Genomic DNA, 55,886 nt, shown 5'->3' on the forward strand with positions numbered 1-55,886 from the left:
CAACCGTCCGATGATCTCGGCGACCGAATCGGCGGCGAAGGCGTCGTCGATCCAGGGCCGGGCGGCCTCGAGGCGAGCGGGCCCGGCGGTCTCGTCGAACAGGAGGACGAGCTCGGTCGCGGTCTGCGGATCGGCGCGGCTGACGAGAGCGTCGCGCAGATCGTCGAGCCGCTCGGAGGGAACGAGGTGGTCGGCGAAACCGGCGTAGATCGCGTCGGCGGCGTCCAACGACTCGCCGGTCAGGGCGAGGAACTCCCCCACACGACCCGGCGCGCGGGCGAGCAGCAGGCTCCCGCCGACGTCGGGGGTGAACCCGATGCGGACTTCGGGCATCGCGAGGCGCGACCGTTCGGTCACCACGCGCACCGCCGCATGGCCGGCGAGCCCGATGCCGCCTCCCATCGTCACGCCGTCGGCGAAGACGACAACGGGCTTCGGATACGCGGCGATGCGCGCGTTGAGCGCATACTCGGCACGGAAGAAGTGGGCCGTCTCGGCCATATCGCCCGCGACGATCTGGTCGTACAGGCCGCGGACGTCGCCGCCTGCGCACAGCCCGCGCTCCCCTGCACCGTCGAGCAGCACGGCATCCACACTCGGGTCGTGCTCCCACGCGTCGAGCGCGGCGGCGAGGTTCTCGATCATGCCGAGATCGAGGGCGTTGATGGCTCGCGGGCGGTCGAGCGTGAGGTGTCCCAGCGCACGATCGACACGGGCCCGGACACGCGAATCGGATGCTGCGGCGTCGGTCACCCTCGCCACGCTACCGCCCGGAGTTCGCGGTGAACGCGGCGTGTCGGGCAGGATGGGAGCCGAACCACCCGGCGAGAGGGGGCGCGATGGCGGACGGACAGGTGCTGGAGTTCACCGACGTGGCCAAACGTTTCGGCCCCGTCGCGGCGGTCGACGGTCTGACGGCGCGGGTCGAACCCGGCGCGGTCACCGGCTTCCTCGGGCCCAACGGCGCCGGCAAGACCACGACGCTGCGTATGCTCCTGGGCCTCATCGCCCCGACGTCGGGCTCGGCGACGATCGGCGGGCAGCGCTACCGCGATCTGAAGCACCCGCTGCAGACCGTCGGCGCCGTTCTCGAGTCGTCGAGCTTCCACCCCGGCCGATCGGCGGCGGCGCACCTGCGGGTCTACGCGCACGCCGCCGGGATCCCCGCGTCCCGCGTCGATGACGCCCTCGGCATCGTCGGTCTCGGCGACGTCGCCGGGCGGAAGGTCGGCGGGTTCTCGCTCGGGATGCGGCAGCGCCTCGGCCTCGCCTACGCACTGCTGGGCGACCCCGGCGTCCTGGTCCTCGACGAGCCGACGAACGGACTCGACCCCGAGGGCATCCGCTGGATCCGCCGCTTCCTCCGAGACCTCGCCGCCGAGGGACGCACCGTTCTGGTCTCGTCGCACCTGCTCGCGGAGGTGCAGCAGTCGGTCGATTCGCTCATGATCATCACGCGCGGCCGCCTCGTCTACCAGGGCGGCATCGAGCACGTCGTGCCGCAGGACGAGATCGCGACCGTCGTCGACGCCGAAGACCGCGAGGCGCTCCGCCGCGCCATCTCGGCCGCCGGCTTCGAAAGCGACGAGCGTCGCACCGGCCTCGCCGTGCGCGGAGCCGACGCCCCGACGGTCGGACGCATCGCCGCCGACGCCGGCATCGCCCTGACCGCGCTGCAACGAAAGGGTCCGGCGTTCGAAGAGGTCTTCCTCGAACTGGTGAGCGGCGCGCGCGTGCACCCGTCGGCCGCCACCGGGGAGGAGACGCGATGAACCTCGTGAACGCGACCCGATCGGAACTGACGAAGCAGTTCTCCACCTCGGTCTGGTGGGTGCTCCTGATCGTGCTCATCCTGTACATCGGCGGAACGGCCGGGGGCATGGCCGCCGTCTTCGCGGCCGGCGAGAACGGTTCCCTCCCCGGCACCACGTCGTTGCCGACCGGGCTCGGCGACCGACTGCCGAGCCTCATCTACGGGCTCGCGACCGCCATGGGATACGTCTTCCCGCTCGTCGTGGGCTCGCTGCTGGTGACCGGCGAGTACCGCCACAAGACCCTGACACCGACCTTCCTGGCCACGCCCCGGCGCGGCGTCGCGCTGGCCGCCAAGATGATCGCCGGCGTCGTGATGGGTCTCGTGTTCGGCGTCGCCGCCGTCGGGTCGACGGTCGCCGCCGGCGGCGGGATGCTGGCGCTGTTCGGCGTCGACCCGCAGCTCGGACGCCCCGAGACCTGGGCGTTCCTCGGACGGATGCTGCTCGCCCTCGTGCTCTGGGTGCTCGTGGGCATCGCGCTCGGCACCCTCATCCGCAACCAGATCGCCGCCGTCGTGGGCATCCTCGCCTTCACCCAGTTCGTCGAGCCGATCGCCCGCGTGGGAGCGAGCATGGTCGACGGGCTGGCCGACGTCGTGCGCTTCCTTCCGGGCGCCGCCTCGGATGCGCTCGCGGGCGACAGCATCTACGCGGCAATGGGCGGCAGCGCCGGTCAGCCGCTGGAGTGGTGGGCGGGCGGGCTCGTGCTCGCGGCCTACGCGGTCGTGTTCGCTGTGATCGGCTACGCCGTGTCGTGGCGGCGCGACGTCGCCTGATCGACCAGGTCCGCGACGTCTGCGGGCTCGTTCTCCACCTCGAGGCGCAGGGCACGCACGAGCGCGACCCCGTGCCGGGTCGTCAGGATCAGCCGCTGGAACTCGTCGTCGCCCTCGAGATCGACCACGACCGACGGCCGGCGACGCCGGACGAGCACGAAGTCGGTGCCGCCGGCCGACTCGAAGGAACCTGCCGCGATGACCGCGGGCACCAGAAGCCCCGGGCGCGGCACGCCGCGCAGCCACGACCACGCGTCATCCGTCAGCTGGACGCGCGCGATGTTCTCCCGTGACACCAGGACATTCCGCTGACGGAATGCCGCGGCACGCTCGGTCGCCGACAGCACGACTTCGAGCTGAGCGGAGTCGAGCAGAAGCGTCACCATGCATCTCAGTCTGCCAGTCGGACGCTCACGAGATGCTCACAGACCGGCAACGATCGCCGCCACGATCACGTCACGACGCGGGAGCGTCGGATGCCGGCGACGGCTGGCGTGCGATCGCATCGATGAGCGACGAGATCGTCGTCTCGGCCGCGACCACGTCGACGGCGAGACCGAGCTTGCGCGCGTCTCGCGCGGTTCGGGGACCGATCGCCGCGATCAGGGTCGAGGCGGGAAGGTCGGGGAACTGCTCGCTGACCTGCTCGGCGACGGAGCCGCTGGTCACGAGCACGGCGTTGATGCGCCCGCTCGCGACATCGGCGGCGATGCGCTCGGTCACCGGGACGCCGACGGTCCGGTAGGCCACGACGCTGCGGACATCGTGACCAGCTTCGACGAGCATCCGGGTGAGGACGGGTTTGGCCACCTCGCTGCGCAGCGCGAGGACGCGCGTGGGCTCGGCCTCGATGGCGAGGATCTGCTCGGCCAGCCCCGCCGCCGAATCGTCTTCGTCCGGCACGAGATCGACGCGGTACCCGACGGCGGTCAGCGCGGCCGCCGTGGTCTCGCCCACGGCGGCGACGCGGGTGTGCGCCGGGATCTCCGCCCGGTAGGCGTAGAGCACGTCGACGGTCGTCGCGCTGGTCAGAGTGATCCAGTCGAAGGCTCCCGCCGCGAGCTCGGCGAGTGCCCCCTCGAGATCGGCGACATCGGTCGTGGGCGCGAAGTTGACGAGCGGCGCGATGACCGGCGTAGCGCCCTGCGAACGCAGGAGAGCCGCGACCTGGTCGCCCCACGGGCCTCCGCGCGGCACGAGCACGCGCCACCCCCGAAGGGGCTTCTGCGGCTCGGGGCCGGGCTCGACATGCATATGGTGGCTCTCATGAGGCGCCACCGCCCCCGGAAGAGCGGCCGACGCACGTTCCTTCTCCGGGCGGTGCAGGCCCGGATGCGCAACATCGGCAGCATTCGCTCCATCGCCGCTGCCTCGTTGTCCGAGCATACTCCGCTGCGGACGCGAGGCGGCGGCGGGAGGTATCGATCCGGACTCGGTTGGCCGAGAACGGCTCGCCTCCCGCCCGCTGGGCGGACCCGACGGCGTCAGCGCGCGATCAGTCGGGCGATGCCCCAGACCACGGCGCCCACCGCGACGGCGACGCCGACCGCTGCCGCGGTCGCCCCGGCGGGGTTGCGCTGCGCGTATGCGCGCGCCTCGCGGCTGGCTCGGTCGGTGGCGATGACGGCGCGCTTGGGGAGGTTCGCCTTGTGCTCGATCGCGGCGAGCGCGGCCTTCAGCTCGGCGCGCGCCTTCTCGACCGGATCGGTGATGCCCAGCGGTACGGCGGTGTCGGGGAGCTCAGAACTCATCGGCCACTTCCTTCACGATCTTGGCGTCGGTGGAGATCGCCTGGGCGGGGTTCTGGCGCGAGCTCAGGCGCTTGAAGCGCAGGAGGCCCAGCACCGCGAACACGGCGGCGATCACGAGCAGGATCCCGATCACGATGAGCGACGCCGCCCAGGCGGGCAGCCACGACGACAGTCCGATGATCGCGAAGGCGCCGATGGCGGGGATCGTCCAGAAGAGGAAGAACAGCGCGACGATGAACCAGACGCCGCCGAGGCCGGCATCCTTTCCCGTCTTCTTGGCCCAGGCCTTCGCCGAGTCGATCTCGGCGACGACGAGGTTGCGGACCAGCTCGGGGATCTCGCCGATCAGGGTGAACAGGCTGTCGTCGGCGCGGTCGCGGAATCCGCGGGGCGTGCTCATCTCAGCTGTCCGCCACGGCGCTCGCGTCGGCGACCTTGCGTGCGTCGCGTTCAGCGGCCTTGCGCACGTCACCGGCGGCCTTCTCGCCCTCGGAGACGGCCGCGTCGAGCTTCTCGCCGGGAGTGCCGCTCTTGCTCGCGGCCTTCACGACCTTCTTCGCGCTGTCCCAGACGACGCTGGGCACGGCGAGGGCGGCTGACTTGCCGAGCTCGGTGACCTTGCCCACCTGCTTCTGCACGGGATCGAGCTCCCAGACCTGCTGGGCCTTCTCTTTGATCTGCTCGTAGCGCTGACGCCCGGCGCGTGCCCCGAGCACGTAGCCCGCGGCGAGTCCGACGGCGATGCCAATCTTGCCCCTCATGGGGTCTCCTCACGTTCGACGTTGCTGCGTGGTCCCAGGCTATCGCCGTATGCCGCCTCAGGTATCCACTCCCGTAACCGGGCGGAGCCGACTATCATGCCGGATCGACCCCGCGCCACAGCACCGCGTGGCGCGCCGCGTCGGCCTCGGCGATCGCGTCGGCGGCGACCCGCTCGAGACTGTTCCCCGACAGCCACCCGCCCACGAGCGCGAGCCCCGGAACCGAGCGCGCGCGGGACCGGATGCTCTGGACCGCCTCGTCATGACCGAGCAACGACGCCGGTGCCGCGCGGGAGTAGGTGATGCGCGCCGAGGCGCGGACGGCATCCGCCGGGATCGCTGCTCCGCTCAGCTCGGATGCCGCGATGCGCGCGGTCTCGACGACATCCGCATCGGGCGCTTCGGTGTAGGGAACGGTCACCCGGAGGATGTGCTCGCCCTCGGGCAGCGCCGCGCCGATCCAGGGCCACGTCCGCGAGATCGGACGCACGGTGACCGGCTCTGCCCCGGGGCCGATGACGAGTGACCCGCGACCGGGCAGGTCGACTCCGGCGATGCGCAGCAGCACGACATCCAACGGCTGCGGGCGCGGCTCGGCGCTCTCGGGAAGCTCGACGTGCGGGGCGAGCAGCCGTCGAGCGGTGTCTTCGTCTGCCGCGACGATCAGCAGGTCGGCAGGCACGGGCTCTTCGACGCCTTCGGCACGCACGAGCCAGGTGGCGCGCTCGCGACGGATCTCCGTCACGGCCGCGCCGGTGCGGATGTCGACGTCGAAGTCCCGCAGGCGAGCGTCGAGGGCATCGATCAGGCGGAATAGCCCGCCGCGCGGAGCCTGACGACGGGGTGAACCGGCGCGCAGGGTCTGCGCGACCGCGCCGCTGAGCGAGCCGGTCCGGGTGAGCGCGGGGTTGAGCGACGGTGCGGCGGCGTCGACGTCGATGAACTCGGGTGCGACGCCGTGTACGGCGAGCACGTAGGGCGCCACGAGGCGGTCGCGCACGCGCTCGCCCATGCGCGACGACACGAGCTCGCCCAGGCTGCGGCGACGCCCGACGGTCAGGGGCGGGCGAACGCGGTCGAGATAGGCCCGCCAGGCACCCCGGGTCTCGATGTGCCGCCGCACGTCCTCCGCCCACGGATTGGCGGGGATGCCGAGCACGGTCTCGGCAGGTGCCGGCGCGGGCCCGTTCGGGCCGGCACCGAGCCAGAGCTCGTCGTCGCGGGCGGTCTCGAGGTCGCCGGTCAGCCCGACCTCGTCGATCAGGGTCGCGAGGGTCTTCGCCGACGCCGGCAGGCCGTCGGCCGCGGCATCCACCGTCAGGTCGCCCAGCGCCGCGCGGTCGAGCGAGCCGCCGAGATGCGGCCCGGCCTCGATCAGCGTGACCCGCAGGCCGAGTCGCGCGCACTCCAGAGCCGCAACGACACCCGCCATTCCGCCGCCGACCACGACGACCCGGGTGTCGTGGGCGTGCGTCACGAGATCCGTCATCCCCCCATCCTGCCGTCTCGCCGATGAGAACATGGGGAGCATGAGCCTGCACATCACCGACGACGACGCCGCCGATCAGCTGCTGACCGAGAACCCGCTCGCGCTGCTGATCGGGATGCTGCTCGACCAGCAGATCGCCATGGAGACGGCGTTCACGGGCCCGCTGAAGATCCGCGAGCGCGCGGGGTCGGTCGACGCGGCGACGATCGCGGGATACGACCCCGAGGAGTTCGTCGAGGTCTTCCGCCAGACGCCCGCCGTGCACCGGTTCCCCGGGTCGATGGCAGGCCGCGTGCAGACGCTCTGCCAGACGATCGTGGACGACTGGGGTGGCGACGCCTCGGCGATCTGGACCTCCGGCGACCCGGATGGACCCACCGTCCTGAAGCGGCTCAAGGCGCTTCCCGGCTTCGGCGAGCAGAAGGCGAAGATCTTCCTCGCGCTCCTGGGCAAGCAGTACGGCTTCGCGGGCAGCGGATGGCGCGAGGCGGCGGGCTCCTACGGCGACGAGGGCTCCTTCCGCTCGGTGGCCGACATCGTCTCGCCCGAGTCGCTGACGAAGGTGCGCGAGTACAAGCGCGCGGCGAAAGCCGCTGCGAAGGAGGCAGCGAGCTCCTGATCATCGGGGGTTTTCGAAAAGGCTGGCGGAACGCGGCGGATATGTTTGAGTAGTCGACAATCCGTTCCCCCGGTCTGCGCAAAGGAGCGCTCGAACCATGCGAATTCGTCGACCCCGAATACTGGCAGTCGCGGCGACCGCGGCCCTCGCCGCACCGCTGCTCGCCGCGACGGGAGCCGCCGCGGCCCCCACGGCCGCCGCCCCCGTCATCGCCAACGATTTCTCGACCCCCTCACTCGGCGACGGGCTGACGCAGAGCGGCGGTGACGGCTCGACCCTCGGCTACGCCGACGGAGCCCTCGTCGTACACGACCGCGACGCCGACTACGTCGGCATCCAGACCGCGGCGGGCGTCCTCGAGCCCGAGACCGAATACACCGTCAGCGCGCGCCTGCGTCTCGCCGCCGGCACGCCCGACACGCAGGCGCGCTGGGTCGGCGTCCCCGGATACACCTGGATCGGCAACACGACCATCACGGCCGACGACTGGACGACCGTCACGGGGACCTGGACGTCGCCGGCCACCACCGAGGACGTGCGGCTGTACCTCGGCACGGGCGACATCGCCGGGACGGCCGCGTACACCTACCTCGTCGACGACGTCACCGTCACGGCGACGTCCGGCGATCCGGGCACGGATCCCGGAACCGTCCCGCAGACCCCCGGCACCGTTCTGATCGAGAGCGCGTTCGACGACGGCGCCCTCGGCGCCTGGCAGCCCCGGGTCGGGTCGAGCGGCGCGGGCCCGACCGTCGAGGTCGTGCCGGGCGGAGCCGACGAATCGTCGCACGCGGCACTCGTCAGCGACCGGACGCACGAGGGCGACGGCATCCTGCTGGACGTCACCGACACCCTCCTCGCGGGGCAGACCTACGCATTCTCGGCGGCCCTCCGCTTCGCGCCCGGCGCGGACCCCGGGCAGGGTCTCACCGTCTCGATGCGCACCGACGACGGCGGCACGGTCACCTACACCAACCTCCTGCAGGCCGAGAGCGTCTCGGCGACCGGATGGACGACCGTCGCCGGCGACATCACCGTGCCCGGTTACGACGCGGCCGCCGAGCTCTACATCGAGGCCCGCTACAACTCCGGCAACACCTCGCCGTTCCTCGTCGATCAGGTCCGGGTCACGGTGCCCGAGGCCGGCGAGGGCGACCTCGATCTCACGCCGCTGAAGAACACGACCGACTTCCCCGTCGGCGTCGCGATCGATCAGCGCGAGACCGGCGGTGCGGCATCCGACCTGCTCCGGCACCACTTCGACCAGATCACGCCCGAGAACCACATGAAGGTCGAGGCCTGGTACGACGACCAGCAGCGGTTCCAGCGCCACCCGCAGGCCACCGCGCTGCTCGACTACGCGGCCGCGAACGACCTGCGCCTCTACGGACATGTCCTGCTGTGGCACGCGCAGACCCCCGACTGGTTCTTCCAGGATGCGTCGGGGCGCGAGCTCGCCGACTCGGAAGCCGACAAGCAGCTGCTGCGCGACCGGCTCGCGACCCACATCGACGACGTCGCCCGATCGATCGCCGACGACTACGGCCTCTTCGGATCCGAGACCAATCCCCTCGTCGCGTGGGACGTCGTCAACGAGGTCATCTCCGATCAGGCGACGCCCGACGGCCTGCGGACCAGCCGGTGGCACGACGTCCTCGGCGAGGAGTTCATCCACCTCGCCTTCCGGCTCGCCGACCAGGCGTTCAACGTCGACTACGCCGCCCCGGGCTCGGACCGCCCCGTGAAGCTGTTCATCAACGACTACAACACCGAGCAGGACGCCAAGGGCACGCAGTACGAGGCCCTCATCCGGCGGATGCTGGATGCCGGGACGCCGCTCGACGGGGTGGGCCACCAGTTCCACGTCTCGATCAACACCCCCGTCAGCGCTCTCGAGAGCACGCTCGACCGGTTCGCCGGTCTCGGCCTCATGCAGGCCGTCACCGAGCTCGACGTCACGGTCAACCCCGCCACCGCCGCGAACCTCGCGCGCCAGGGGTACTACTACCGCGACGCGTTCGACGTGTTCCGCGACTACCACGCCGGGGCACCGGCATCCGAGGGGCTCTACTCGGTCACCGTCTGGGGTCTCACCGACGCGCGTTCGTGGCGCTCGGAGCAGGCGCCGCTGCTGTTCGCGGGCGACCTGAGCGCGAAGTCGGCGTTCTACGGCGCGATCGGCCAGGACGACGGCCTGCCGCCGCTCGTGACGACCGCGGATGTGTTCCGCGGCGACGTCGACCTCGACGGGGCGATCGTCGACTCCCCCGCGTGGCGCAACCTGCCCGAGCATCCGCTCACCGGCGACGCCGGCGGCTTCCAGACGCGCTGGAGCGACGACCATCTCACAGTGCTGGTCCGCTCGAACGCGCGGCCCGAGCGGATCGAGTTCACCTACGGCGACGACCAGGCCGTCTTCGGCGCCGGCGGCACGCTCGCTGGCCGGACCGTCGAGGCCGAGGGCGCGTTCTACTCCGTCGTCCGGCTGCCGCACGAGGCGCCCACCGTGGGCGCGACAGCCGCGTTCGATGTGCGCGTCTTCAGTGCGGACGGCCTCGCCGGATCATGGAACTCCGCGGGCGCGACGGGTCAGCTGACCTTCTACGAGGAGCTGTCGTACCTCGAGATCCCCCGCGCCGAGGCGATCACGGTCGACGCGGTCGTGGACGACGCGTGGGCTGCCGCGCCGCGGATCGAGACCGCCAAGCGCGTCGAGGGCGACGCCGCCGGGGCGAGAGCGACGGTCCGCACGCTCTGGCGCGACAACGTGCTCTACGCGCTGTTCGAGGTCGTCGACCCCGAGATCGACACCGCGAACAGCGACCCCTGGAACCGCGACGGCGTCGAGATCTTCCTCGACCTCGGAAACACGAAGAACGGCGCGTACGGTCCCAACGACACGCAGATCCGCATCACCGTGGACGGCGACGTCACCTTCGGCACCGGCAACGAGGCGCTCCAGCGATCACGACTGCTCGAGAGCGCGACCGCCCGCACCGCCGACGGGTACATCGTCGAGGCGGCGATCGACCTCGTCGGCCAGTCCGGCGGGCAGAGCGACGTTCCGCTCGGCGGCGCCGGCACCTTCCAGGGCTTCGACGCGCAGGTGAACGACGCCCGCGGCGGGTCGCGCTTCGCCGTGCACACGTGGGCCGAGCCGACCGGAACGGGCTACCAGACCACCTCGCGGTGGGGCGTCCTGCACCTCGTCGAGTCGGTGACCACGCCCGGCGAACCGGGCGAACCCGCCGCGTGGGCGACGATCGACGTCGGCGACGGCCGTGTCGCCCAGGGCGGATCGCTGCCCGTGCGGGTCTCGGGCCTCGAGCCGCAACAACAGATCGGCGCCACGCTCTACAGCGATCCGATCGTCGTCAGCGGCATCCCCGCGGCCGACGCGTCGGGCGAGGTGCGCTTCACCGTCGACATCCCCCGCGACCTCGAGCTCGGCGAGCACACGCTCGTGATCACCTCACCAGGGTTGGACGACATCCGTGTGGCCGTGACGGTCGTGAGCGCGGCCGGCAGCGGCGGCGCGGGCGGCAGCGGCGGCGCGGGCGGCACGGCCAGTGCGGGCAGCAGCCTCAGCGCGACCGGCGGCGAACTGCCGTGGGGCGCAGCACTCGCGGCCGCGGTCCTCCTGACCGCCGGCGGCCTGTTCCTCGCGCTCCGTCGTCGCCGGACCCCCTGACCCGCGGTCTCGACCTCGGGCACGAACGTCGGAGAAAAGCGCGAACCTCGGAGTCCATCACAGGATGGCTCCGAGGTTCGCGACGTTCTCCGCCCGCAGGTGCGTCAGGCGCCGCGCAGGCGCTCGGCGAGGTAGCCCTCGAGCGCGTCGAGGGCGATGCGCTCCTGGGCCATCGAGTCGCGGTCGCGCACCGTGACGGCGCGGTCATCGAGCGAGTCGAAGTCGACGGTGACGCAGAACGGCGTGCCGACCTCGTCCTGACGGCGGTAGCGGCGCCCGATCGCGCCGGCGTCGTCGAAGTCGATGTTCCAGCCGCGGCCCCGGAGGGTGTCGGCGACCTCGCGCGCCAGCGGCGACAGGCGCTCGTTGCGGCTGAGCGGCAGCACCGCCACCTTCACGGGAGCCAGGCGCGGGTCGAGGCGCAGCACGGTGCGGGTGTCGACGCCGCCCTTCGCGTTCGGCACCTCTTCCTCGTCGTAGGCGTCGACGAGGAAGGCCATCATCGCGCGCGTCAGACCGAACGAGGGCTCGATGACGTACGGCGTGTACTTCTCGCCGGAGGCCTGGTCGAAGTAGGTCAGCGACTGACCGGATGCCTCGGAGTGGCTGCCCAGGTCGTAGTCGGTGCGGTTCGCGACGCCCATGAGCTCGCCCCACTCCTTGCCCGGGAATCCGAAGCGGTACTCGACGTCGATCGTGCCGGCGGAGTAGTGGGCGCGGTCGTCCTCGGGAACGTCGAAGCGCCGCATGTTGTCGGCGTCGATGCCGAGCTCGATGAACCAGTTCCAGCACGCCTCGACCCAGTGCTCGAACCACTGCTGCGCCTCGACGGGCGGCGTGAAGAACTCGATCTCCATCTGCTCGAACTCGCGCGTGCGGAAGATGAAGTTGCCCGGCGTGATCTCGTTGCGGAACGCCTTGCCGACCTGGCCGATGCCGAACGGCGGCTTCTTGCGGCTCGCGGTCAGCACGTTCGAGAAGTTCACGAAGATGCCCTGAGCGGTCTCGGGGCGCAGGAAGTACAGGCCGGTCTCGTCGTCGACGACGCCGAGGTAGGTCTTCACCAGGCCCGAGAACGACTTGGGCTCGGTGTACTGACCCTTCGTGCCGCAGTTCGGGCACGGGACATCGGCCAGACCGTTCTCGGCCGTGCGGCCCTTGCGCGCCTCGAAGTCCTCGATGAGGGTGTCCTCGCGGAAGCGCTTGTGGCACTGCAGGCACTCGACCAGGGGGTCGGTGAAGGTCGCGACGTGGCCGGAGGCCTCCCAGACGCGCTTGGGCAGGATGATCGATGAGTCCAGGCCGACCATGTCGCCGCGACCGCGGACGAACGTCTGCCACCACTGACGGCGGATGTTCTCCTTGAGTTCGGTGCCGAGGGGGCCGTAGTCCCACGCGGAGCGCGAACCGCCGTAGATCTCCCCCGCCTGGAAGACGAACCCGCGGTGACGGGCGAGGGCGATGACTTTGTCGAGGCGGGACTGCTCGGCCACAGGTGGCTCCTCATGGTCGTTTTCGGGATGCGCCAGCGGCGCGGATGCCGCAGACAACGGCATCCTCGATTCTAGTCGCGCCGCGCAGGCCGACCCCGATACGGTCGAAGCACACATCGTTACGCACGGGAAAGGTCAGCATGGAAGCTCTATTCGCCGGAGGCGCGCTCGTGATCGGCGGCATCGCCGTGATCGCCGTCATCATCCTTCTCATCTTCCTGCTGGTCATGGTGCGGGCCTGGTACAAGGTCGCCAAGGCCGACCAGGCGCTCGTCGTCGTCGGTCGCAACCAGAAGAACGCGGCGGGAGACTCCTCGCGCATCTCGGTCATCACTGGAGGCGGCGCCCTCGTCAACCCGCTGACCCAGCGCGCCGAGATGATCTCGCTGCGTGCACGTCAGATCAAGATGGAGCCCACGGCTCAGGCATCCAACGGCGTCACCGTCATGGTCGCGGGCGTCGCGCTCGTGAAGATCGGCTCGGACCCGGAGTTCGTCCGTCGCGCCGCCGAGCGCTTCCTGTCGCAGGACGGCGCGATCGAGCAGTTCACGACCGAGCAGCTCGAGGGCGCGCTCCGCGGCGTCGTCGCGACGCTGACCGTCGAGCAGCTGATGAAGGACCGCCAGAAGCTGTCGGACCAGATCGCCGAGGGCATCAAGAGCGACCTGCTGGCCCAGGGCCTCATCCTCGACTCGTTCCAGATCCAGGGCATCACCGACAAGAACGGCTACATCGACGCCCTCGGCGCGACCGAGGTCGAGCGCGTGCGCCGCGAGGCCGAGGTCGCCCGCATCAACGCGGCCCGCGAGGTCAAGGCGCGTCAGCTCGCCACCGACGAGGCGAACCTGATCGAGCAGACCGCGTACGACAAGAACTCCGCCGCCGCCTCCGCCGAGGTCGGTCGCGCCCGTGCCGAGGCGGAGCAGGCCGAGGCCCTCGCCCGGGCACAGCGCGAGCAGGACGTGCTGCTGCAGGCCGCCGAGAACCGGCAGGCCCAGCTCGACGCCGACATCAAGAAGGTCGCCGACGCCTCGCTCTACGAGCGCCAGCGCAAGGCCGACGCCGACGCGTACGCCGAGGTCAAGGCCGCCGAGGCCCGCGCCCAGATCGCCGCCCAGGAGGCCGAGGCCACGCGTCTGCGTGCTCAGGCCGAGGCCGACGCCGTGCGCCTGGCGGGTGAGGCCCGCGCCGAGGCGATCGAGGCCGAGGCCGCCGCCATCGCTCAGAACCAGGAGGCCCTGCTCGCGCAGCGTGCGATCGAGGCCCTCGTGCCGCTGATGACCGAGTTCGCCCGCGGCTTCGACAAGGTCGGTTCCATCACGGTGCTCGGCGGCGACGGCGCGTCGAGCCACATCGCCTCCGAGAGCGCGTCGAGCATGCGTGCCACCTTCGACGCGGTGCAGGCGACGACCGGCATCGATCTGCGCCAGATCATCCAGGGCCAGGCAACCGGCCGCGGTGTCGCCCAGGGTCTGCGGGAGGACGACGCCGCCGCGGCTGCTCCGGCTGCGGCCCCGGCGGAGTGACCCCGCGCTGACTCCTCAGATCCGACGACGCCCCGTCTCACCTCCCGTGTGATGACGGGGCGCCGTCGGTCTCGGGCGCCCGGATCCGAGGAGTTACCGCGCGCCCTTGTCAACCGGGTGCGCCGCCACGCCGTCCGTTCGTAGCGTCAGGACATGACCTTCACTCCTCGCCGTGCCATCGTGACCGCTTCCGATTCGGGGATCGGCCGCGCGACCGCCCTCGCCCTCGCCGACGCCGGAATGGACGTCGGGGTCACCTGGCACTCCGATGAGGAGGGCGCGAACGAGACCGCCGAGGGTGTCCGGGCCCGGGGCCGCAAGGCCGTCGTCGCGCAGTTCGACGCGACCGAGTTCGAGAAGGTCCCCGGTGTCATCGAGCAGCTCGCCGCAGACCTCGGCGGCCTCGACGTCTTCGTCAACAACGCCGGCGGGGGCACCGGGGGGCCCGTGCTCGACCTCGACCTCGACGGCTGGCGCACGGTCGTCGCGCTCAACCTCGACGGCGCCTTCCTCGGGATGCAGACCGCCGCGAAGCTCATGGCGGATGCCGGCGACGGCGGCCGCATCATCGCGGTGACGAGCGTCCACGGCTCGCAGCCGCGCGTGGGCTCGGCCGCCTACGTCGCCTCGAAGCACGGGCTCGAGGGCCTCGTGAAGACGATGGCGCAGGAGCTCGGCCCCCGTGACATCACCGTCAACTCCGTCGCCCCGGGCGAGATCGCGACGCCCATCAACGACATGGAGGGCGACGAGGCCGAGAAGACCCACCGTCCCGGCATCCCGATCCCGCGCCCCGGCAAGCCCGAGGAGATCGCAGCCGTGGTGGCCTTCCTCGCCTCGCCGGCCTCGTCGTACGTCACCGGCGCAACGTGGGTCGTCGACGGCGGGATGCTGCAGATGGGCCCGCAGGCCGGCTCGCACATGGAGTCCGACGACTGGCGCGACGCCGGCGCCGAGTAGCCCGCGCCACCCCGACGCACACCCCGAGGTCCCACTTGGGCCGGTTACTCAGAGCTGATACCCGGCCCGAGTGGGACCTCGCTCGGTTGCGGCTGCGGCTGCGATTGCGGATGCAGGCGCAGGTCAGGTCAGGGCCGGACGAGGAGGTAGCCGCGCTGGTCGTCGAAGCCGCCGACGGAGAGCCCGGCCGCGAAGTGCTCGAGGAACTGCAGGCGCACGCGGTCGCGCCAGGCGTCGGCTTCGGCCGGGGACGCGGCGCGGATGGCATGGATGTCGTCGGGCACCTCGATCGTCGCGACGATCCGGTCGTCGGACGGACGCTCCTGCGGCGGCGCCGCGAGCGGCCACGTCACCATGAGGCGGTCGGTGACCTCGCCGCGGTTGATGCCGTCGTCCATGAGGCCGTACTGGTCGACGAGGTAGTCGCTGATGCGGGCTCCGAGCACCTGGAGGTTGAAGTGCGCGTTGCGCGCGAACAGCGGGTCGAAGGTCCACGTGATCGTGCCGACCTCGCGGGCGAAGGCCCACGCCCGCTGATGCTGCTTGAGCACGCGTCCGAGCCCCTGCTGCTGGTACTCCGGCAGCACACCGGTCACGTGCGAGTGCATCGACCGCGCTCCGGGCTCGGCGAAGAACGCCACCGACGCGCCGACGACCCGGTCGCCGTCGAAGAGGCCGACCACGTAGTTGCCCGAGTAGGCCAGCGCGCGCATGAGGTTCGTGGGCACCGAATCGCGGTCGCCGCCCCACACCTCGCGCAGCACCGCGGCGCCGGCGAAGATGTCGGCGACGGTCTCGAGGGGGCGGATGTCGATCCCCGCGGGCACGTCGGCTGGGATCGGGGGAACGCTCTCGCTCATGAGCCCACCCTACGCCGCCGCGGATAGCCTGAAGGGATGGCATCGGGCGACGACCAACGACGAAGACTCACCCGGATGCCGCGGCAGGGCGCGATCGTCGCCGTGCTGGCCATCGCGGGACTGGCCTCCTCGTTCATGTTCACGCTCGTCGTCCCGATCCAGTCGAAGCTGCCGGAGCTGCTCGACGCGAGCCGCGAGGACACAGCGTGGGTCGTCACCGCCACGCTGCTCGCCGCGGCGGTCTTCACCCCGATCGCGGGGCGGCTCGGCGACATGTACGGCAAGCGCCGCATCGTGCTCGTGCTGCTCGTCCTGCTCATCGTCGGGTCGATCATCGCGGCGCTGTCGACCGACATCGTCGGCGTCATCGTCGGGCGTGCCCTGCAGGGCGCGGTGACGGGCGTCGTGCCGCTCGGGATCTCGATCATGCGCGACGTGCTGCACGAGAACCGCGTCGACGCGGCGATCGCGCTGATGTCGGCGACCCTCGGCGTCGGCGGTGCCGTCGGCATGCCCGTGAGCGCGCTCATCACCGAGACGAGCGACTGGCACGTGCTGTTCTGGATGTCGGCGGGCCTGGGCGCGGTCGTCCTCGTGCTTGTCGTGCTCATCGTTCCGCCGAGCGTGCTGCGAACCCCCGGCCGATTCGACCTCATCGGGGCGATCGGCCTCGCGATCGGCCTGACCGGCGTGCTCCTCGCCGTCTCGCGCGGGAACACGTGGGGCTGGGCGTCGGCGGCGACCCTCGCCTGCGGCCTCGGCGGCATCCTCGTGCTGCTGGTGTGGGGGTGGTTCGAGCTGCGCATCGCCGACCCGCTGCTCGACCTGCGCGTCGCCGCCCGGCCCGCGGTGCTGCTGACGAACCTCGCCTCGATCGCCATCGGCTTCTCGCTCTTCGCCTCGAACGTGTCGTATCCGCAGATGCTCGAGCTTCCCGAAGCGGTCGGCGGCTTCGGGCTGACGCTGCTGCAGGCGAGCCTCATCGTCATGCCGGCGGGCCTGGTGATGATGGTGCTCTCGCCGTTCTCGGGGCGCCTGGCGCGCACCGTCGGTCCCCGCCTGCTGCTCGTCCTCGGCTCGATCGCCCTGATCCTCGCCTACGGCTTCTCCCTCGTGTGGGCCTCGGAGGTCTGGCATCTGCTCGTGGCGAATCTCCTCATCGGCGTGGGCATCGGCTTCGGCTACGCCGGCATGCCGATGCTCATCATGCGCTCGGTGCCTCCGACCGAGACCGGCGCATCGAACGGGCTCAACGCCCTGTTCCGCTCGCTCGGGACGAGCACCGCCGCGGCACTGATCGGCGCCGTGCTCGCCGCGTTCTCCCTCGAGCGCGACGGCGTGGCCGTGCCGACACCTGCGGCATTCCAGGTGTCGTTCGCCCTCGGCCTGGGCGCCGCCGTGATCGCCCTCGCCGTCGCGCTGTGCATACCGCAACGCCGCGATCCGCACGAGGCACACCCCTCCTTGCCCTGAGCGGCGTATCGTCGGCATCCATGAGCCACGAGGACGCAGCCACCACCGCATCCCGCGATCATTCCTCCGACGACAGCAGGAACGACCGCCGCTTCTTCGGGCAGCCGTGGGCGCTCACGCACATCTTCGGCGTCGAGCTGTGGGAGCGGTTCAGTTTCTACGGCATGCAGATCGTCCTGGTCTACTACCTCTACTTCTCGGTCTCGGACGGCGGGGCGGGATTGCCCGAGGCCACGGCCGTCGGCATCGTCGGCGCCTACGGCGGAGCGGTCTATCTCTCGACGATCCTCGGAGCATGGATCGCCGATCGCCTGCTGGGCTCCGAGCGCGTGCTCTTCTTCAGCGCGATCATCATCGTCGCGGGCCACGTCGCGCTCGCGGTGCTCCCGGGGCTGCTCTCGGTCGCGGTCGGGCTCGTGCTCGTAGCCCTCGGCTCGGGCGGGTTGAAGGCGAACGCCACGGCGGTCGTCGGATCCCTCTACTCCGAGCACGACCCCCGCCGCGACGCCGGATTCTCGCTGTTCTACCTCGGCATCAACCTCGGCGCCTTCGCGGGGCCGCTCCTGACGGGCTTCCTGCGCACGAGCCTCGGGTTCCACTGGGCGTTCGGCGCCGCGGCGGTCGGCATGACCATCGGCCTGATCCAGTACGCCATCGGACGCCGGTCGCTGCCCGAGGCCGCGCGTCGCGTTCCCAACCCGCTCCCCCGGTCGCGTTACCCGCTGGTCATCGGCATCGCCGTGGCGGCGATCGCGGCCATCGCGCTCCTGATCGCCCTCGGAGTCATCCGGGCCGACAATCTGTCGCTCGTCGTCGTCATCGTCGTCATCGCCGCGACGATCGCCTACTTCACCGTGATCATCTCGAGCTCGCGGATCACCTCGACCGAGCGGTCGCGCGTGTACGGCTTCATCCCGCTGTTCATCGTCAGCGTCGCCTTCTGGTCGCTGTACCAGCAGCAGTTCACCGTCATCCCGATCTACGCCGAGAAGCGGCTGGACCGCAACATCTTCGGGTGGGAGATGCCGCCGGACTGGGTCAACTCCATCAACCCCGTTTTCATCATCATCCTCTCGGGGGTCTTCGCGGCTCTGTGGACGAAGCTCGGAAGGCGTCAGCCCTCGACACCGATCAAGTTCGCCGCGGGCGTCATCGTCATGGGACTGGCGTTCCTGCTCTTCCTGCCGTTCGCCTCGGACGGCCCCTCGGCGACACCGCTGCTCGCCATCGTCGGCATCCTGTTCGTGTTCACCGTCGCCGAGCTGCTGATCTCGCCCGTCGGTCTGTCGGCTGCGACGAAGCTCGCACCGGCCAGGTTCCAGACGCAGATGGTCGCGCTGTTCTTCCTCTCGGTCTCGCTGGGAACGGCGATCTCGGGACTGCTCGCGCCTTTCTACGACCCCGAGAACGAGGTGCCCTACTTCTCGATCCTCGCCGCCATCGCGATCGTCCTCGGCCTCGCCCTCGCCGCGGCCCGAAAGCCCGTGCTCGCGCTCATGCGCGACGTGCGCTGACACACGCGGGAGAATGGAGGCATGTCCTCCTCCGCCGTGCGCCGCTCGAACCCCACCGCCTGGGCCGCCTTCTGGGTCGGCCTCCTCGGGCTCATCCTCATGCCGATCCCGCTGTTCATCGGCTTCGTCCTCGGCGGGGGCCTCTCGCTCGTGGCCGCTGTGCTCGTCGTGATCGCGCTTCTGAAGGGCCTCGCCCGCAGCGGGTCGGGCATCGCCCCGGTCGTCTTCGCCGGCATCTTCGTGCTGCTCACGTGGGGCGGGATCTCGGTCGGCGGCGGCATCGTCTGGTGAACGCCCGCGCGGGCGGCATCGTCACACGATGACGGCCGGATGCCGGGCCATCGCGGACCCGGCGCTAGAGTCGCGGCGCACCCGATGAGAAAGCGACGCTCATGACCGAGATCACCACGACCACCGCCGGCAGCCTCCCCCGCACGCAGGCCCTCATCGACGCGAACCGCGCGCGCACCTTCGCCGACGACGGTTTCACCCTGCAGTCCAGCCCCGAGTTCACCGAGCTGACCGCGCAGGCGGTGGCCGACGTGGTCGCACGCCAGCGCGAGGCGGGCGTGACCCAGGTCGGCGACGGCGAGTTCGGCAAGGCGATGTCGAACGCGGTCGACTACGGCGCGTGGTGGTCGTACTCGTTCCAGCGGGCGAGCGGCCTGTCGCTGACCGAGGTCAACGCGTTCAACGAGCCGCCCGTGCGCTCCGAGCCGGGCCGCATCCGCCTCACCTCGTTCCTCGATCGCCGCGACCGGCAGCTCTTCCCCGCCGTCTACGCCGACGCCGTCGAAGCGGGAGCGACGGCGACGGCGTTCCCCACGACGACCGGGCCGATCGCCTACCGCGGGCACGCGGCCGTGGCATCCGACATCGCCAATCTGAAGGCGACGCTGCGCGACGGCGAGCAGGGCTTCCTCACCGCGATCGCCCCCGGCTCGGCCTCACGCGTGCGCAACGAGTACTACGCCACCGACGAGGAGCACATCTTCGCGTGGGCCGACGCCCTGCGCGAGGAGTACAAGGCGATCACCGACGCGGGTCTCATCGTCCAGCTCGACGACCCCTCGCTCGCCGAGAACTTCGACCAGATCAACCCGGAACCCGCGATCGCCGACTACCAGGCGTTCACCCGCATCCGCGTCGAGGCCATCAACCACGCGATCGCCGGGCTGCCGAAGGAGCTCGTGCGGCTGCACGTCTGCTGGGGCTCGTGGCACGGGCCGCACACGACCGACGTCGCTCTCGCCGACATCCTGCCCGTCGTGCTCGAGGCGAACGTCGGATCGATCTCGTTCGAGGCCGGCAACGTCCGCCACGAGCACGAGTCGGGCGTGTGGGCGCAGACGTCGGTGCCCGACGACCTCGTGCTCGTGCCCGGCGTCGTCAGCCACGCGACCAACGTCGTCGAGCACCCCGAGCTCGTCGCGCAGCGCATCGAGCGCTTCGCGAGCATCGTCGGAGCCGACCGCGTGATCGCCTCGACCGACTGCGGCCTCGGCGGCCGCATCCATCCCGACATCGCGTGGGCGAAGCTCGCCTCCCTCGGCGAGGGCGCCCGGATCGCCGCATCGCGCGTCTGACTCTTCCTCGCCGCGGGCGGCCGTTCCGCGATGCAAGGGATCATCGACGACATCCCGGGGAGCGGCATCCGCCAGCGGGGTGTCGATCACGATCCATTGCATCCGGGACCGCGGGTGCTCAGCCGATTCGACTACCGTGAAAGATCGCAGGACACCGCGAGAGGGAGCCATGACCGACACACAGCCGCAGATCTTCGAGCCCGAGGGCCGCGCCATCCCCTACGTCGAGGATGCCGGCAGCGAGCCGGTCCTGGTGCTGATCCCCGGGTACAGCAACGTCGCCGCCCTCGGCACCCTCGCGCACGTGCTGGCCGAGGAGGACTTCCGCATCCTGCGCGTGGGCTACCGCACGGCGCAGACCGAGGGCGTCACGCTGCACGACCTGGCACAGGATGTCGTCGACGTCATGGACCACGTCGGACTCGGCGATGCCTGGGTCGGCGGACACGCCTTCGGCGGCGCCGTCGCACGCACCGTGTCGACCGACCACACCGACCGCGTTGACGGCGTGCTGCTGCTCGGCGCGGAGGGCGACGAACCCCGCACCGACCTCGAGCCCCTGCAGGCGGCAGCCGCGGCGGCCGTGTCGCTGGACGAATGGCGCGCGCTCGCCCCGACGGTCCCCGTCATGCTCATCCAGGGCGCCGACGACGACGTGCTGCCGCCCGCGAACGGCGAGCGCCTCCAGGCCGCCGCTCCCGGCCTCGTCAGCCTCGTGACCCTCGAAGGCGGCGGGCACCTCTTCCCGGCGACCCACGCCGGCGAGGCCGCGTTCGTCATCGAGGACTACCTCGACGTCGACTGACCCCCCCCTTCCCCGTCTCCCCCGTCGACTCGCCAAGAAACGCGGATGCCGCACCCCGCGGACCCGCAGAATCCGGCGAGTCGACGGGAGTGACGTGCCGAGAGGGCCCGTCGGACAGGGCAGAATCGAAGGATGATCGACTCTGCGCTCCACCCCGCCCACGCCTGCCTCATCGTGCACGGGCAGGACCAGCCGGGCATCATCGCCGCCCTGTCGGCGATGGTCACCCGCGTGGGTGGCAACATCGTCGCGTTCGACCAGTACTCCGATGACCCGACCGGCGGCGCCTACTTCTGCCGCGTCGTGTTCCACCGGCCGAACTTCGCGGTCGACCGTCCGTCGATCGAAGCCGAGATCGGCGAGACGCTCGCCGGGTTCGATCTGCAGTGGTCGCTGACCGACCAGTCGGTGCCCAAGCGCATGGCGATCCTGTCGTCGAAGCAGGACCACTGCCTGCTCGATCTGCTGTGGCGCCACCGCCGCGGCGATCTCCCCGTGACGGTGCCGATGGTCGTGTCCAACCACACCACGTCGGCCGAGGACGTCCGCTCGTTCAACGTCCCCTTCTTCCACGTCCCCTCGACGCCCGGCCCCGACAAGTCGGCGTCCGAAGCCGAGATCCTGAAGCTGCTCGTCGGCAACGTCGACTTCGTCGTCCTCGCCCGCTACATGCAGATCCTGTCGTCGGACTTCCTCGAGAAGCTGGGCGTGCCCGTCATCAACATCCACCACTCGTTCCTCCCCGCCTTCATCGGCGCCGAACCCTACAAGAAGGCCAAGGAACGCGGCGTCAAGCTCATCGGGGCGACGAGCCACTACGTCACGACCGACCTCGACGAGGGGCCGATCATCGAGCAGGACACGATCCGCGTTACCCACGCCGACACCGCGGCCGAGCTCGCCCGCCGCGGCGCTGACGTCGAGCGCCAGGTGCTCTCGCGCGCGGTGCTGTGGCACGCGCAGGACCGCGTCATCCGACACGGCAACCACACGATCGTCTTCTGACCGCGGGCGGGGTCTCAACCCGCGGGCGGGGTCTCAGCTCCCGGACGGAGCCTCAGCTCGCGGGCTGCACCGGCTCGAAGTCGTCGACGCTCGTCTTCCCCGTCGGCGACAGGAAGATGCGCGTCGTGTCACCGGGGTCGGCGGGGTCGAACACCAGCGGACGCGTGTCGCCGACCGCCGGCACCTCGCGTGGCGCGATGAGCACCATGGTCGTGACCCAGCGATCCGTGCCGACGGCGTCGGTGAACTTCGCCACCAGCGATGCGGCCATCCGCGACGCGTCGTGCGCGGGCAGGGGCGCCTCGACGATCTCCGCCTCGACGCGCGAGCCCGAGGCCAGAAGACGCGAGATGACCGCGTTGTCGCGGCGACGCGTCGCGAGGGCGCGCACCCGCGCGATGTAGCTGAGCACCGCGAGAAGCGCGAGAAGACCGGGGAGCCACCACTGTCCGGCGTACAGAATCCACTCGCCGACACCCCACGGCTCGTTCTGTCCGAAGGTCGGGTCGACGGCGACGCCGACCGCGTCGGGCGCGATCCACATCGTCGTCGCCACCCACGTGCCGATGGCCAGCCCGGCCAGGATGATCGTGAGCGGGCCGATCGCCGCATAGCCCTTCTCGCGTGCGCTGAACCGGTGGTTCCACTTGCCGTACTGTCCGATGCAGACGAGAAGCAGAAGGATGCCGACGGGCAGGCCCCATCCGCGGACGGCAACCGGGATGCCGGTGTCCCACGTACCGAAGACGCTGTTGATGTTCACGGCCCGGAGCTGCTCGAAGATGCCGCCGATCGCGAACCCGACGACACCCGCGGCGGCGACGGACAGGATTCCCCAGATCAGGCTCGCGACCAGCGCGGAGGTGGTCCCCCGATACTTGGCTTGCTCACGACGTGCAGCTTCTCGGGGGTCCAGCAAACTCACTCCCCCAGGCTAACGCTCCCCGCGCCGGGGCTCAGGACACGGGCTGCTGCAGGTCGATGACCCATCGGTCGCCGTCATAGGGCGTCTGCAGATACACCTCGCGGCACGCGCCGTCGGATCGCAGCCCGCGCCGCTCCGACTCGGCGACCAGCGCCTGCCACGCGCTCTGGATGCCGGCCAGATCGGGCGCCTCGTAGCGAAGGGTGAGCGCCCGCGGTTCGGCCGCGACGACCGCGCGCTCGAGGCCGTCGGGCACCGGCGCCTCGCCGATCTGCTCGGCCGCGGCGACGACCATGCCGTCGCCTGTCGTCGTGTAGACGGCGACGCCGGGTCCGACCCGCTGCGCACCGGCGGACTCGATACGGTCGTTCACGCGCTGGAACATGACGCTGATCTCGTCTTCGATCTGCGCCATCTCGTCGATGCGGACCGACAGCTGGGTCAGAGTCAGCTCGGGCAGTGCGGTCTCGATGAATGTGGACACGGGTATCTCCTTCTCGATCGATCGGAGCCTCGCCTCGACCTCGTGCAGCCGCTGTACGTCCGCTGCGATCTGGCCGCTCAGCTCAGCCCTCCGCTCCCGCAGGAGCGCGGCCACGGATGCCGACGACACACCGTCGTCGAGCAGTCGGCCGACCTGTTCGAGGGTGAAACCGAGGTCCTTCAGCGCGATCAGCCGGTTGGCCCGATCGAGCTGCGACGCGGCGTAGGAGCGGTAGCTCGAGGCCGGATCGACGCGATGCGGACGCAGCAGGCCGAGCTGGTCGTAATGGCGCAGCATCCGCACCGATACGCCGGCCAGCCGGGCGAACTCTCCGATACTCAACATGGTGATCCCACTCGACAGCCTGACACGGTGTGAGAGTCAAGCGCACGGCCGGATCACATCAGAAGACGTACTCCATGAGGTCGAACCCGAACGCGCGGAACGCCTCGTGAGCGCGCAGACGATCGCTCATCGACAGGTCGTCGAACCCGACCAGCAACGCGTAGGCCACCCCGGCGCGGGGGCCGGCGAGCACGCCGGCCTCGGCGCGGATGCCGTCGGCCCGACCGGTCTTGTTGACGAACAGCAGCTCGTGCTTGTCGTCGTCGTGCGCGAAGGGATCGAGTCCTGTCACCGAGCCGACGAGCGACAGGTCGTGGTTCAGACTCAGCCACTCGGACACCTGGGCGCTCACCCCGGGCGAGACGACGTCGGTGTTGACCAGTGCCGCGAACATGGCGGCGAGCTCGCGCGCCGTGCCGAGAGCGTAGTGCGGCGCATCGTCGGGCCCGCGGGTGTCGCGGAACCGGTCGAGCAGCGCCGTGCGCGGCATCCCGAGGCTTCCGATCCGCGCGCGCACGGCATCGAGGCCGACCCGCTCGAGCAGGGCGTTGGCGGCGAGCGCGTCGCCGGTCGAGGCGGCCAGCACCGCGAGATCGCCGAGCGGCAGGGCGGGCGCCGCGAGATGGCGCCAGAGCCCCGCGACCGCGACGTCGCCGACGGTCGACCGATCGACGATCTCGAGCGGGTCGAGAGTCCCGGCCTCGAAGCGGGTCGCCACTTCGATCAGCAACGGGACGATGCCCAAGCCCGCCACCGGCAGCGTGACGAAGTCGTCGCCCGCGAGCACGGGCGTACCGCGGTCGAGGTCGCTGACCCGCACCGACACCCGCGCCCCGGATGCCGCCAGGGCGTCGAGCGCCTTCTCGGTCGACGCGAACCCTCGCCGCGGCACGCCGGAGCGACGGCGCGGGCGCGCGCCGGTGCGCCGCTCCGCGCGCGAGCGGGCGGTCCCGGGGGAGGATTCGGATCCATCCACCGTCATGTTCTCGTCTCCGTCGGAGTCAGTTCGAGCGATTCGGTTCGAGTGATCACCAGATCGTTACGCGGCGCTCGGGCGCGAGCCACAGATCGTCTCCCTCGGTCACGCCGAATGCGTCGTAGAACGCATCGATGTTACGGACGATCTGGTTGCATCGGAATTCGTTCGGGGCGTGCGGGTCGATCGTGAGCAGCCGGATCGTCTCGGCGTCGCGCCCCTTCTGCTGCCAGATCTGTCCCCAGCTGAGCAGCAGCCGCTGCACACCCGTGAAGCCGTCGACCACGGGGCCGTCGGGCGCCTCGGCCAGCTCTTCCGGCGACATCGTGGCGGCGAGGTGCAGCCGGTACGCCTTCAGCGCGATGCCGAGGCCGCCCAGGTCGCCGATGTTCTCGCCGATGGTGAGCGCGCCGTTGACGGTGTGCTCCTCGCCGAGTCCCCGCGGCACGAGCGCGTTGTACTGGTCGATCAGTGCCCCCGTGCGCTCCTCGAAGGCGGCGCGGTCGGCGTCGGTCCACCAGTCGTTGAGCGCGCCGGTGCCGTCGTAGGCGCTGCCCTGGTCGTCGAATCCGTGCCCGATCTCGTGGCCGATGACCGCGCCGATGCCGCCGTAGTTCGCCGCGGCGTCGCGCTCGGACGAGAAGAACGGCAGCTGCAGGATGGCCGCGGGGAAGACGATCTCGTTCATCAGCGGGTTGTAGTAGGCGTTGACCGTCTGCGGCGTCATGTGCCACTCGTCACGGTCGATCGGCTGGCCGAGCTTGGCGAGCTGACGCTCGTACTCCCACTCGGTCGAGCGCAGGACGTTCCCCAGGAGGTCGGTGGGATCGATCTCGAGCGCGGAGTAGTCCTTCCAGCGGTCGGGGTAGCCGATCTTCGGTGTGAAGGCCGCGAGCTTCTCGAGCGCACGCTCACGCGTGGCCGGCGTCATCCACTCGAGGCCCGTGATCGACTGCCGGTAGGCCTCGATGAGGTTGTCGACCAGGGCGTCCATCTCGACCTTGGCCTGGGGCGGGAAATGCCGCTCGACGTAGATCTCGCCGACCGCTTCACCGAGAGCCGCCTGCACGATGCTGACCCCCCGCTTCCAGCGCTCGCGGTTCACGGGCACGCCGGTGAGCTGGGTGCCGTAGAAGGCGAAGTTCTCGGCGACGAACGCGTCGGGCAGGAACGGCGCCGACGCACGGACGACCTGCAGCCGCAGCCAGGCCTTCCAATCGTCGAGGTGCTCGTCGGTCAGCAGCGTGCCCAGACCGGAGAGGAAGCTCGGCTGGTTGACGTTGATCTCGGCGAAGCCGTCGCGGTGCCGGGGCGCGAGGCCCTCGAGCCACGGGTCGAGGTCGACGCCCGCGAGGGTTCGCACCTCGTCCCACGTGTGCAGGTTGTAGGTCGCCACCGCGTCGCGGTTGCGGACGTTGTCCCAGTGGTGCGTGGCGAGCTCGGTCTCGAGCCGCACGATGCGGTCGGCCTGGTCCGCGGCATCGCCGACGCCGGCGAGCTCGAGCATGCGCTCGGCGTAGCCGCGGAACGCGGTGCGCGTGGCGTCGAAGCCGTCGAGGCGGTAGTAGCTCTCGTCGGGAAGCGACAGCCCGCCCTGGACGAAGAAGACGACATAGCGCTCGGGGTTGCCCGGGTCGGGCTCGATGAACGTGCCGATCATGCCGCCGATGCCCTCGCGCTCGAGCTCACCGACGGTGCTCAGCAGCGCCGTGATCGAGTCGACCGCGTCGACCCGCGCCAGCTGCGGGCGCAGCGGCTCGGCGCCGAGCTCGTCGATACGGGCCGTGTCCATGAAGCTCGTGAACAGGTCGCCGATCTTGCGCTGCACCGTGCCCGGCTCGGCCGACGTCGCGTCGTCGATGATCGCGCGGACGTCGCTCTCGGCCTGTTCGGCGATGACGTGGAACGAGCCCCACCGCGCCTTGTCGTCGGGGATCTCGGTGCGCTCGAGCCAGCTGCCGTTGACGTGCCGGAACAGATCGTCCTGCGGTCGGATCTCGGGGCTCAGCTCGGCGATGTCGATTCCGGAGGGGAGGACGGGGTCGGTCATGGCACCCATGCTAGGCCGACCGGACGACACGAACTTCCGAGGGCGTTCAGCGTTCTGTGGTGGTACATCCCTCGGCAACCGGGATGCCGGCGAAACGGTCCCTGGTCCAGTCGAACAGCTCGTCGATGAGGGGCGACGGGCGCTCGACGACGCCCGCATGCTCGAACCCCGCGTACGTGCGGAAATCGACGTCCTGGCCCGCCGCGCACATCCGGTCGACGAAGGCGGCCTGGGTCTGCACGGGGATGACGCTGTCGGCTCCGCCGTGCGCCAGCAGCACGGGCGCGGTGGAACGAAGCGGAGCCGTGTTCTCGCGCAGATGGCGACCGAGCACCCCGGATGCCGGCGACCGCGAGAACAGCGCGGGATCCCGGCTCATCCCGAGCGCCGCGGCCACCGACAGCACGATCGTCGGGTCGGACAGGCACCGCTCCGACATCTGCCGCAGCACCGTCTCGGCGCCGGGACGCACATAGTCGCGATACTCGATCTCGGGGTAGATCGCCGAGAACGAGGCGAAGGCGTAGGAGGCGAAGATGCTCCCGCCGGTGACGCTGGAGATGCCCTGCACGAGAGCCGCCGGGTCGCTCGCCGGGGCGAGGGCGGCGACGCCCCGCACCCAGACCTCGGGGGCGTACTCCCGGGCGACGGCGCCCGTCCACAGCGCGGCAGCACCGCCCTGCGAGTGCCCCCAGACGACGGTCCGCGCCCCGAGATCGGCCTCCTCGAGCTCGCGAGCCGCGCGCACGGCGTCGAGCGACGCGTGCGCGCTCGGCAGGCCGACGAGGTACGGGTGCGGACCCTCGGTCCCGAGCCCGATGTAGTCGGTGCCGACGACGGCCCATCCCTCTTTGATGGCTCGCGGCAGCATGTAGAACGCCCCCGCCCACAGTCCGCGCGGCTGCAGCGACGGGGCGCAGTGCTGAGCGAACCCGGTGGTGCCGTGATTCCAGTCGATCACCGGCCACTGCCCGTCTCCCTCGCGCGGCACCGCCACGATGGCGCTCGCGACGCGGACCTCCCCCTCGACTCCCGTCGTGGTGTAGAGGATGCGCCATCCCTGGGCGCTCGCCGGGATGCCCGCCTCGAACGGCTCGGCGCGTACGAGTCGTCCAGGCTCGTCGGGCAGGTCGCGCGGTGCCGCGTAGAAGTCGTCGACGACGGTCGAACCGTCGCGCAGCGGCGCGGTCACGATCGTCGTGGTGACGGCGAGCGCGACGGAGGCGATCGCGACCACGGTGCGACCCCATCGCCGGCGCGGGCGCCCGTCGGCCCCCAGCCGTTCGGCCGCCCGGTCGTCGCGGCGACGGCGCAACCGCGTCCAGAGGTCGACGACGCCGCTCATGATCAACCGTGCGCCGAAGACGACGGCGGTCACGAGCAGGGTGATGTCGGGCCAGAACAGTGCGAGCGCGCCGAAGATGACCCCCGATGCGCCGAATGCCGCATCGGCGATGCGCGCGTCCCACGTGCGCCCGCGTCCGAACGCGGCGATGACGCCGAGGACGCCGCCGCCGAGAAGAAGGATGCCGACGACGATCGCGACCACGCGGACCGTCAGTCCCGGCGCGAGGAGGACGATCGCGCCGCCGACCAGCCAGGCGACGCCGGTCGCCGTGCGCCAGCGCGGCCGATGCGCCTCCCCCTCGCGTCCGGTGAGCTCGAGCAGTCCCGTCAGGGCCATGCCGCCGCCGATCAGCCAGGCGAGGACGTCGAGAGCGGTCGTGGGCCGGATGACGATGACGACGCCGAGCACGACGGCCGCCGCGGCGACGACGACGCGGACCCACGTCGGCAGCCGCGCGTGCAGGCGCGCGATCGCCAGGCGTTTGAGCAGCCGCATCCCCGTCCTTCCCCTCCGGTCGATGATCAACGCTAGTCGGGGATGCGGTGCTGCTCCGCGCGCTCGACAGCGACCGGGCCCGCGTGCAAGGCCGGCCCGGCGGCGGTCCGCCCCTAGGCTCGTCTCATGGCGCCCACGCTCAACCGCGAGATCCTGCGGCTGGCCGTTCCCGCGCTCGGGGCCCTCATCGCGGAGCCGATGTTCCTCATCGTCGACGCCGCCCTCATCGGCCACCTCGGCGTCGTGCCGCTCGCGGCCCTGGGCATCGCGGGTGCGGTGCTGCAGACGATCGTGGGCCTGATGGTGTTCCTCGCGTATGCGACGACGCCGGCGGTGGCGCGCCGCTTCGGGGCGGGCGACTCCACGAGCGCCGTGAGCGCGGGGATCGACGGTCTGTGGCTCGCGCTCGGCCTCGGCGCCGTGCTCGCGGCGGCCGGCTCGCTCGCGACCCCGCTGCTGGTGGGTCTGTTCGGCGCCGGGGAGGCCGTCTCGACGGATGCCGAGACCTACCTGCGGCTGTCGATGTGGGGGCTTCCGGCGATGCTCGTCGTCTTCGCGGCGACCGGGCTGCTGCGCGGGATGCAGGACACCGTCACCCCGCTGTGGATCGCCGGCCTCGGGTTCGGCGCGAACGCTCTGCTGAACGTCCTGTTCATCTACGGCTTCGGATGGGGAATCGCCGGATCGGCCATGGGCACCGTCATCGCCCAGTGGGGCATGGTCGGTGCCTACGCCGTCGTGATCGGCCGTCTCGCCCGCCGGCATTCGGCGTCGCTCCGGCCCCGCGCCGACGGCATGCGCGGGTCGGCGCGTCTGGGCGGCTGGCTGTTCCTGCGCACGGTGTCGCTGCGGGCCGCGCTGCTCGCGACCGTCGCGGTCGCGACGGGACTGGGAACGAACGAACTCGCCGGATGGCAGGTCGCCTTCACGATCTTCTCGACCGCGGCCTTCGCGCTCGACGCCCTCGCGATCGCCGCGCAGGCCCTGATCGGACGCGGGCTCGGTGCCGGCGACGAGACGTTCGTCAAGCGCGTGCTCGGGCGGACGGTCGCCTGGGGCGCGTGGTTCGGAGTGCTCGTGGGCGGGCTGATCGCGGCGACGTCGGGAGTCATCGGGCTGCTGTTCACCGGCGATCCCGCGGTCGCCGCGCTCGTGCAGCCGGCTCTGCTCGTCCTCGCGATCGCCCAGCCCGTGTGCGGCGTCGTCTTCGTCCTCGACGGCGTTCTGATGGGCGCCGGAGATGCGCGCTACCTCGCCATCGCCGGCGGGCTCAACCTCGTGCCCTTCATCCCCGCCCTCCTGATCATCGGTGCGCTGCATCCGGACGGCGCGGCGGGCCTCGCGTGGCTCGCGGCGGCGTTCTTCGGTGTGTACATGATCGCTCGGCTGCTCACCCTCGGCTGGCGCGTACGCCGGGGCGCATGGTTGCGCATCGCCGTCTGAACGGCGGCCCGGGCGAAACTGTGATCGGGTCGAAACCTCGCTCACGTGCGAACCTCAGCCTCGGCCCGTACCGTGGCCCCATGCCGAAGCTCACCTCTGTTTCCGCCGCCGGCATCGCCGTGCTCGCGGTCGGGATGCTCGCTTGCGGCTGCGCGGAACGGACTCCGCCGGTCGAGGTCGCGACCCCGTCCGATGACGCGCGCACGCTTCCCCGACCCACCGCGGATGACGCCCAGCGCTGGGCCGACACCGTCATCCCCGAGAACGCGCTCGGCGGAGCCTCGTGGACTCAGCGCGAGGCGGGTGTCCTCGATCCGGGCGGAGAGCCGATCATCGCGGTCACGGCGGGCGAGGCTCCCGCCATCGTGACGATCGCCTGCGTCACCGGCTCCGGCAGTCAGCTGACCTACACCGTGACGGCGAACGGCGAGACGCTCGACAGCGGTGAGGCGACCTGTGCGGCGGTCGACGAGAACGCCGAGGCGCACAGCATCCGCGACGTGCCCGCCGACGCCACGGTCGAGCTCAGCGCCTCGGCGACGGGGCTGTTCGTCTACGCCGTCACGCCCGACCGTCACCCCGAGCGGTGATCTCCGGTCGATGCGGGCTCACCGAGCCCAGCGCCGGCACCACTCGTACATGACGACGGCACCCGCCGCCGAGGCGTTGATCGATCGCGTCGAGCCGTACTGCGTGATCTCGACGACGACGGATGCCGCGGCCACGGCGTCGGCCGAAAGCCCCGGGCCTTCCTGTCCGAACATCAGCACGGCACGCTGGGGCAGGTCGGCCCGGTCGACCGGAACCGACCCCGGGACGTTGTCCACCGCGACGATCGGGAGGTCGTTCTCGCGCGCCCACGTGGCGAAGGAGGCGACATCCTCGTGGTGGCGGACGTGCTGGTAGCGGTCGGTGACCATCGCGCCGCGGCGGTTCCAGCGCCGGCGTCCGACGATATGCACCTCCGCCGCACCGAACGCGTTGGCGCTGCGAACGATCGAGCCGATGTTCATGTCGTGCTGCCAGTTCTCGATCGCGACGTGGAAAGGATGCCGATGCTCGTCGAGATCGGCCACGATCGCCTCGAGCCGCCAGTAGCGGTACCGGTCCACGACATTGCGCCGGTCGCCGTCGGCGAGCAGCTGCGGGTCGTAGCGGGGCTCGTCGGGCCATGCGTCCGGGCCGCCCGGCCACGGTCCCACGCCCACCGGCAGCTGCGGCTCCGCGTCGACGTCGTCACGGCCGTCGCCGGGCGCGCCTGCGGGCGCGTCGGCGGGCGCGTCGGCGGGGTCGGGGCGGGTCACCGGGACAGGCTATCCCGCCGCCGCGGATAATCTGGAGTGTGCCCTCCCCCGCCGTCGACGACTACTTGAAGACGATCTACCACCACACCGAGTGGCAGTCGGCGCCGATCACCCCGTCGCAGCTCGCGGCCATGCTCGGGCTCGCACCGTCGACGGTCACCGAGATGGTGCGCAAGCTCGCCGCACAGGACCTCGTGTCGCATCGCCCCTACGGACCGGTGACGCTGACCGAGACGGGCCGCCGGCGGGCGGCATCCATCATCCGGCGTCACCGGCTCATCGAGACGTGGCTCGTGCGCGAGTTCGGGTACGCCTGGGACGAGGTGCACGACGAGGCCGAGGTGCTCGAGCACACCATCAGCGACCGTCTGCTCGCGGGCATCGCGGAGCGGCTGGGCGATCCGCGATTCGATCCGCACGGCGACGCGATCCCCGACGCCGACGGCGAGGTCCATCGCGAGCCGTTCGTGCTGCTCGCCGAGGCCGCGATCGGCCACGAGGGCCGCATCCTCCGCGTGAGCGACCGCGACCCGGCGCTCCTGCGGGCGCTCGAGGAACGCGGCATCGACGTCGGTCACACCCTGATCGTCAGCGGACGCGACAGCGTTCAGCTCGACGGCGGTGGTTCCGCCGTGCTGCCGCCCGGCGCCGCCGCGGCCATCTGGATCACCGCCTGAGCGCGATCAGCTCTTCGCGCGCGTCCGGCTCGCCTTCAGATACGGCCACGGAGTGCGGGTCGTGTGCTCGCAGTACGACCACAGGCGCGCCGCGATCTCGGGATCGCGCGTGATCGCCGCGGGCGTCGCGACGCGCGGCGCGCCCCGCACCACACCGGAGGGTCCGTAGAACTCGCCGCCCGCGGCATCCGGATCGACGAGCGCGCGCACGAGCGGCCAGGCCCCGCGCTCCTTCGACTGGGTCACGGCGACCTGGAGGTTGTCGGTGAAGCGCGTCATGCGCGTGGGCTCGTTGATCCCCGCGATGCCGCGGGTGCGCCCGCTCGTGGAGTACCCGGGGTGGGCGACCAGGCTCGAGACGGGCACGCTCGCCGCCCGCAGCCGCTGGTCGGCCTCGAGGCCGAGCGAGGTCGTGGCGACCTTCGACTGGACGTACGCGCGCCAGGGCGAGTAGTCGCTCTCGAGCTCGATGTCGGTCGGGTCGTACTTCCAGATCGAGGTCGACACCGAGCCGACCCACACCATGCGCCCGCGGCCCGCGGCGAGCGCGATGAGCAGCTCACCGGCGAGCGCGTAGTGGCCGAGGACGTTGGTGGCGAACACCAGCTCATGGCCGTCGGGGGTCGTGCGGCGCTGCCGAGGCGGGTGCACGATCCCGGCGTTCAGAAGCAGGCCGTGCAGGGGCTTGCGCCCGCGCGCGGTCGCCGCCGCCGCACGGACCGAACCGAGGTTGCTGGTGTCGAGCAGCAGCGTCTCGATCGAGCCCACCCCCTCGGGAAGGGCCTTCGTGACCGATGCGCGCGCGGTCGCGAGGCGCTGCGGGCTGCGACCGGTCATGATGACGTGGGCCCCGGCGGAGGCGAGCTGGAGCGTCGCGAAGTAGCCGAGTCCCGCGTTGGAACCCGTGACGAGGTACCGCTTGCCCGACAGGTCGGGCAGCTTGCGGGGATTCCAGTCGTCGTGGGCCACGAGTGAAGACTACGGCCGGATCGCCACGGCTAGGCTGGGGCCATGCGGACACGCGCCGATATCGAGTGCTGGCTCACGGACATGGACGGCGTCCTCGTCCACGAGAACCACCCCATCCCGGGTGCGGCGGAACTGCTCGCGCAGTGGCGCGAGACGGGCACGCCGTTCCTCGTGCTGACCAACAACCCCTTCTTCACGCCGCGCGACCTCAGCGCGCGTCTCGCGCGGTCGGGGCTCGAGGTCCCGGAGGACCGCATCTGGACGTCGGCGCTCGCGACGGCCGACTTCCTGCGGTCGCAGCATCCCGGCGGCTCGGCGTTCGTCATCGGCGAGGCCGGCCTCACCACGGCCCTGCACGAGGCGGGCTACATCATGACCGAGACCGACCCCGACTACGTCGTCGTGGGTGAGACCCGCAACTACTCCTTCGATGCCATCACGAAGGCGATCCGGTTCATCAACGCCGGCGCACGCTTCATCATCACGAACCCGGATGCCACGGGCCCGACCCCCGAGGGCGTGGTCCCCGCCACCGGCTCGTTCGCGGCGCTCATCTCGCACGCGACCGGCAAGAGCCCGTACGTCGTCGGCAAGCCGAACCCCATGATGTTCCGCTCCGCGATGAACCGCATCGGAGCGCACTCCGAGAACACCGGCATGATCGGCGACCGCATGGACACCGACGTCGTGGCGGGCATCGAGGCGGGCCTGCACACCGTGCTCGTGCGCACCGGCATCTCGGACGACGCCGAGATCGAGCGCTACCCCTTCCGCCCCGACGAGATCCTCGACTCGGTCGCCGACCTGCTCGAGGCCGAGCCGTACGAGACCGAGGATCCGGGCATCCTGTGAACGAGTTCGAGCAGAACCTGCTGCTGATCAGCGTCGCCCTCATGCTCACGACCACCCTCGTGGTCGTCGTCGTGCAGATGGTGCGGCGGCGTCGGGACGGTGACGACGACTGATGTCGATCGTCCTGGCGCTCACCGGACTGGCGGTGCTGCTGGTCGCCCTCATCATCTTCGTGCGCAACCAGCAGATCGGCACCGACGGCACCAATCGCGGGTCGACGCGGCGCGGCATCATCCTGCTCATGTTCTTCGGCCTGCTGCTCGGCCTCGCCTCGCAGCTGCCCGTCTTCCGGGGCTGAGGTTCCGGGGGCCCGCCGCGGGGCGTCAGTCGAGGATCGCGGTCGCCTCGACCTCGACGAGGACATCGGGCTCGAAGAGGTAGTCGACCCCGATGAGCGATGCCGGCGGCATCGGCGTGGGCAGCCCGATCTCCTCGGCCACCTCCTGGACACCCGCCATGAAGTCGGCGATGCGGTCGGGGGACCACCCCGTGACGTAGAACGTCAAGCGGACGACATCGCCGAGCCCCGCGCCCGCGCTGACCAGCCCGGCGTGGGTGTTGCGGAGGGCGTGAGCGACCTGACCGGTGAGATCGCCCGGGGCGACGGGCCTGCCGTCGGCGGTGCGGGCGATCTGGCCGGCGACGGTGACGTGGCGGGTTCCCGTGGCCACGGCGACATGGTGGTACGGGACGGGCTGCATCAGCGAGGCGGGTGACGACAGGTGGACGGTCATGTGTATCTCCTTGCATCAACGCGGGTATCTCATGGATACCTGGTGCGCGGAGGTCACTTCAACGAGACTGGGTAGCGTGACCGATACCGCCCCCACTGCCACAGACCGATTCGAGATCACCGCCCCGCATCGCGAGCTGCTCGACCAGGTGCTCGACCGGTGGTCGCTCGCGGTGCTGAACGAGCTGTGCGACGCACCCGCCCGGTTCAGCACCCTCAGGCGGGCGATCCCCGCCGTGACGCAGAAGTCGCTCACCGCGACCCTCCGGCGCCTCGAGCGCAACGGGATCGTCGAGCGCGTGGTCCTCAGCACCCGGCCCGTCGCCGTGGAGTACCGGATCACGCCGCTCGGCAAGACGCTGCGTCCGCCCGTCGACGTCATCCTCGCCTGGGCGCACGAGCACATGCCCCGCATCGAGGACGCACGTCGGCGCTTCGACGATGAGATGGACGGAACGCCCGGGATCGGGGCCTAGGTCGATCAGACCGTGCCGGCGCGCACCTCGGCGAGGAAGGGATAGTCGATGTATCCCTCGGCGGTCGAGCCGTAGAAGAGCTCGGGGCGCGCCTCGTTGAGCTCGGCGCGCTGCTGCCACCGCACCGCCAGGTCGGGGTTGGCGATGACAGGACGGCCGACGGCGACGGCATCCGCCCAGTCCGACGTCACGAGCGTCTCGGCCTCTTCGCGGGTCGTGGGCGAGCCGAAGCCCGAGTTGAGGATGAACGGGGCGCCGGCCACGCGGCGGATGTGCTGCACGAGGTCTCCCGTGGGGTCGGCGCTCAGCACGTCGACGAACGCGAGCCCGAGCGGGGCGAGCCCCTCCGCGATAGCCGTGTAGGTGGCGAGGGCGTCGGCGTCGTCGTGCTCGAGCACACCCTGGATGTTGTGCTGCGGCGACAGGCGGATGCCGGTGCGGTCGGCTCCCACGGCTGCGGCGACGGCCCGCGTGACCTCGACCGCGAAGCGGGCACGGTTCTCGGGCGACGCGCCGTACTCGTCATCGCGCACGTTCGACACCGGCGAGAGGAACTCGTGCACGAGGTACCCGTTGGCGCCGTGGACCTCGACGCCGTCGAGCCCGGCCGCGAGGGCGTTGCGCGCCGCCTGTGCGAACTGTTCCACGACGAGCGGGATCTCCGCCGCGGTGAGCGCGTGGGCGATCGGCATGTCGGCCTTGCCCTTCGGGGTCCGGGTCTGCCCGGGCGCAGCCAGGGCGCTCGGCGCGACGACCCGATCGGCACCGGTGATGTCGGGGTGCGACACGCGTCCGCCGTGCATCAGCTGCATGACGATGGTGCCGCCGGCCTCATGGACGGCGTCGGCGATGCGCCGCCAGCCCGCGATCTGCTCGTCGGTCTGGATGCCGGGCTGCCCGGGGTACGACTTGCCCTCGACGACCGGCCACGTGCCCTCGGTGACGATGAGCCCCTGCCCCGCACGCTGGCGGTAGTACTCGACCATCACGTCGGTGGGGACGCCGTCCTCGCCCGCGCGGGTGCGGGTCAGCGGCGCCATGACGACGCGGTTCGACAGGTTCAGGGCGCCGAAGACGGCGGGCTCGTACAGGCTCATACCCGAGCGCAACCACCCCCACCCTGCGCGCTATTCCTCCGCAGGGCGGTTCGCTTGGCACTTCACGCCCCCTCGTCCGGCCGGAAGCGGCGGATGCTGCCAGGTGAAGCACCTTACTGCGGCGCGAGGCCCAGGTCGTCGAGGTCGATCGCGGCGAGCCACTGCAGCCCGGCCTCCTCGACCGCCGCCTGCGCGCCGGTCTTGCGGTCGACGATGACGGCCACCGCGACGGGCTCAGCGCCCTCGCGCCGCAGCGCCTCGACGGCCTTGAGCGCGGACTGGCCGGTGGTCGAGGTGTCCTCGACGACGACGACGCGCTTGCCCGCGACATCCGCGCCCTCGATCTGGCGACCGCGGCCGTGGTCCTTGGGCTCCTTGCGCACGACGAACGCGTCGAGGGGGCGACCGGCACGCACCGACTCGTGCATGACGGCGTTCGCGATCGGGTCGGCGCCGAGAGTGAGACCGCCGACGGCGACGACGCCGTCGATGTCCGAGATGAGGTCGAGCATGATGCGGCCGATCGCGGGCGCGGCCCGGTGGTCGAGGGTCAGGCGCCGCATGTCGACGTAGTACGTCGCCTTCTTGCCGCTCGAGAGGGTGAAGTCGCCGTGGAACACCGCCTCGTCCTGAATCAGCCGGATGAGGTCCTGGCGGTCGGCTTCGAGCTCGGGCGTGCCTGCGACGGTCATGACCCCGATTCTACGAGCGGAGCGCGCGCGCCTCGCGCCGCTCAGACCACGACGAGCTCGACATCACGGAGCTCGCCCGCCTCGACCGTGAGCGTGAGGAAGGTCTTGTGCGGCTGGCGGCGCCGGTCGGTGGGCGAGCCCGGGTTGAGCAGCCGGAGCCCGCGCGGGGTCGTCGTGTCCCAGGGGATGTGGCTGTGCCCGAACACGAGCACGTCGTCGTCGGGGTACGCGACATCCATCCGTCGCTCGCGCCCCGTCGCCGCCCCCGTCTCGTGCACGACCGCGAACCGGACTCCCTCGATCGTGCGACGCGCGACCTCGGGCAGCCGAGCGCGCAGGTCGGCTCCGTCGTTGTTGCCCCACACGCCCAGCACCTCGCCCTGCTCCTCGAGCTCGTCGAGGACGGATGCCGCGACCCAGTCGCCCGCGTGGACGATGAGGTCCGCCGCATCCGCTGCGGCGAGCACGGCATCCGGCAGCCCCCGCGCCCGCCCGGGAACATGGGTGTCGGCGATGAGCAGCAGTCGCGTGGCCATCCCCCGACGGTATCCGGATGCCGCGCAGCGGGCGACGTCCGATGCTCCGAATAGGCTGGAGGCATGCGCATCGCCACCTGGAACGTCAACTCGATCCGCGCTCGCGTCGACCGCATCGTCGGCTTCGCCGTGAACGAAGACATCGACGTCCTGGCGATGCAGGAGATTAAGTGCAAGCCCGAGCAGTTCCCGATGGAGCAGTTCGAGGCCGCGGGCTACCACGTCGAGCTGCACGGCCTGAACCAGTGGAACGGCGTCGCGATCGCCAGCCGCGAGCCGATGACCGACGTGCAGATCGGTTTTCCCGGGATGCCGGGCTTCCTCAAGGGGCACGAGGGACCCGACGCGCCGCAGGAGGCGCGGGCCATCGCCGCGACGGTCGGCGGCGTCCGGGTGTGGAGCCTGTACGTCCCGAACGGCCGGTCGCTCGACGACCCGCACTACGTCTACAAGCTGCACTGGCTGCAGGCGCTCGAGCAGTACACGCGCGACACCCTCGCAGCATCGCCCGACCTCGCCCTGGCGCTCACCGGCGACTTCAACATCTGCCCCACGCCCGAGGATGTCGGCGACCCCAGCCTCATCGAGGGCGTCACGACCCACGTGTCCCCGGCCGAGCGCGCCGCCTTCCAGGCGCTGCTCGACGCCGGGCTCGCCGACACGGTGCGGCCGCTGGTCCCGACCGGGTTCACCTATTGGGACTACAAGCAGCTGCGCTTCCCCCGCAACGAGGGCCTGCGCATCGACTTCATCCTCGGCTCGCCGGCCTTCGCCGACGCCGTCACGGGCGCCGCCATCCACCGTGACCAGCGCAAGGGCGAGGCGCCCAGCGATCACGTCCCCGTCGTCGTCGACCTCGACCTCGACGGTGACGACGACGACGATCGCCCGATGATCTTCTGACCGTCGTGCCGACCGTCCGGCTCCCCCGCACGGGGGATGCCGCGCCCCGGCGCGCCCCGTAGCGTGGAAGGCATGTCCGTGGCCACCCCCGTTCCCGACGAGCGCCTCGCCCCGACCCCCGAGCAACTGCGCAACGATCTGTGGCTCGCCGCCGCGCTGCTCGTGAGTGCGATCCTCAGCACCTGGCTCGGAAGCGTCGCCCAGGTCTGGGGAGACGATTCCCCGCACCTCGGCTGGGGCCTGCTCTACTGCGTCGCACTGACGGCGCCGCTCGCGTTGCGTCGCCGCATCCCGGAGGTGTCGCTCATCGCCGTCGCGGTCGTCTACTTCGTCGGCATGTCGGTGCACGTCCCCGAGATGTACGTCGGCAGCATCGCCCTGTTCATCGCGATGTACTCGGTCGGCGCCTGGGTCGTCGACCGGCGCCGAGCGATGATCGTCCGCGTCGTGGTCATCATCGGCATGTTCTTCTGGCTGCTGGCGGCGATGTTCCAGGCGGCGAGCGAGCAGGGCAGCGACAGCGCCGCGGAGTTCTCGCTGTTCTCCCCCGTCGCAGCGATGATGATGCTGCAGTTCCTCTTCAACGTCGTCTTCTTCGCGGGTGCCTTCGCCTTCGGCGAGCGGGCCTACGCGGGCGCGCTCAGCCGAGAGGAGCTCGAACAGCGCACCCGCGAGCTCGAGCACGAGCGCGAGATCACCGCGGCCCAAGCGGTCGCGCTCGACCGCGTCCGCATCGCCCGCGAGCTGCACGACGTCGTCGCGCACCACGTCTCGGCGATGGGCGTGCAGGCCGGCGCCGCACGCACGGTGCTCGACCGCGACCCCGACGCGGCGCGGCGCGCGCTCACCGTGGTCGAGGAGTCGGCACGGGCGTCGCTGACGGAGCTGCGGCAGCTGCTCGAGACGCTGCGGACCCCGGATGCCACGGCCCCGCATGACTCGACGCTGCGGCTCGACGCGATCGAGGAGCTCGTACGGTACTCCGAGGAGAACGGTATGCCGACCACCTTCGCTGTCGTGGGCGAGCCGGTCGCGGCATCCGAGGTCGCGCAGGTGAACCTCTACCGCATCGCGCAGGAGGCGCTGACGAACGCCCGCCGCCACGGCGGGCCCGACGCGCGCGCCGACGTGCGCCTGCGGTTCGACGGCGACGAGATCGAGCTCGAGGTCGCCAACGACGGGCGCGTGCGGTTCGGATCGACACCGGGCCTCGGCCTCGTGGGCATGCGCGAGCGCGCGGCTGCGTCGGGCGGATGGCTCGAGGCGGCACCGCGTCCGCGTGGGGGATTCCTCGTCCGGGCCCGTGTTCCCGCGAGTGCGCGGTCGTCCCAGCCGAGCGCCGAGGAGGTTCTCGCGTGAGCTCCACCGCCACGCCCACGTCGGTGGTGCTCGTCGACGACCATGCCGTCATGCGGGCCGGATTCCGCATGATCCTCGAAGCGAGCGGCGACATCGCCGTCGTGGGCGAGGCCGGCGACGGCGCCGAGGCCGTCGAGACGGTCGCGCGCCTGCAGCCGGACGTCGTCTTCATGGACGTTCAGATGCCCGTCCTCGACGGGCTCGAAGCGACCCGCCGCATCGTCGCCGACCCGCGCAACTCCAGCGCAGTCGTCGTCGTGACGACCTTCGACCGCGACGACTACCTCTTTCAGGCGTTGCAGGCCGGGGCCAGCGGCTTCCTGCTGAAGAACGCCGGGCCCGAGGAGCTCGCCGCCGCCGTGCGGGTGGCCGCCGCCGGTGACGCCCTCCTCGCTCCGGAGGTCACCCGACGGGTCATCGAGCGCTTCGCGGGCGGCCCGCCCGACGCGACCGCCTCGGCCGTCGAAGCACCCGCCGCGCCGCCGACGTCGACTCCTGCCGATCACGGCCTCACCGAGCGCGAGGCGGAGGTGCTGCGCCTCCTCGCGCGGGCGCTCAGCAACGCCGAGATCGCGCGCGAGCTCTTCATCGGCGACGCCACGGTGAAGACGCACGTGTCGAACATCCTCATCAAGCTCGGCGCCCGCGACCGCGTGGCCGCCGTCGTCCTGGCCCACCGCAACGGCTGGGCCTGACGGTTCAGGCCGGGTCTGAGACGGGCGAGCGCGAGGGGCGCGGCAGCGGCATCGAGAGGGGCCGGACCGCGCGCGGCATCGCGACGCGCCAGAGCGCCCGGATGCTCCAGATGAACAGTCCGACCAGCAGCACGTTCCGGGCGAGAAGCAGGCTCGCCGCGAAGGGATCGGCTCGGACGAGAGGCATGTAGAAGATCGGGAAGACGAGGGTCGTGAGGAAGCTCGTCACCGCCATCCACTTCGCCGGTGTCCGCCACCGGTCGGGATCGACGAGGAGACCGACCACGACGATCGGGGCGATCCACAGCATGTACTGCGGCGAGCCGACCTTGTTGAAGACGATGAGCGCCGCGGTGAGAGCGAAGGCCCCGAGCACGACGAGGCGTCCCTCCGCGAGCTCGGTGCGCGGCGCGCCGGCGACCCAGGTCATCCGCGCACGCACCAGGAGCACGGCGATCCCCGCGAATGCGACGATCATCAGCCACCCCACGATCTCTCCGGCGGCCATCGCCCCGTATCCGACCACCTCGCGGGTCGCGAGCTCGTCGTTCTGCTGGATCCGCGCTCCGGGCATCTCCCAGATCGTCGCCCAGACCCAGGGGGTCGCAACGGGCGCTTCGAGCTGCGGCGCACGCGTTCCCTGAATCGTCAGGAAGCTGAAGAGGTTCGAGGCACCACCCGCGAGGACGATGGCGACCATGATGACGACGCTCGCCGCGATGCCGCCCAGGGCGACCCACCAGCGGCTGCGGCACACAGCGACCACGGCGGCCGCGATGGCGGCGGGCCAGACCTTGATCCAGGTCGCCAGGGCGATGAGCGCTCCGGCCACGACGGGCCGCCGCGAGACCCAGACGAGCCCGGCGATGGCGAGCGGCGCGGCGACCCCCTCCAGGCGCAGCATCGACACGGGGGCGAGAAGCAGAATGCTGAGCAGCCAGTACCAGGCGGCCGGGTAAGCCGAGCGCCGCTGCAGCCGCGCGCCCGCGATCGCGGCGAGTGCGAGCCAGTTGGCACCGGCGAGCATGAGCAGCCAGACGAGCTGATACAGGTAGGGGCCGAGCGCGATCGGCGCGACGATCGGCAGCAGCGCGCCCGCCGGGTACACCCACTCGAAGTCGATGATGGGCCAGGTCCCCTGCACGGCATCCTGCGCCCACTGCCGGTACAGCGGCAGATCGCCCTCCGTGCCGCCCGCGATGATGAGGGGCAGGAGGGCGAGGATGTAGGCGGCGTGGAAGGCCACGAGTCCAGTGACGAGACCTCGACGGGTTCGGCCGAACGCCGCCAACCGTTGGCGGCGCGTCGAGCGGCGGGGGGATGCCGGAAGAGACGTCACCCGGGCATCATAGGCCCCGCGCATATCTGCACGATGAACGCCCGGGCGGCGCCGGCCGGCGGCCCGGATCGGCTCATCGGCGGTGCGCCGCGCGTCCGCCGTGGCCCGCCAGCGCATCGGCCGCGCCCACGAGCGCGAGATGAGACAGCGCCTGAGGGGTGTTGCCCGCCTGTCTTCCTCCAGTGACGTCGTACTCCTCCGACAGCAGTCCGACGTCGTTCGCGAGCCCGCACAAGCGGTCCATGAGCGCGGTGGCGTCGTCGATGCGTCCGGTCGCCGCGTACTGCTCGACGAGCCAGAACGAGCAGGCGAGGAAGGGATGCTCCGTGCCGGCCAGCCCGTCGACGCCGGCCTCGGTGCGGTAGCGCATCACGAGGCCCTCGCGCAGCAGCGTGCTCTCGATGCGGGCGACGGTCGCGAGCATGCGCGGATCGTCGGGGGCGCAGAACCCGACGGCCGGGAGCAGCAGCAGCGATGCGTCGACCTCGTCGGTGCGGAAGTGCTGCGTGAAGTGGCCGCCGGCGGCATCCACACCGTGCGCGTCGATCTCGGCGCGCACGCGGTCGCGCAGACCCCGCCACCTGGCGGGATCGCCGTCGAGCCCGTGCTCCTCCACGGCCCGGACGCCCCGATCGAGCGCGGCCCAGATCATCGCGCGCGAATGGGTGAACATCTGCGGTTCGCCGCGGATCTCCCAGATGCCGTGATCGGGTCGGTCGAGCCAGGCGACGGCCTGATCGAGCAGCGCGCGCTGCAGCGCCCACGAGAACGACGTCTCGGTGACGCCGGCGATCCGGGCGGCTTCGAGAGCGACCATCACCTCGCCGATGACGTCGGCCTGGTACTGGTCGACCGCGCCGTTGCCGACGCGCACCGGCGACGACCCTGCATAGCCGGGAAGGCTCTCCAGCTCGCGCTCGGGCAGGTCGCGCTCCCCCGCGATGCCGTACATGATCTGCACGTCGGCCGGGTCGCCGGCCACCGCCCGCAGCAGCCAGTCGCGCCAGCGCGCCGCGGCCTCGAGATAGCCGTGCGAGATGTAGGCCTCGAGGGTGAGAGCGGCGTCACGCAGCCACACGTACCGGTAGTCCCAGTTGCGCGAACCACCGAAGTCCTCCGGCAGCGAGGTCGTCGCGGCGGCGACGATGCCGCCCGTCTCGGCGTGGGTGAGCGCCCGCAGCACGAGCATGGAGCGCAGCACCCGGTCGCCCCACCGCCCGCCGTCGCGGATGCGCCGCGCCCAGGTCGTCCACCACCCGCGCGTGCGGTCGAGGGCGTCGTCGACGTCGAACGGCTGCGGAACGTCGCGGTACGAGGCCTCCCAGCGCAGCACCGAGTCGACGGTGCGGCCCGCCTCGACACGGAACTCACCCCGGTGCATCGTGTCCTGGGCGACGAGCCGCGGGCCGCGCAGCGTGACGGCATCGGGCCCCGCCACCGCGAGCAGGACGCCCATCGGCAGCGCATCGGAGGTGTCCCCCGCGCCGATCTGCCGCACCCAGGGAACGGCCCGCGCGTAATCGAACCGCAACCGCACCTCGCTCACGAAGTCGACCTCGCCCGCGACGCCGACGACGCGCCGGACGACCGCATCGACCCCGTCGAGGACCGGCATGAACTCGTGCACCTCGGCGACGCCGCCGGCGCACTCCCACCGCGTCACGAGCACGAACGTGTCACCGTCGTAGCTCCGCGTCGCGGTTGCGTCCGGGTCGCGGGGCCGCACGCTCCAGCATCCGTGCGAGTGGTCGCCGAGCAGCGCCCCGAAGATCGATCCCGAGTCGTAGCGGGGAAGGCACAGCCAGTCGAGGTCGCCCCGGTCGGACACGAGCGCCGCGCTGCGGCAGTTGCTGAGGAGGGCGTAGCGCTCGATCGGTGCGGGCATCCTCGCATCATCGCGCCCGCGGGCCGGATCCGCCAACACGACGATTCGCGGACGCTTATTAGGCGAGGCTATCCTTCTCCGGTGCGTCTTCGTCACCTGGTCAGCCTCACCATCGTTCCGCTCGTCGCTCTCGCTCTCACGGGGTGCGGCGCATCGGAGGTCGTCCCGGCCGGCGCGGCCACCCCGGCCGGCAACGGCGAGACGTCCTACCCCCTGACGATCGAGAACTGCGGCCGCACCGTCACGGTGGATGCCGCACCCCAGCGCATCGTCTCGCTCGATCAGAACTCGACCGAGATCCTGCTCTCGCTCGGGCTCGAGGACCGGATCGTGGGCACGGCTTCGTGGACCGACCCGATCCTGCCCGCCCTCGCCGAGGCGAACGAGAAGGTGCCCCGCCTGGCCGACAACGCGCCCACCTACGAGGTCGTGCTCGGTGCCGACCCGGACTTCGTCACCGCCTCGTTCGGACGGCACTTCACGCAGGGCGGCGTCGCGACGCGCGACCGGTTCGACGAGACCGGGATCGGCAGCTACCTCTCGCCGACCGACTGCGACAACGGCGTCAGCATCAACGGCGGCGGCACCCGCACCACAGCCCTCACCGTCGACGCGCTCTACCAGGAGATCACCGAGATGGGTCGGATCTTCGACGTGTCCGACCGCGCTGACAAGCTCGTCGACGACCTGCGCTCGCGCGCTGCGGCGGCGACGGCGGGCATCGACGCCTCCGGCGCCACCGTCGCCTTCTGGTTCGCCGACACCAAGACGCCGTACGTCGCCGGCGGTCTCGGATCGGCGGCGCTGCTCGCTTCGACGACCGGGTTCACCAACGTCTACGCCGACCTCGACGACGACTGGCCAGCCACGACCTGGGAGGACCTCGTCGACCGCGACCCGCAGGTGCTCGTCCTCGGAGACCTGCAGCGCGACCGGTTCCCCGGCGACCGGCTCGACGACAAGGTCGCCTTCCTCGAGTCGGATCCGCTCACGCGCACGATCGATGCGGTGCGCAATCAGCGGTACATCGCGCTGCACGGCGCCGAGCTGAACCCCTCGATCCGCTTCGTCGACGGGCTCGAGAAGATCGAGAGCTGGATGGCCGAGCACCGGGACGAGCTCTGAGCGCCCGCACCCGCGGCCCCCTCGCCACGGCCGCGCTGCTCGGCGGCGGCATCCTGCTGCTCGTCGTCTCGGTCGGCGTCGCGATCACCCTCGGCCCGGCGGACATCCTGCTCGTCAACGTGCGCGACATCATCACCAACCACCTCGGTCTGACCGACATCCCCGTCCGGGCCGCGAAGGACGCGATCGTCTGGGAGGAGCGGCTGCCGCGCGCCCTCGTCGCCGCGACGTGCGGCGCCGGGCTCGGGCTCTGCGGCGTCATCATGCAGTCGCTCCTGCGAAACCCCCTGGCGGAACCCTTCATCCTCGGCATCTCGTCCGGCGCCTCGACCGGCGCCGTCGCGATCGGCGTGCTCGGCATCGGCGGCGCCGCACTCGGCCTGTCCGGGGGCGCGTTCATCGGCGCGCTCGTCGCCTTCGCGGTGGTGCTGCTGCTCTCACGCCTCGCCGGCGGCGGCAACGACCGCGTCGTCCTGGCCGGTGTCGCGAGCACGCAGCTGTTCTCGGCGCTCACCTCGCTCGTGATCTTCGCGTTCGCCGACGCCGACGAGACCCGCGGCGTGATGTTCTGGCTTCTCGGCTCGCTCGAGGGCATCCGCTGGGACGACGTGGTGCTGTGCGCCGTCGTCGTCGGGCTGGGCTCCCTGCTGTGCCTGCGCTACGCCTCGGCCCTCGACGCCTTCGTCTTCGGTGACGAGGTCGCGGCTTCCCTCGGCATCCACATCGCACGCACGCGCGGCATCCTGCTGGTGACGACGGCGCTGATCACGGCCACCCTCGTCAGCGTCGCCGGCGCGATCGGGTTCGTCGGCCTCGTCCTGCCGCACATGGCGCGCCTGCTCGTCGGGTCGCGCCACGGCCGACTCATCCCCACCACGGTCGTCGCCGGAGCGGTCTTCATGGTGTGGGTGGATGCCGGCTCGCGCGTCGCGTTCTCACCGACCCCCCTTCCCGTCGGCGTCGGCACCGCGCTGGTCGGCGTGCCCGTCTTCATCGCCCTGCTCGCCCGCCGGAGGAACCGCGCATGACCCTCGCCGCACGCGACCTGTCGTGGACGCGCTCGGGAACGCTCGTCGTCGACGGCGTGAGCGTGCACCCCGAGCCGGGGCGGACGCTCGGCCTGCTCGGCCCCAACGGATCGGGCAAGTCGTCGCTGCTGCGCCTGCTGCACGGGCTCGTCCGGCCGGATGCCGGTCTCGTGACCCTCGACGACGAGGACCTCGCCACCCTCGGCCGGCGGCGCGTCGCGCGTGCCGTCGCCGCGGTGACGCAGCACGCCGACACCGAGGTCGACATCACTGTGCGTGAGGTCGTGCGCCTCGGCCGCATCCCGCACCGCACCGCGTTCGGCGGCGACCCTGCGGCGGACGAGGCCGCGATCGACCGTGCTCTGGAGCACGTCGCCCTCACCGATCGAGCCGATCGGCTCTGGCACACCCTCTCGGGCGGCGAGCGTCAGCGCGCGCAGATCGCCCGCGCTCTCGCTCAGGAGCCGCGCGAGCTGCTGCTCGACGAGCCCACGAACCACCTCGACATCCGGCATCAGCTCGACCTCCTCGAGCTCGTCTGCGACCTGCCCGTGACGTGCATCGTCGCGATCCACGACCTGAACCTCGCCGCGATGTACTGCGATGCCGTGATGGTGCTGCGGTCGGGCCGGGTGGTCGCCGCCGGAGCCCCCGCCGATGTGCTGACCGCCGAGCTCATCGCCGACGTCTACGGGGTGGCCGCCGAGGTCACCGCTGACCCACGGGACGGGCATCCCGTCATCACCTTCCTGCGCCGCTGACCCGGTCGTCGCCTGCCCCACTCCCCCGTGCGGCTCCCCCGCCGGGCGGGGCCGCACGGCCCACGATCCGCCGTACGGGGGATCCGCCCGCCCCCGCTCGCTCCCTAGCGTGGAGTCATCGGCTAAGGAGGCGGAATGCTCGAACTGAGCGGCATCACCAAGAACTACGGCACGCACCGCGTGCTCGACGACGTGGGGTTCCGAGTGCCCGACGGACGGCTGACCGGTTTCGTCGGCGGCAACGGAGCGGGCAAGACCACGACGATGCGCATCATGCTCGGCGTGCTCTCCCGCGACCGGGGCGAGGTCACCCTCGACGGGTCGCCGGTGACCGCTGCCGACCGCCGCCGCTTCGGGTACATGCCCGAAGAGCGGGGCCTGTACCCCAAGATGAAGGTTCTCGAGCAGATCGTGTACCTGGCCCGGCTGCACGGCTTCTCCAAGCCGCAGGCCACGTCGCGTGCCCGGGCCCTGCTCGAGGAGCTCGGCCTCGGCGAGCGCCTGAACGACAACATCGAGACGCTGTCGCTCGGCAACCAGCAGCGCGCGCAGATCGCCGCCGCTCTCGTGCACGACCCCGAGGTCCTGATCCTCGACGAGCCGTTCTCGGGTCTCGACCCCCTCGCCGTCGATGTCGTGGCCGGTGTCCTGCAGACCCGGGCCGCCCAGGGCGTCGGCGTGCTGTTCTCGTCGCACCAGCTCGACGTCGTCGAGCGTCTCTGCGACGACCTCGTCATCATCGCCGGCGGCACCATCCGCGCCGCCGGCACCCGTGAGGGGCTCCGCCGCGAGCACCAGGGGCACCGCTACGAGCTCGTCTCGACGGGGGACGCCGGCTGGATCCGCACCGAGCCGGGCGTCGAGGTCGTCGAGTTCGACGGCGGCTACGCCCTGTTCGACGTCGATGCCGACGAGACGGCTCAGCGCGTGCTGCGCCGCGCCGTCGAGCACGGCGACGTCGCGAGCTTCACGCCGCGGCATCCGTCCCTCGCCCAGATCTTCACCGAAGTCATCCAGGAGGTCGCCCCGTGAGCGCCGCATCCCCCTCATTCGCCCAGAGCACCTGGCTCGTCGCCGAGCGCGAGATCGGCTCGAAGCTGCGCAGCAAGTCTTTCGTCATCTCGTTCGCCATCCTCTTCCTCGGCGCGCTCGCGCTCGTGATCTGGGGCGGTTTCTCGGCGGGGGACGACAGCGGCTCACCCGTCGCGGTGACCCCGGACGCCGCCTCGTACGTCCAGAACGCCCCCGGCCTCGACGTGAAGGACGTCGCCGACCGGGCGGCCGCCGAGAGCGCCGTGCGCGACGGCGACGTCGACGCCGCGGTCGTCGCCGACGCGTCCGCACCCAGCGGATACGTCGTCATCGGCGACACGTCGGTGTCGAACACCATCCTCATGTCGCTCGCGCAGCTGCCGAAGGTCGAGCTGCTCGACCCCTCCGGCGACGCCGGATTCCTCGGCTACATCGTGGCGATCGGGTTCGGCGCGATCTTCTTCATCTCGGCGCAGACCTTCGGTGCGACGATCGCGCAGTCGGTCGTCGAGGAGAAGCAGACCCGCGTCGTCGAGCTGCTGATCTCGGCCGTGCCCGTCCGGGCACTGCTGGCGGGCAAGGTGATCGGCAACACGGTGCTGGCGATGGGGCAGATCCTCATCCTCGCCGCCGTGGCGGTGATCGGGCTGACGGTCACGGATCAGACCGCACTGCTCACGGGCATCGGCGCGCCCATCGCCTGGTTCGCAGTGTTCTTCCTGTTCGGCTTCGTGCTGCTGGCCGCCCTGTTCGCCGCGGCCGCCGCGATGGTCTCCCGCCAGGAGGACATCGGGGCGACCACGACACCGCTCATCCTGCTCGTCATGGCGCCGTACTTCCTCGTCATCTTCGCCTGGAACAACCCCCTGATCCTCGGGATCATGTCGTACGTGCCCTTCTCGGCACCGGTCGGCATGCCGATGCGCCTGTTCCTCGGCGACGCGCTGTGGTGGGAGCCGCTGCTCTCGCTCGCGATCCTGCTCCTGACCTGCGTCGGCGCGATCCTCGTGGGAGCGAAGATCTACGAGAACTCGCTCCTGCGCATGGGCGCCCGCGTCAAGCTCAGCGAGGCCCTGCGCCGCTGAGCCGCACACCGGCGGGCCACCCACCCTCCCCCCTCATCGCCGTCCTCCCGGTTCACGCCTGGAGGACGGCGATGACGTTTCCGGCGGGGTCGCGGAACCAGGCGATGTCGGGCCCGCCGCCACCGCCGCGCACGATGCCCCGCTCATCGGAGGGGAACACCTCGTCGGGGTAGATCTTCGTGTCGACGCCGCGTTCGCGGAGCTCGTCGACGGCGGCGTCGATGTCGTCGACCGGGAAGTTCAGGATCGTGAAGCTCGCGGGCGTGTGGTCGGGTTTGGCGTAGACGAGGATGCTGCCGCCCGACGCCAGCCGGATCTCGAGGAAGCCCATGGCGTTGGTCTCGACATCGAGACCGAGGGTGTCGGTGTAGAACGATCGGGCCGCGTCGATGTCGTCGACGCTGAACCCGCTGAAGGCCCCGTCGGGGGTGAATTCGCTCATGCCGACAGATTCGCCCCGACCGGATGCCGGCGCAAGAGGTTTCTCGTGACGGGGAATGTCGAGGGACGCGCCGTGGTTCGCACGTGACGGGACGATGGAGTCCGACGCTGTCCGCACGAATCCGGGAGAATCCCATGTCCCTCATCGAAGAGCGCGTCGCCGAGACCGACGCCCCCGTCCTCGACATCCTCGCCGCCCGCTGGAGCACGCGCCTGTACGACGAGGTCTCCCCCGTCGACGAGGACGCCCTCGCGAGCGCCCTGGAGGCGGCACGCTGGGCCCCGTCGGCCTTCAACGCGCAGCCCTGGCGCTTCGTCGTCGCACGACGCGGCACCCAGACCCACGAGAAGGTCGTCTCGACGCTCGTCGAGTTCAACCAGGCCTGGGCCGGCCCCGCGGGCGCGCTCATCGTCTTCATCGCGCAGACCGAGAACAACGGCAAGCCCGTGCCCACCGCGCTCTACGACCTCGGCCAGGCCGCCGCGCACTTCACCGTGCAGGCCCACGCCGACGGCCTCTACACCCACCAGATGACCGGTTTCGACGCCGACGCACTCGCGGTGGAGCTCGGCATCGAGGCCCCGTTCATCCCCGTCACCGTCATGGCCGTCGGTGAGCTCGGCGACGTCGATGCCGCCCCCGCCGCCGTCCGCGAGCGCGAGCTCTCGCCCCGCACCCGCCGGCCCGTGGCCGAATCGGTCGTCATCGACGACTGAGCTGCCCGCAGGCATCGCGCGGGGGGCGCTCGCACCATAGACGAGGGCTGTGAGGTGCGACACCCCCGCGCCCCCGGGGCCGTCGGCCGGTTATCGTCAAGCATGACCGCCCGCATCCTGTCGATCGGCACCGCCGTGCCGCCGGCCGTGCTCCACCAGAACGCCGTGCGCGACCTCTTCGCCGCGCAGCCCGGCATCGGCCGACTGTCGCAGCGTCTGGTCCGTGCGGCGTTCGACGCCTCGGCCATCGAGACCCGGCACACCGTGCTGACCGATCTCGCCGACGCGCTCGAGCCCGAAGGCGCGCGATCGGATGCCGCGGCCCTGGCCCCGGCTCCCGGCGACCCGGCATCCCTTCCCGTGATCTCCGGCGACGGATCGCTGCTCTCACCCTCGACGGGCACGCGCAACGACACCTACATCGCCCTCGCCCCCGAGCTCTCGGCGCGCGCGGCGCGAGAGGCGCTATCTGCGGCATCCGTCGCGCCGTCCGAGATCACGCACGTGGTCACCGTCTCGTGCACCGGCATGTACGCCCCCGGTCCCGACTACCGGCTGGTGCGCGACCTCGGCCTTCCCACGACCGTCGAGCGCTACCACCTGGGGTTCATCGGCTGCGCGGCCGCCGTCCCCGCGCTGCGAGCCGCGGCACGGATGTGCGCAGCCCAGCCCGACGCCGTCGTGCTCGTGGTCTGCGCCGAGCTGTGCACGCTGCACTTCCGCATCGCCGACGACCCCGATCAGATCCTCGCGGCCTCGCTGTTCGCCGACGGTGCCGCAGCGGCCGTCGTCAGCGCCGACCCGGCGCGACGCGGAGAGCGATGGCTCGACCTCGACCGGTTCGCGACCGCGGTGACCGACGACGGCGAGCGCGACATGACCTGGACGATCGGCGACGCCGGCTTCGACATGGTGCTGACGGCCGAGGTGCCGCGCATCATCGGTCGCGAGATCCGCGCCGCGGTGGCCGACGTCATCGGCGACGCCCGGGTCGACACGTGGGCCGTGCACCCCGGTGGCCGAGCCGTCCTCGACCGCGTCGAGTCGGGGTTGGAGCTGCCGCCCGAGGCCCTCGCCGCGTCGCGGGCGGTGCTGCGCGACTACGGGAACATGTCGAGCGCGACGATCCTGTTCATCCTCCGCGCGCTGCTCGCGGGCGATGGTCTGCGCGACGGCGAGACGATCGCGACCCTCGCCTTCGGCCCCGGGCTCACGATGGAGGCCGCACTCCTCACGGCGGGGGTCGCCGCCGGAGCCGACACCGAGGACGCCGAGACCGTTCCGACGGATGCCGTGCGGGCGGAACCCGTCGCGTCATGGACCTGAGGCGCCGCGACGTCGACCTGCGCGAGCTCATGGACGACCCGGACTGCGATCCGGTCGCCCTCGCGCAGACCCTGCGCCGTTTCGACGTCGTCAACCGAGCCGTGAGCGGCTGGGGAACCGTGTGGCGCCGGCATCTGCGCCCCGCCCTCGCTCGCCTGGATCGTCCCGCACGGGTCCTCGACATCGGATCGGGCGGTGGCGACGTCACCGCCCGGCTGGCAAGGCTGGCGCAACGCGACGGCCTCGACGTCGGCTGGGTCGGCATCGACCCGGACCCGCGCGCCCTCGCCGTCGCACGTGAGCGCGGCCGACCCGATCTCGAGTTCCGCAGCACCGACTCGACCGCACTGCGCGCAAGCGGCGAGCGCTTCGACGCCGTCATCTCGAATCACGTGCTGCACCACCTCGGCGAACCCGAGCTCGAGGCGTTCATCGCCGACTCGCTCGCTCTGTCGCGGGGTGTCGTCCTGCACGCCGACATCGAGCGGGGGCGCGCGGCGTACGCGCTCTACGCAGCCGGGATCCTGCCGCTCCAGCACGGGACGTTCCTGCGCACCGACGGCCTGCGGTCGATCCGGCGCAGCTACCGTGCTCGGGAGCTCCGGACGACGCTGGCCGGTCGCGGCGAGTGGCACGTCGTCCGACCGGCACCGTTCCGCGTGCTCGCTGTGGGAGCGGGGCGTGCCTGACGTCATCGTCGTCGGCGCCGGTCCCGTCGGGATGCTGCTCGCCGCCGAGCTCACGCGGCGGGGCGTCGACGTCACCGTGCTCGAACGACGCGACCGCACCGGCGACGGCTCGCGCGCGATCGGGCTCCATGCGCCCGTCCTCGCCGCGCTCGAGGAGGGCGGCGCGACCGACCGGATCCTCGCAGACGCGGTACGCGTCTCGCGCGGCGAGGCCCGCAGTGACGGCGCGCTGCTCGGCGTCGTCCGCTTCGACCGCCTGTCCGTCCGGCATCCGTATGTCGCCACCCTCCCGCAGGCCCTCACCGAGCGCGCTCTGGCGTTCGGTGCACCGTCGGCCGTGCGCGGGGTCACCGTGACGCGGGTGGCGCCCGGACCCGCCGACGTGCGGCTCGAGACATCCGGCGCTCACGGAGGCGGCGAGCTGTCGGCGCCGCTGGTGGTGGTCGCCGGTGGCGTCGGCGCGCGCGACCTCGTGTTCCGGCCGAGCGCCGTGCGACGCACCGGCTATCCGGATCAGTACCTCATGAGCGACGCGCACGTACCCGGACGACCCGACGCCGACGTCGCCGTCGTGCACCTCGCGGCATCCGGCGTGCTCGAGTCCTTCCCGCTGCCCGAGGACCGCCGTCGCTTCGTGGCGTGGGACGCACCGCCCGGGCGGGATGACACCGCGTTCGACGAGCCCGAGGCGCGCCTGCAGCGCCTGCGCGCAGCGATGCGCGATCGCGGCGAATCGGATGCCGCCGATGCGCTCACCGGCGCCACCGGCTTCCGCGTGCGGCGCGTGCTCGCGTCTGCTCTGCGCCGCGGCCGGGTCACGGTCATCGGCGACACCGCGCACGAGATCAGCCCGATCGGCGGACAGGGCATGAACCTCGGCCTGCTCGACGCCGCGACCCTGGCTCCCCTGCTCGCCGATTGGATCCGCACCGGAACCGAGCCCGTCGCCGCCCTCGCGGCGTGGGAGCGCGACCGCCTGCGCTCGGCCCGGACCGCGGGCCGACTGGCCGCGGTGAACATGCGGCTCGGCCGGCCCGTCAGCGCCGCTACGCACGCGGTGCGCACCCGCATGCTGGGGCATGCGCTCACCGCGACGGGCTCGCTCGTGCCGAACGCCTACGCGATGGGTCTCGACGCCGCCGCCCGCTGATGCGCGGGTCAGCGCAGCGATCCGGCGGCCACGACCAGTTGGGCCGCGAGCACGAGAGCCGCGGCCATGACGAGGCGGAACCCGGTGCGGTCGGGACCCCGCAGCCGCATCCGCACGACGACGGCGACCGCGAGCGCGAGCACCGCGCCGAAGAACAGCCAGGCGAGCACGCCCTGACTGCCTCCTCCGATCAGGACCGCGATCGCGGCGACGACGATTCCGGCCACCGCGACGAACACCGAGGCGGGCGCTCCGAGACGATGCGGCAGCCCGCGAACGCCGGTGTCGCGGTCGTCGTCGAGATCGGGCAGGACGTTCGTCAGGTGCACCGCTGCGCCGAGGGCCGCCCCCGCCACGGCGGCGAACGGGGCCGTGAGCGCGGGGTCGGGCGACGAGAGCGTCGCGAGCGAGGGGAAGAGCCCGAAGCTCACGAGGAACGGAACGACCGACACCGGCGTCGACTTCAGCCCCAGGTTGTACGACCAGGCCGACGCGATCGTCACGGCGTGGGCGAGCAGCATCCCCCATCCGAGCACCGCCGAGAGGCCGAGCGCGATGACGACGGACGCTCCGGCCGCGATCCACGCCGCACGATTCGAGACTTCGCCGCGGACGAGCGGCTTGTCGGTACGGCCGACGGCGCGGTCGCGCTCGCGGTCGATCGCGTCGTTGGAGATGCCGATCGAGAGCTGACCGAACAGCACGGATGCCACGAGCACCACCAGCCGCCAGGTCTCCAGCCCTGCCGCGAGGCCGAGGGCGAGGGAGAGGGCCGTCACCACGACGGAGGGCCCGGGATGTGAGGCGCCCCACAGGGCCCGGACCGTGCGCATTCCCCCACACTCTCACGCCCATGGGAGCCGCGAACAGGCCAGGGGCTCAGGCCACGGGCTCAGAGGGTGTCGACGAGCCGGACGATCGGGCGCACCGAGAGGTTCAGGTAGCGCACCTCCCGCACGCTCAGGCGCGCGGATTCCGTGACGGCGGTGCCCGCGCTGTTGGTGAAGACCGCCCGGTAGAGCGTGCCGTCCATTGCCAGTCGCGCGTCGTCGATGGTGAACTCCGCGCCGGTCGCGCCGTCGATGTCGGCCCACGACGCCCCGGCATCCGCGGACGCCTGCCACTGCACGGTCGGCGCAGGATGCCCCGTCGCCGCAGCACTCAGCACCGCGCCCTGCCCCTCGACGATGCTCACGGCCTGCGGATGCTGCGTGATCTCGGGAGCGGCGATCACTTCCACCGCGATCGACATCACCATGTTGGGCACGCCGGCACTGCTCATGGCCCGGGCCTGCCCGCCGTCGAGGATCGCCCCGGCGGGCGCATCGGGATCGACCTGCAGCGTCACCCACGCGCTCGGGAAGGAGCCACCCCACGGGTTCACCAGCCGAGAGCTCACCGCCGTCCGACCGTCCTCGGAGATCAGGAATGTGATGTTGACACCGTTGGACCGGGCACTCGTGATGCGAGTGCCTTCCGGAGCAGTGACCTCCATGACGCCGGCACGAGGCTCGTCGATGCTGTAGATCTGTACCTCGACCTCACCGCCGGCAACCGCCTGACCGACCACATCCGGCCACACCGCCGCCACCGTCAACCGCGCCGCGTCCGACCACGCCGACCCCGCAGCGTTCGTGAACCGCACCCGATACAGCCAGCCGTCCATCTCCGGCGTCACCGTGTCGATGATCAAGGGAATCGACTGCGCCCCGTTCGGGCCCACCCCCGCAGGCACATAGCTGAACGTCGCCCCACCATCCGTCGAGAACTGCCACTGCACCGTCGTCTCAGCATCCGTCCCACCGAACGCCGCCGAGAACTCCGCCGCAGACCCCGCCGGCACCCCCGCCGGCCCTGGATGCTCCGTCACCACCGGACGCACGGGCCTCACCGTCAGCGCCGCCGCCTCAGTTACCGTCGCCCCCACACTGTTCGAGAACACAGCCCGATACAACGTCCCGCCCATCGACAGCCGCACGTCGTCGATCGCGAGGTCGACACCGGTCGCGCCATCGACATCGACCCACGACGCCCCGGCATCCGCGGACGCCTGCCACTGCACGGTCGGCGCAGGATGCCCCGTCGCCGCAGCACTCAGCACCGCGCCCTGCCCCTCGACGACGCTCACGGCCTGCGGATGCTGCGTGATCTCGGGAGCACCCAACACCTCCACCGCGATCGACGTCACCGCGGTGAGGAGTCCATCGTCGACGATACGGGCCACACCGCCCTCCGCCCACGTTCCTGGAGCCGTGCCGGGATCGACCTGCAGCGTCACCCACGCACTGGGTCCCGGCCCTCCCCAGGGGCGCGCCGCGCGGGAACTCACCGCGGTCCGGCCCTCATCGTCCACCAGGAAGGAGAGATTCGCCCCGTTCGTGCGGGCACTCGTGATGCGGGTCCCCTCTGGTGCAGTGATCTCCATCACGCCGAAACGAGGCGCGTCGCTGCTGTAGATCCGCAACTCAACCTCACCCCCGCGGACCGCCTGTCCAGCCGCATCCGGCCACACCGAGGCGACCGATAGCGTCGCGGCATCCGACCACACCGACCCGGCCGCGTTCGTGAACCGCACCCGATACAGCCAGCCGTCCATCTCCGGCGTCACCGTGTCGACGATCAGCGGGATCGACTGCGCCCCGTTCGGCCCCACCCCCGCAGGCACATAGCTGAACGTCGCCCCACCATCCGTCGAGAACTGCCACTGCACCGTCGTCTCAGCATCCGTCCCACCGAACGCCGCCGAGAACTCCGCCGCAGACCCCGCCGGCACCCCCGCCGGCCCTGGATGCTCCGTCACCACCGGACGCACCGGATTCACCGTCA

At 71.3% G+C, this 55,886-nt stretch carries 55 protein-coding genes (2 of these 55 running past the window's edge); 30 read left to right on the forward strand and 25 right to left on the reverse strand.

The window, feature by feature from the left end; genetic code table 11:
- Window positions 1–753 carry the 5' portion of an enoyl-CoA hydratase/isomerase family protein gene (locus C3481_RS07475; protein ID WP_103841449.1) on the reverse strand. The gene continues 318 nt to the left of window position 1, outside the view, so only the first 753 of its 1,071 coding nucleotides appear in the window; it begins with the start codon at window positions 751–753; its stop codon lies beyond the left edge, outside the window.
- Window positions 754–839: 86 nt separating this feature from the next.
- Between C3481_RS07475 and C3481_RS07480 the strand changes: the two genes are divergently transcribed.
- A complete protein-coding gene (locus C3481_RS07480) occupies window positions 840–1,772 on the forward strand; it encodes an ATP-binding cassette domain-containing protein (RefSeq protein WP_064956339.1) in 933 nt (310 codons plus the stop codon).
- The gene (locus tag C3481_RS07485; RefSeq protein WP_023952738.1) at window positions 1,769–2,590 is read left to right on the forward strand and encodes an ABC transporter permease subunit; all 822 of its coding nucleotides are present in this window, start codon (window positions 1,769–1,771) and stop codon (window positions 2,588–2,590) included. Before C3481_RS07480 ends, C3481_RS07485 begins: the two co-directional genes overlap by 4 nt.
- Here C3481_RS07485 and C3481_RS07490 read toward each other — a convergent pair.
- The 6 genes from C3481_RS07490 to C3481_RS07515 form a co-directional block, all read right to left on the reverse strand.
- Window positions 2,557–2,976 (reverse strand): hypothetical protein, encoded by a 420-nt coding sequence (locus C3481_RS07490; protein ID WP_023952739.1) that lies wholly within the window; start codon window positions 2,974–2,976, stop codon window positions 2,557–2,559. The two genes, C3481_RS07485 and C3481_RS07490, sit on opposite strands and share 34 nt — an antisense overlap.
- Window positions 2,977–3,046: 70 nt before the next feature.
- The gene (locus C3481_RS07495; RefSeq protein ID WP_023952740.1) at window positions 3,047–3,844 is read right to left on the reverse strand and encodes a uroporphyrinogen-III synthase; all 798 of its coding nucleotides are present in this window, start codon (window positions 3,842–3,844) and stop codon (window positions 3,047–3,049) included.
- Window positions 3,845–4,074: 230 nt separating this feature from the next.
- The gene (locus C3481_RS07500) at window positions 4,075–4,341 is read right to left on the reverse strand and encodes a hypothetical protein (protein ID WP_023952742.1); all 267 of its coding nucleotides are present in this window, start codon (window positions 4,339–4,341) and stop codon (window positions 4,075–4,077) included.
- Window positions 4,331–4,741 (reverse strand): phage holin family protein, encoded by a 411-nt coding sequence (locus C3481_RS07505; protein ID WP_023952744.1) that lies wholly within the window; start codon window positions 4,739–4,741, stop codon window positions 4,331–4,333. The genes C3481_RS07500 and C3481_RS07505 overlap by 11 nt, the downstream gene beginning before the upstream one ends.
- 1 nt (window position 4,742) lies before the next feature.
- Complete coding sequence (locus C3481_RS07510; RefSeq protein ID WP_023952746.1) at window positions 4,743–5,102, reverse strand: hypothetical protein; 360 nt, start codon at window positions 5,100–5,102, stop codon at window positions 4,743–4,745.
- 94 nt (window positions 5,103–5,196) lie between these two features.
- On the reverse strand, window positions 5,197–6,591 hold the full coding sequence (locus C3481_RS07515) for an NAD(P)/FAD-dependent oxidoreductase (RefSeq protein WP_181021890.1): 1,395 nt from the start codon (window positions 6,589–6,591) through the stop codon (window positions 5,197–5,199).
- Between the two features lie 40 nt (window positions 6,592–6,631).
- Here C3481_RS07515 and C3481_RS07520 point away from each other — a divergent pair, with 40 nt between their 5' ends.
- Window positions 6,632–7,210 (forward strand): HhH-GPD-type base excision DNA repair protein, encoded by a 579-nt coding sequence (locus C3481_RS07520; RefSeq protein ID WP_064956431.1) that lies wholly within the window; start codon window positions 6,632–6,634, stop codon window positions 7,208–7,210.
- Window positions 7,211–7,307: 97 nt separating this feature from the next.
- Window positions 7,308–10,901: an endo-1,4-beta-xylanase gene (locus tag C3481_RS07525; protein ID WP_103841453.1), complete on the forward strand. Its 3,594-nt coding sequence runs from the start codon at window positions 7,308–7,310 to the stop codon at window positions 10,899–10,901.
- A gap of 104 nt (window positions 10,902–11,005) precedes the next feature.
- Here C3481_RS07525 and C3481_RS07530 read toward each other — a convergent pair whose 3' ends face one another.
- Window positions 11,006–12,394 carry a glycine--tRNA ligase gene (locus C3481_RS07530; RefSeq protein ID WP_103841455.1) on the reverse strand — a complete coding sequence of 463 codons (1,389 nt, stop codon included), beginning with the start codon at window positions 12,392–12,394 and terminating at the stop codon, window positions 11,006–11,008.
- A 140-nt stretch (window positions 12,395–12,534) separates the two neighbouring features.
- Between C3481_RS07530 and C3481_RS07535 the strand changes: the two genes are divergently transcribed.
- On the forward strand, window positions 12,535–13,920 hold the full coding sequence (locus C3481_RS07535) for a flotillin family protein (protein ID WP_071918611.1): 1,386 nt from the start codon (window positions 12,535–12,537) through the stop codon (window positions 13,918–13,920).
- Window positions 13,921–14,073: 153 nt separating this feature from the next.
- Window positions 14,074–14,880: an SDR family oxidoreductase gene (locus tag C3481_RS07540; RefSeq protein WP_023952758.1), complete on the forward strand. Its 807-nt coding sequence runs from the start codon at window positions 14,074–14,076 to the stop codon at window positions 14,878–14,880.
- Window positions 14,881–15,008: 128 nt separating this feature from the next.
- Here C3481_RS07540 and C3481_RS07545 read toward each other — a convergent pair whose 3' ends face one another.
- A complete protein-coding gene (locus C3481_RS07545) occupies window positions 15,009–15,740 on the reverse strand; it encodes a GNAT family N-acetyltransferase (protein WP_181021891.1) in 732 nt (243 codons plus the stop codon).
- 75 nt (window positions 15,741–15,815) lie between these two features.
- Here C3481_RS07545 and C3481_RS07550 point away from each other — a divergent pair, with 75 nt between their 5' ends.
- From C3481_RS07550 to purU, 6 genes are all read left to right on the forward strand, one after another.
- Complete coding sequence (locus tag C3481_RS07550) at window positions 15,816–17,213, forward strand: MFS transporter (RefSeq protein WP_103841456.1); 1,398 nt, start codon at window positions 15,816–15,818, stop codon at window positions 17,211–17,213.
- A 20-nt stretch (window positions 17,214–17,233) separates the two neighbouring features.
- Complete coding sequence (locus C3481_RS07555) at window positions 17,234–18,727, forward strand: peptide MFS transporter (RefSeq protein WP_071918613.1); 1,494 nt, start codon at window positions 17,234–17,236, stop codon at window positions 18,725–18,727.
- A 21-nt stretch (window positions 18,728–18,748) separates the two neighbouring features.
- The gene (locus C3481_RS07560) at window positions 18,749–19,018 is read left to right on the forward strand and encodes a hypothetical protein (RefSeq protein WP_023952761.1); all 270 of its coding nucleotides are present in this window, start codon (window positions 18,749–18,751) and stop codon (window positions 19,016–19,018) included.
- A gap of 101 nt (window positions 19,019–19,119) precedes the next feature.
- Window positions 19,120–20,313, forward strand: a complete 1,194-nt coding sequence (locus C3481_RS07565) for a cobalamin-independent methionine synthase II family protein (protein WP_071918615.1) — start codon at window positions 19,120–19,122, stop codon at window positions 20,311–20,313.
- Between the two features lie 169 nt (window positions 20,314–20,482).
- Window positions 20,483–21,118 (forward strand): alpha/beta fold hydrolase, encoded by a 636-nt coding sequence (locus C3481_RS07570; RefSeq protein WP_023952763.1) that lies wholly within the window; start codon window positions 20,483–20,485, stop codon window positions 21,116–21,118.
- Between the two features lie 132 nt (window positions 21,119–21,250).
- Complete coding sequence (purU, locus tag C3481_RS07575; RefSeq protein ID WP_064956348.1) at window positions 21,251–22,123, forward strand: formyltetrahydrofolate deformylase; 873 nt, start codon at window positions 21,251–21,253, stop codon at window positions 22,121–22,123.
- Between the two features lie 52 nt (window positions 22,124–22,175).
- Here purU and C3481_RS07580 read toward each other — a convergent pair whose 3' ends face one another.
- From C3481_RS07580 to C3481_RS07600, 5 genes are read right to left on the reverse strand one after another with little or no spacing between them, the layout of a single operon-like run.
- Window positions 22,176–23,048, reverse strand: coding sequence for a hypothetical protein (locus C3481_RS07580; protein WP_103841458.1), 873 nt, complete (start codon window positions 23,046–23,048; stop codon window positions 22,176–22,178).
- Window positions 23,049–23,079: 31 nt separating this feature from the next.
- Window positions 23,080–23,877, reverse strand: a complete 798-nt coding sequence (locus C3481_RS07585; RefSeq protein ID WP_103841460.1) for a MerR family transcriptional regulator — start codon at window positions 23,875–23,877, stop codon at window positions 23,080–23,082.
- Between the two features lie 58 nt (window positions 23,878–23,935).
- Complete coding sequence (locus C3481_RS07590) at window positions 23,936–24,853, reverse strand: serine hydrolase (protein WP_233494906.1); 918 nt, start codon at window positions 24,851–24,853, stop codon at window positions 23,936–23,938.
- A gap of 52 nt (window positions 24,854–24,905) precedes the next feature.
- Window positions 24,906–26,903 carry a M13 family metallopeptidase gene (locus tag C3481_RS07595; RefSeq protein ID WP_181021892.1) on the reverse strand — a complete coding sequence of 666 codons (1,998 nt, stop codon included), beginning with the start codon at window positions 26,901–26,903 and terminating at the stop codon, window positions 24,906–24,908.
- A 46-nt stretch (window positions 26,904–26,949) separates the two neighbouring features.
- On the reverse strand, window positions 26,950–28,746 hold the full coding sequence (locus C3481_RS07600; protein ID WP_071918619.1) for an alpha/beta fold hydrolase: 1,797 nt from the start codon (window positions 28,744–28,746) through the stop codon (window positions 26,950–26,952).
- 126 nt (window positions 28,747–28,872) lie between these two features.
- Between C3481_RS07600 and C3481_RS07605 the strand changes: the two genes are divergently transcribed.
- Together C3481_RS07605 and C3481_RS07610 are read left to right on the forward strand one after the other, a co-directional pair.
- Window positions 28,873–30,189, forward strand: coding sequence for an MATE family efflux transporter (locus tag C3481_RS07605; RefSeq protein ID WP_064956352.1), 1,317 nt, complete (start codon window positions 28,873–28,875; stop codon window positions 30,187–30,189).
- Window positions 30,190–30,269: 80 nt separating this feature from the next.
- Window positions 30,270–30,779: a hypothetical protein gene (locus C3481_RS07610; RefSeq protein WP_064956353.1), complete on the forward strand. Its 510-nt coding sequence runs from the start codon at window positions 30,270–30,272 to the stop codon at window positions 30,777–30,779.
- Between the two features lie 18 nt (window positions 30,780–30,797).
- On the opposite strand, the gene C3481_RS07615 is transcribed toward C3481_RS07610, so the two are convergent.
- Window positions 30,798–31,403 (reverse strand): TrmH family RNA methyltransferase, encoded by a 606-nt coding sequence (locus C3481_RS07615; protein ID WP_258039090.1) that lies wholly within the window; start codon window positions 31,401–31,403, stop codon window positions 30,798–30,800.
- Between the two features lie 128 nt (window positions 31,404–31,531).
- Here C3481_RS07615 and C3481_RS07620 point away from each other — a divergent pair, with 128 nt between their 5' ends.
- On the forward strand, window positions 31,532–32,170 hold the full coding sequence (locus C3481_RS07620) for a metal-dependent transcriptional regulator (protein ID WP_023952772.1): 639 nt from the start codon (window positions 31,532–31,534) through the stop codon (window positions 32,168–32,170).
- A 6-nt stretch (window positions 32,171–32,176) separates the two neighbouring features.
- Here the strand turns inward: C3481_RS07620 and C3481_RS07625 are convergent, their stop codons facing one another.
- Complete coding sequence (locus C3481_RS07625; RefSeq protein ID WP_103841466.1) at window positions 32,177–33,139, reverse strand: SDR family NAD(P)-dependent oxidoreductase; 963 nt, start codon at window positions 33,137–33,139, stop codon at window positions 32,177–32,179.
- 42 nt (window positions 33,140–33,181) lie between these two features.
- Here C3481_RS07625 and C3481_RS07630 point away from each other — a divergent pair, with 42 nt between their 5' ends.
- Together C3481_RS07630 and C3481_RS07635 are read left to right on the forward strand one after the other, a co-directional pair.
- Window positions 33,182–33,991 carry an HAD-IIA family hydrolase gene (locus tag C3481_RS07630; protein ID WP_023952774.1) on the forward strand — a complete coding sequence of 270 codons (810 nt, stop codon included), beginning with the start codon at window positions 33,182–33,184 and terminating at the stop codon, window positions 33,989–33,991.
- A 112-nt stretch (window positions 33,992–34,103) separates the two neighbouring features.
- The gene (locus tag C3481_RS07635) at window positions 34,104–34,289 is read left to right on the forward strand and encodes a hypothetical protein (protein WP_023952775.1); all 186 of its coding nucleotides are present in this window, start codon (window positions 34,104–34,106) and stop codon (window positions 34,287–34,289) included.
- 25 nt (window positions 34,290–34,314) lie between these two features.
- On the opposite strand, the gene C3481_RS07640 is transcribed toward C3481_RS07635, so the two are convergent.
- Entirely contained in the window at window positions 34,315–34,725 is a 411-nt protein-coding gene (locus tag C3481_RS07640) for a RidA family protein (protein ID WP_103841468.1), read from the reverse strand.
- Window positions 34,726–34,801: 76 nt separating this feature from the next.
- Here C3481_RS07640 and C3481_RS07645 point away from each other — a divergent pair, with 76 nt between their 5' ends.
- A complete protein-coding gene (locus tag C3481_RS07645) occupies window positions 34,802–35,200 on the forward strand; it encodes a helix-turn-helix domain-containing protein (protein WP_023952778.1) in 399 nt (132 codons plus the stop codon).
- A gap of 5 nt (window positions 35,201–35,205) precedes the next feature.
- On the opposite strand, the gene C3481_RS07650 is transcribed toward C3481_RS07645, so the two are convergent.
- The 3 genes from C3481_RS07650 to C3481_RS07660 all read right to left on the reverse strand — a co-directional run bounded on the left by C3481_RS07650 (window position 35,206) and on the right by C3481_RS07660 (window position 37,525).
- The gene (locus tag C3481_RS07650) at window positions 35,206–36,297 is read right to left on the reverse strand and encodes an alkene reductase (RefSeq protein WP_103841472.1); all 1,092 of its coding nucleotides are present in this window, start codon (window positions 36,295–36,297) and stop codon (window positions 35,206–35,208) included.
- Between the two features lie 113 nt (window positions 36,298–36,410).
- Window positions 36,411–36,989, reverse strand: coding sequence for an orotate phosphoribosyltransferase (gene pyrE / locus C3481_RS07655; RefSeq protein ID WP_023952782.1), 579 nt, complete (start codon window positions 36,987–36,989; stop codon window positions 36,411–36,413).
- Window positions 36,990–37,030: 41 nt separating this feature from the next.
- Window positions 37,031–37,525 carry a metallophosphoesterase family protein gene (locus C3481_RS07660; protein ID WP_103841474.1) on the reverse strand — a complete coding sequence of 165 codons (495 nt, stop codon included), beginning with the start codon at window positions 37,523–37,525 and terminating at the stop codon, window positions 37,031–37,033.
- A 63-nt stretch (window positions 37,526–37,588) separates the two neighbouring features.
- Here C3481_RS07660 and C3481_RS07665 point away from each other — a divergent pair, with 63 nt between their 5' ends.
- The 3 genes from C3481_RS07665 to C3481_RS07675 all read left to right on the forward strand — a co-directional run bounded on the left by C3481_RS07665 (window position 37,589) and on the right by C3481_RS07675 (window position 40,482).
- Window positions 37,589–38,428, forward strand: a complete 840-nt coding sequence (locus tag C3481_RS07665) for an exodeoxyribonuclease III (RefSeq protein ID WP_023952787.1) — start codon at window positions 37,589–37,591, stop codon at window positions 38,426–38,428.
- A gap of 72 nt (window positions 38,429–38,500) precedes the next feature.
- Window positions 38,501–39,787, forward strand: a complete 1,287-nt coding sequence (locus tag C3481_RS07670; RefSeq protein WP_071918624.1) for a sensor histidine kinase — start codon at window positions 38,501–38,503, stop codon at window positions 39,785–39,787.
- Window positions 39,788–39,837: 50 nt separating this feature from the next.
- Window positions 39,838–40,482, forward strand: a complete 645-nt coding sequence (locus C3481_RS07675) for a response regulator transcription factor (RefSeq protein WP_052007807.1) — start codon at window positions 39,838–39,840, stop codon at window positions 40,480–40,482.
- A gap of 4 nt (window positions 40,483–40,486) precedes the next feature.
- Here the strand turns inward: C3481_RS07675 and C3481_RS07680 are convergent, their stop codons facing one another.
- Window positions 40,487–41,821: a DUF2029 domain-containing protein gene (locus tag C3481_RS07680; protein WP_219817645.1), complete on the reverse strand. Its 1,335-nt coding sequence runs from the start codon at window positions 41,819–41,821 to the stop codon at window positions 40,487–40,489.
- Window positions 41,822–41,894: 73 nt separating this feature from the next.
- Entirely contained in the window at window positions 41,895–43,706 is a 1,812-nt protein-coding gene (locus C3481_RS07685) for a glycoside hydrolase family 15 protein (protein WP_103841476.1), read from the reverse strand.
- 81 nt (window positions 43,707–43,787) lie between these two features.
- Here C3481_RS07685 and C3481_RS07690 point away from each other — a divergent pair, with 81 nt between their 5' ends.
- The 5 genes from C3481_RS07690 (at window position 43,788) to C3481_RS07710 (ending at window position 48,737) form a co-directional block, all read left to right on the forward strand.
- Complete coding sequence (locus C3481_RS07690) at window positions 43,788–44,831, forward strand: ABC transporter substrate-binding protein (protein WP_258039051.1); 1,044 nt, start codon at window positions 43,788–43,790, stop codon at window positions 44,829–44,831.
- Entirely contained in the window at window positions 44,828–45,859 is a 1,032-nt protein-coding gene (locus C3481_RS07695) for an iron ABC transporter permease (protein WP_103841478.1), read from the forward strand. The genes C3481_RS07690 and C3481_RS07695 overlap by 4 nt, the downstream gene beginning before the upstream one ends.
- Complete coding sequence (locus tag C3481_RS07700; RefSeq protein ID WP_103841480.1) at window positions 45,856–46,620, forward strand: ABC transporter ATP-binding protein; 765 nt, start codon at window positions 45,856–45,858, stop codon at window positions 46,618–46,620. The genes C3481_RS07695 and C3481_RS07700 overlap by 4 nt, the downstream gene beginning before the upstream one ends.
- A gap of 135 nt (window positions 46,621–46,755) precedes the next feature.
- On the forward strand, window positions 46,756–47,652 hold the full coding sequence (locus C3481_RS07705; RefSeq protein WP_103841482.1) for an ABC transporter ATP-binding protein: 897 nt from the start codon (window positions 46,756–46,758) through the stop codon (window positions 47,650–47,652).
- A complete protein-coding gene (locus C3481_RS07710; protein ID WP_064956365.1) occupies window positions 47,649–48,737 on the forward strand; it encodes an ABC transporter permease in 1,089 nt (362 codons plus the stop codon). The genes C3481_RS07705 and C3481_RS07710 overlap by 4 nt, the downstream gene beginning before the upstream one ends.
- A 52-nt stretch (window positions 48,738–48,789) precedes the next feature.
- Here the strand turns inward: C3481_RS07710 and C3481_RS07715 are convergent, their stop codons facing one another.
- Window positions 48,790–49,179 carry a VOC family protein gene (locus C3481_RS07715; RefSeq protein WP_103841484.1) on the reverse strand — a complete coding sequence of 130 codons (390 nt, stop codon included), beginning with the start codon at window positions 49,177–49,179 and terminating at the stop codon, window positions 48,790–48,792.
- Between the two features lie 134 nt (window positions 49,180–49,313).
- Between C3481_RS07715 and C3481_RS07720 the strand changes: the two genes are divergently transcribed.
- The 4 genes from C3481_RS07720 (at window position 49,314) to C3481_RS07735 (ending at window position 53,060) form a co-directional block, all read left to right on the forward strand.
- A complete protein-coding gene (locus C3481_RS07720) occupies window positions 49,314–49,895 on the forward strand; it encodes a nitroreductase family protein (RefSeq protein WP_023952802.1) in 582 nt (193 codons plus the stop codon).
- Between the two features lie 102 nt (window positions 49,896–49,997).
- Window positions 49,998–51,221, forward strand: a complete 1,224-nt coding sequence (locus C3481_RS07725; RefSeq protein WP_103841486.1) for a type III polyketide synthase — start codon at window positions 49,998–50,000, stop codon at window positions 51,219–51,221.
- Complete coding sequence (locus tag C3481_RS07730; RefSeq protein ID WP_023952806.1) at window positions 51,212–51,910, forward strand: methyltransferase domain-containing protein; 699 nt, start codon at window positions 51,212–51,214, stop codon at window positions 51,908–51,910. Before C3481_RS07725 ends, C3481_RS07730 begins: the two co-directional genes overlap by 10 nt.
- Entirely contained in the window at window positions 51,903–53,060 is a 1,158-nt protein-coding gene (locus tag C3481_RS07735; RefSeq protein ID WP_103841488.1) for an NAD(P)/FAD-dependent oxidoreductase, read from the forward strand. The genes C3481_RS07730 and C3481_RS07735 overlap by 8 nt, the downstream gene beginning before the upstream one ends.
- An 8-nt stretch (window positions 53,061–53,068) precedes the next feature.
- Here C3481_RS07735 and C3481_RS07740 read toward each other — a convergent pair whose 3' ends face one another.
- Together C3481_RS07740 and C3481_RS07745 are read right to left on the reverse strand one after the other, a co-directional pair.
- A complete protein-coding gene (locus C3481_RS07740) occupies window positions 53,069–53,893 on the reverse strand; it encodes a UbiA family prenyltransferase (RefSeq protein WP_103841489.1) in 825 nt (274 codons plus the stop codon).
- 59 nt (window positions 53,894–53,952) lie between these two features.
- Window positions 53,953–55,886: the 3' portion of an immunoglobulin domain-containing protein gene (locus C3481_RS07745; RefSeq protein WP_146053633.1), read on the reverse strand. It continues 715 nt past the right edge of the window; only the last 1,934 of its 2,649 coding nucleotides appear in the window; the start codon falls outside the window, past its right edge — the gene reads right to left on this strand; its stop codon occupies window positions 53,953–53,955.

The sequence above is a fragment of the Microbacterium sp. Ru50 genome, from assembly GCF_002920555.1.
In the GTDB taxonomy this organism is placed as follows: domain Bacteria; phylum Actinomycetota; class Actinomycetes; order Actinomycetales; family Microbacteriaceae; genus Microbacterium; species Microbacterium arborescens.

What these genes read in the sequence shown, in the direction of transcription:
- C3481_RS07480 (WP_064956339.1), top strand. Translation starts at nt 840, where the DNA reads ATGGCGGACGGACAGGTGCTGGAGTTCACCGACGTGGCCAAACGTTTC.
- C3481_RS07485 (WP_023952738.1), top strand. Translation starts at nt 1,769, where the DNA reads ATGAACCTCGTGAACGCGACCCGATCGGAACTGACGAAGCAGTTCTCC.
- C3481_RS07490 (WP_023952739.1), bottom strand. Translation starts at nt 2,976, where the DNA reads ATGGTGACGCTTCTGCTCGACTCCGCTCAGCTCGAAGTCGTGCTGTCG.
- C3481_RS07495 (WP_023952740.1), bottom strand. Translation starts at nt 3,844, where the DNA reads ATGCATGTCGAGCCCGGCCCCGAGCCGCAGAAGCCCCTTCGGGGGTGG.
- C3481_RS07500 (WP_023952742.1), bottom strand. Translation starts at nt 4,341, where the DNA reads ATGAGTTCTGAGCTCCCCGACACCGCCGTACCGCTGGGCATCACCGAT.
- C3481_RS07505 (WP_023952744.1), bottom strand. Translation starts at nt 4,741, where the DNA reads ATGAGCACGCCCCGCGGATTCCGCGACCGCGCCGACGACAGCCTGTTC.
- C3481_RS07510 (WP_023952746.1), bottom strand. Translation starts at nt 5,102, where the DNA reads ATGAGGGGCAAGATTGGCATCGCCGTCGGACTCGCCGCGGGCTACGTG.
- C3481_RS07515 (WP_181021890.1), bottom strand. Translation starts at nt 6,591, where the DNA reads ATGACGGATCTCGTGACGCACGCCCACGACACCCGGGTCGTCGTGGTC.
- C3481_RS07520 (WP_064956431.1), top strand. Translation starts at nt 6,632, where the DNA reads ATGAGCCTGCACATCACCGACGACGACGCCGCCGATCAGCTGCTGACC.
- C3481_RS07525 (WP_103841453.1), top strand. Translation starts at nt 7,308, where the DNA reads ATGCGAATTCGTCGACCCCGAATACTGGCAGTCGCGGCGACCGCGGCC.
- C3481_RS07535 (WP_071918611.1), top strand. Translation starts at nt 12,535, where the DNA reads ATGGAAGCTCTATTCGCCGGAGGCGCGCTCGTGATCGGCGGCATCGCC.
- C3481_RS07540 (WP_023952758.1), top strand. Translation starts at nt 14,074, where the DNA reads ATGACCTTCACTCCTCGCCGTGCCATCGTGACCGCTTCCGATTCGGGG.
- C3481_RS07545 (WP_181021891.1), bottom strand. Translation starts at nt 15,740, where the DNA reads ATGAGCGAGAGCGTTCCCCCGATCCCAGCCGACGTGCCCGCGGGGATC.
- C3481_RS07550 (WP_103841456.1), top strand. Translation starts at nt 15,816, where the DNA reads ATGCCGCGGCAGGGCGCGATCGTCGCCGTGCTGGCCATCGCGGGACTG.
- C3481_RS07555 (WP_071918613.1), top strand. Translation starts at nt 17,234, where the DNA reads ATGAGCCACGAGGACGCAGCCACCACCGCATCCCGCGATCATTCCTCC.
- C3481_RS07560 (WP_023952761.1), top strand. Translation starts at nt 18,749, where the DNA reads ATGTCCTCCTCCGCCGTGCGCCGCTCGAACCCCACCGCCTGGGCCGCC.
- C3481_RS07565 (WP_071918615.1), top strand. Translation starts at nt 19,120, where the DNA reads ATGACCGAGATCACCACGACCACCGCCGGCAGCCTCCCCCGCACGCAG.
- C3481_RS07570 (WP_023952763.1), top strand. Translation starts at nt 20,483, where the DNA reads ATGACCGACACACAGCCGCAGATCTTCGAGCCCGAGGGCCGCGCCATC.
- purU (WP_064956348.1), top strand. Translation starts at nt 21,251, where the DNA reads ATGATCGACTCTGCGCTCCACCCCGCCCACGCCTGCCTCATCGTGCAC.
- C3481_RS07585 (WP_103841460.1), bottom strand. Translation starts at nt 23,877, where the DNA reads ATGTTGAGTATCGGAGAGTTCGCCCGGCTGGCCGGCGTATCGGTGCGG.
- C3481_RS07595 (WP_181021892.1), bottom strand. Translation starts at nt 26,903, where the DNA reads ATGACCGACCCCGTCCTCCCCTCCGGAATCGACATCGCCGAGCTGAGC.
- C3481_RS07600 (WP_071918619.1), bottom strand. Translation starts at nt 28,746, where the DNA reads ATGCGGCTGCTCAAACGCCTGGCGATCGCGCGCCTGCACGCGCGGCTG.
- C3481_RS07605 (WP_064956352.1), top strand. Translation starts at nt 28,873, where the DNA reads ATGGCGCCCACGCTCAACCGCGAGATCCTGCGGCTGGCCGTTCCCGCG.
- C3481_RS07610 (WP_064956353.1), top strand. Translation starts at nt 30,270, where the DNA reads ATGCCGAAGCTCACCTCTGTTTCCGCCGCCGGCATCGCCGTGCTCGCG.
- C3481_RS07630 (WP_023952774.1), top strand. Translation starts at nt 33,182, where the DNA reads ATGCGGACACGCGCCGATATCGAGTGCTGGCTCACGGACATGGACGGC.
- C3481_RS07635 (WP_023952775.1), top strand. Translation starts at nt 34,104, where the DNA reads ATGTCGATCGTCCTGGCGCTCACCGGACTGGCGGTGCTGCTGGTCGCC.
- C3481_RS07640 (WP_103841468.1), bottom strand. Translation starts at nt 34,725, where the DNA reads ATGACCGTCCACCTGTCGTCACCCGCCTCGCTGATGCAGCCCGTCCCG.
- C3481_RS07650 (WP_103841472.1), bottom strand. Translation starts at nt 36,297, where the DNA reads ATGAGCCTGTACGAGCCCGCCGTCTTCGGCGCCCTGAACCTGTCGAAC.
- pyrE (WP_023952782.1), bottom strand. Translation starts at nt 36,989, where the DNA reads ATGACCGTCGCAGGCACGCCCGAGCTCGAAGCCGACCGCCAGGACCTC.
- C3481_RS07660 (WP_103841474.1), bottom strand. Translation starts at nt 37,525, where the DNA reads ATGGCCACGCGACTGCTGCTCATCGCCGACACCCATGTTCCCGGGCGG.
- C3481_RS07665 (WP_023952787.1), top strand. Translation starts at nt 37,589, where the DNA reads ATGCGCATCGCCACCTGGAACGTCAACTCGATCCGCGCTCGCGTCGAC.
- C3481_RS07670 (WP_071918624.1), top strand. Translation starts at nt 38,501, where the DNA reads ATGTCCGTGGCCACCCCCGTTCCCGACGAGCGCCTCGCCCCGACCCCC.
- C3481_RS07675 (WP_052007807.1), top strand. Translation starts at nt 39,838, where the DNA reads ATGCGGGCCGGATTCCGCATGATCCTCGAAGCGAGCGGCGACATCGCC.
- C3481_RS07685 (WP_103841476.1), bottom strand. Translation starts at nt 43,706, where the DNA reads ATGCCCGCACCGATCGAGCGCTACGCCCTCCTCAGCAACTGCCGCAGC.
- C3481_RS07700 (WP_103841480.1), top strand. Translation starts at nt 45,856, where the DNA reads ATGACCCTCGCCGCACGCGACCTGTCGTGGACGCGCTCGGGAACGCTC.
- C3481_RS07705 (WP_103841482.1), top strand. Translation starts at nt 46,756, where the DNA reads ATGCTCGAACTGAGCGGCATCACCAAGAACTACGGCACGCACCGCGTG.
- C3481_RS07715 (WP_103841484.1), bottom strand. Translation starts at nt 49,179, where the DNA reads ATGAGCGAATTCACCCCCGACGGGGCCTTCAGCGGGTTCAGCGTCGAC.
- C3481_RS07720 (WP_023952802.1), top strand. Translation starts at nt 49,314, where the DNA reads ATGTCCCTCATCGAAGAGCGCGTCGCCGAGACCGACGCCCCCGTCCTC.
- C3481_RS07725 (WP_103841486.1), top strand. Translation starts at nt 49,998, where the DNA reads ATGACCGCCCGCATCCTGTCGATCGGCACCGCCGTGCCGCCGGCCGTG.
- C3481_RS07730 (WP_023952806.1), top strand. Translation starts at nt 51,212, where the DNA reads ATGGACCTGAGGCGCCGCGACGTCGACCTGCGCGAGCTCATGGACGAC.
- C3481_RS07740 (WP_103841489.1), bottom strand. Translation starts at nt 53,893, where the DNA reads ATGCGCACGGTCCGGGCCCTGTGGGGCGCCTCACATCCCGGGCCCTCC.